At 55.5% G+C, this 56067-nt stretch carries 53 protein-coding genes, 4 tRNA genes, 1 other RNA gene and 1 riboswitch (2 of these 59 only partly in view); of the genes, 35 read left to right on the forward strand and 23 right to left on the reverse strand.

Going from position 1 to position 56067, the window contains the following annotated elements; genetic code table 11:
- The 12 genes from tolR to pnuC form a co-directional block, all read left to right on the forward strand.
- Nucleotides 1–58, forward strand: partial view of a colicin uptake protein TolR gene (gene tolR, locus GEAM_RS03970; RefSeq protein WP_034788505.1) — the end only. The gene continues 371 nt to the left of window position 1, outside the view; 58 of the gene's 429 nt are visible here — the last part of the coding sequence; its start codon lies beyond the left edge, outside the window; the stop codon is at nucleotides 56–58.
- 128 nt (nucleotides 59–186) lie between these two features.
- Nucleotides 187–1461, forward strand: a complete 1275-nt coding sequence (gene tolA, locus GEAM_RS03975) for a cell envelope integrity protein TolA (protein ID WP_034788507.1) — start codon at nucleotides 187–189, stop codon at nucleotides 1459–1461.
- A gap of 132 nt (nucleotides 1462–1593) precedes the next feature.
- On the forward strand, nucleotides 1594–2886 hold the full coding sequence (tolB, locus tag GEAM_RS03980; protein ID WP_034788509.1) for a Tol-Pal system beta propeller repeat protein TolB: 1293 nt from the start codon (nucleotides 1594–1596) through the stop codon (nucleotides 2884–2886).
- A gap of 46 nt (nucleotides 2887–2932) precedes the next feature.
- Complete coding sequence (gene pal, locus GEAM_RS03985; RefSeq protein WP_034788511.1) at nucleotides 2933–3442, forward strand: peptidoglycan-associated lipoprotein Pal; 510 nt, start codon at nucleotides 2933–2935, stop codon at nucleotides 3440–3442.
- Nucleotides 3443–3451: 9 nt separating this feature from the next.
- Nucleotides 3452–4234 carry a cell division protein CpoB gene (gene cpoB / locus GEAM_RS03990; RefSeq protein ID WP_034788512.1) on the forward strand — a complete coding sequence of 261 codons (783 nt, stop codon included), beginning with the start codon at nucleotides 3452–3454 and terminating at the stop codon, nucleotides 4232–4234.
- 184 nt (nucleotides 4235–4418) lie between these two features.
- Nucleotides 4419–4494: transfer RNA gene (locus GEAM_RS04000), tRNA-Lys, on the forward strand.
- A 44-nt stretch (nucleotides 4495–4538) separates the two neighbouring features.
- Nucleotides 4539–4614, forward strand: a tRNA-Lys gene (locus GEAM_RS04005).
- Between the two features lie 37 nt (nucleotides 4615–4651).
- Nucleotides 4652–4727: transfer RNA gene (locus GEAM_RS04010), tRNA-Lys, on the forward strand.
- Between the two features lie 79 nt (nucleotides 4728–4806).
- Nucleotides 4807–4882 (forward strand) — tRNA-Lys (locus GEAM_RS04015).
- A gap of 13 nt (nucleotides 4883–4895) precedes the next feature.
- A non-coding RNA gene (locus tag GEAM_RS22535) (RtT sRNA) lies at nucleotides 4896–5017 on the forward strand.
- 255 nt (nucleotides 5018–5272) lie between these two features.
- On the forward strand, nucleotides 5273–6334 hold the full coding sequence (nadA, locus tag GEAM_RS04020) for a quinolinate synthase NadA (protein ID WP_034788522.1): 1062 nt from the start codon (nucleotides 5273–5275) through the stop codon (nucleotides 6332–6334).
- Nucleotides 6335–6371: 37 nt separating this feature from the next.
- Complete coding sequence (pnuC, locus tag GEAM_RS04025) at nucleotides 6372–7094, forward strand: nicotinamide riboside transporter PnuC (protein ID WP_034788524.1); 723 nt, start codon at nucleotides 6372–6374, stop codon at nucleotides 7092–7094.
- 64 nt (nucleotides 7095–7158) lie between these two features.
- Here the strand turns inward: pnuC and zitB are convergent, their stop codons facing one another.
- The 4 genes from zitB to GEAM_RS04045 all read right to left on the reverse strand — a co-directional run bounded on the left by zitB (nucleotide 7159) and on the right by GEAM_RS04045 (nucleotide 12411).
- The gene (gene zitB, locus GEAM_RS04030) at nucleotides 7159–8103 is read right to left on the reverse strand and encodes a CDF family zinc transporter ZitB (protein ID WP_034788527.1); all 945 of its coding nucleotides are present in this window, start codon (nucleotides 8101–8103) and stop codon (nucleotides 7159–7161) included.
- 8 nt (nucleotides 8104–8111) lie between these two features.
- Entirely contained in the window at nucleotides 8112–11288 is a 3177-nt protein-coding gene (locus GEAM_RS04035) for an ATP-binding protein (RefSeq protein ID WP_034788529.1), read from the reverse strand.
- Between the two features lie 8 nt (nucleotides 11289–11296).
- Nucleotides 11297–11905: a response regulator gene (locus GEAM_RS04040; RefSeq protein ID WP_034788532.1), complete on the reverse strand. Its 609-nt coding sequence runs from the start codon at nucleotides 11903–11905 to the stop codon at nucleotides 11297–11299.
- A gap of 167 nt (nucleotides 11906–12072) precedes the next feature.
- A complete protein-coding gene (locus GEAM_RS04045; RefSeq protein ID WP_034788535.1) occupies nucleotides 12073–12411 on the reverse strand; it encodes a protein YbgS in 339 nt (112 codons plus the stop codon).
- Nucleotides 12412–12637: 226 nt separating this feature from the next.
- Here GEAM_RS04045 and aroG point away from each other — a divergent pair, with 226 nt between their 5' ends.
- Entirely contained in the window at nucleotides 12638–13690 is a 1053-nt protein-coding gene (aroG, locus tag GEAM_RS04050) for a 3-deoxy-7-phosphoheptulonate synthase AroG (RefSeq protein ID WP_034788538.1), read from the forward strand.
- 87 nt (nucleotides 13691–13777) lie between these two features.
- On the opposite strand, the gene gpmA is transcribed toward aroG, so the two are convergent.
- The 8 genes from gpmA to modE all read right to left on the reverse strand — a co-directional run bounded on the left by gpmA (nucleotide 13778) and on the right by modE (nucleotide 22098).
- Nucleotides 13778–14530, reverse strand: coding sequence for a 2,3-diphosphoglycerate-dependent phosphoglycerate mutase (gene gpmA, locus GEAM_RS04055; protein ID WP_034788541.1), 753 nt, complete (start codon nucleotides 14528–14530; stop codon nucleotides 13778–13780).
- 154 nt (nucleotides 14531–14684) lie between these two features.
- Nucleotides 14685–15017: a PsiF family protein gene (locus GEAM_RS04060; RefSeq protein ID WP_034788547.1), complete on the reverse strand. Its 333-nt coding sequence runs from the start codon at nucleotides 15015–15017 to the stop codon at nucleotides 14685–14687.
- Nucleotides 15018–15188: 171 nt separating this feature from the next.
- A complete protein-coding gene (gene galM, locus GEAM_RS04065; RefSeq protein WP_034788550.1) occupies nucleotides 15189–16235 on the reverse strand; it encodes a galactose-1-epimerase in 1047 nt (348 codons plus the stop codon).
- On the reverse strand, nucleotides 16229–17377 hold the full coding sequence (gene galK / locus GEAM_RS04070; protein ID WP_034788553.1) for a galactokinase: 1149 nt from the start codon (nucleotides 17375–17377) through the stop codon (nucleotides 16229–16231). Before galK ends, galM begins: the two co-directional genes overlap by 7 nt.
- Nucleotides 17377–18426, reverse strand: coding sequence for a galactose-1-phosphate uridylyltransferase (galT, locus tag GEAM_RS04075; RefSeq protein WP_034788557.1), 1050 nt, complete (start codon nucleotides 18424–18426; stop codon nucleotides 17377–17379). Before galT ends, galK begins: the two co-directional genes overlap by 1 nt.
- A 35-nt stretch (nucleotides 18427–18461) precedes the next feature.
- A complete protein-coding gene (gene galE / locus GEAM_RS04080) occupies nucleotides 18462–19478 on the reverse strand; it encodes a UDP-glucose 4-epimerase GalE (RefSeq protein WP_034788560.1) in 1017 nt (338 codons plus the stop codon).
- Between the two features lie 243 nt (nucleotides 19479–19721).
- The gene (gene modF / locus GEAM_RS04085; RefSeq protein ID WP_034788562.1) at nucleotides 19722–21191 is read right to left on the reverse strand and encodes a molybdate ABC transporter ATP-binding protein ModF; all 1470 of its coding nucleotides are present in this window, start codon (nucleotides 21189–21191) and stop codon (nucleotides 19722–19724) included.
- Between the two features lie 124 nt (nucleotides 21192–21315).
- Entirely contained in the window at nucleotides 21316–22098 is a 783-nt protein-coding gene (gene modE / locus GEAM_RS04090) for a molybdenum-dependent transcriptional regulator (RefSeq protein WP_034788565.1), read from the reverse strand.
- Between the two features lie 193 nt (nucleotides 22099–22291).
- Here modE and GEAM_RS04095 point away from each other — a divergent pair, with 193 nt between their 5' ends.
- The 5 genes from GEAM_RS04095 to GEAM_RS04115 all read left to right on the forward strand — a co-directional run bounded on the left by GEAM_RS04095 (nucleotide 22292) and on the right by GEAM_RS04115 (nucleotide 26642).
- Entirely contained in the window at nucleotides 22292–22468 is a 177-nt protein-coding gene (locus tag GEAM_RS04095; protein ID WP_034788674.1) for an AcrZ family multidrug efflux pump-associated protein, read from the forward strand.
- 215 nt (nucleotides 22469–22683) lie between these two features.
- Nucleotides 22684–23457 carry a molybdate ABC transporter substrate-binding protein gene (gene modA / locus GEAM_RS04100; RefSeq protein ID WP_034788567.1) on the forward strand — a complete coding sequence of 258 codons (774 nt, stop codon included), beginning with the start codon at nucleotides 22684–22686 and terminating at the stop codon, nucleotides 23455–23457.
- A complete protein-coding gene (gene modB, locus GEAM_RS04105; protein ID WP_034788571.1) occupies nucleotides 23454–24143 on the forward strand; it encodes a molybdate ABC transporter permease subunit in 690 nt (229 codons plus the stop codon). The genes modA and modB overlap by 4 nt, the downstream gene beginning before the upstream one ends.
- Nucleotides 24143–25204: a molybdenum ABC transporter ATP-binding protein ModC gene (gene modC, locus GEAM_RS04110; RefSeq protein ID WP_034788575.1), complete on the forward strand. Its 1062-nt coding sequence runs from the start codon at nucleotides 24143–24145 to the stop codon at nucleotides 25202–25204. The genes modB and modC overlap by 1 nt, the downstream gene beginning before the upstream one ends.
- Before the next feature lie 73 nt (nucleotides 25205–25277).
- The gene (locus GEAM_RS04115) at nucleotides 25278–26642 is read left to right on the forward strand and encodes a Fic family protein (RefSeq protein ID WP_051899403.1); all 1365 of its coding nucleotides are present in this window, start codon (nucleotides 25278–25280) and stop codon (nucleotides 26640–26642) included.
- A 20-nt stretch (nucleotides 26643–26662) separates the two neighbouring features.
- Here the strand turns inward: GEAM_RS04115 and GEAM_RS04120 are convergent, their stop codons facing one another.
- Entirely contained in the window at nucleotides 26663–27484 is an 822-nt protein-coding gene (locus tag GEAM_RS04120; protein ID WP_034788578.1) for a pyridoxal phosphatase, read from the reverse strand.
- 193 nt (nucleotides 27485–27677) lie between these two features.
- Here GEAM_RS04120 and pgl point away from each other — a divergent pair, with 193 nt between their 5' ends.
- Nucleotides 27678–28679, forward strand: coding sequence for a 6-phosphogluconolactonase (gene pgl / locus GEAM_RS04125; protein ID WP_034788579.1), 1002 nt, complete (start codon nucleotides 27678–27680; stop codon nucleotides 28677–28679).
- A 268-nt stretch (nucleotides 28680–28947) separates the two neighbouring features.
- Complete coding sequence (locus tag GEAM_RS04130; RefSeq protein WP_034788581.1) at nucleotides 28948–30468, forward strand: methyl-accepting chemotaxis protein; 1521 nt, start codon at nucleotides 28948–28950, stop codon at nucleotides 30466–30468.
- A gap of 72 nt (nucleotides 30469–30540) precedes the next feature.
- Here the strand turns inward: GEAM_RS04130 and GEAM_RS04135 are convergent, their stop codons facing one another.
- The 4 genes from GEAM_RS04135 to GEAM_RS04150 all read right to left on the reverse strand — a co-directional run bounded on the left by GEAM_RS04135 (nucleotide 30541) and on the right by GEAM_RS04150 (nucleotide 34294).
- Nucleotides 30541–31854, reverse strand: a complete 1314-nt coding sequence (locus GEAM_RS04135) for a putative acyl-CoA thioester hydrolase (protein WP_034788583.1) — start codon at nucleotides 31852–31854, stop codon at nucleotides 30541–30543.
- Nucleotides 31855–31960: 106 nt separating this feature from the next.
- Entirely contained in the window at nucleotides 31961–32443 is a 483-nt protein-coding gene (locus GEAM_RS04140) for a kinase inhibitor (RefSeq protein ID WP_034788585.1), read from the reverse strand.
- A 58-nt stretch (nucleotides 32444–32501) separates the two neighbouring features.
- Nucleotides 32502–33194, reverse strand: coding sequence for a type 1 glutamine amidotransferase domain-containing protein (locus tag GEAM_RS04145; RefSeq protein ID WP_034788588.1), 693 nt, complete (start codon nucleotides 33192–33194; stop codon nucleotides 32502–32504).
- Between the two features lie 56 nt (nucleotides 33195–33250).
- Nucleotides 33251–34294 carry an NADP-dependent oxidoreductase gene (locus GEAM_RS04150; RefSeq protein ID WP_034788590.1) on the reverse strand — a complete coding sequence of 348 codons (1044 nt, stop codon included), beginning with the start codon at nucleotides 34292–34294 and terminating at the stop codon, nucleotides 33251–33253.
- Nucleotides 34295–34528: 234 nt separating this feature from the next.
- Between GEAM_RS04150 and aphA the strand changes: the two genes are divergently transcribed.
- Entirely contained in the window at nucleotides 34529–35242 is a 714-nt protein-coding gene (aphA, locus tag GEAM_RS04155) for an acid phosphatase AphA (RefSeq protein ID WP_034788591.1), read from the forward strand.
- A gap of 141 nt (nucleotides 35243–35383) precedes the next feature.
- Here aphA and GEAM_RS04160 read toward each other — a convergent pair whose 3' ends face one another.
- Complete coding sequence (locus tag GEAM_RS04160) at nucleotides 35384–36163, reverse strand: ABC transporter substrate-binding protein (protein WP_034788592.1); 780 nt, start codon at nucleotides 36161–36163, stop codon at nucleotides 35384–35386.
- Between the two features lie 18 nt (nucleotides 36164–36181).
- Complete coding sequence (locus GEAM_RS04165) at nucleotides 36182–37336, reverse strand: methionine aminotransferase (RefSeq protein WP_034788593.1); 1155 nt, start codon at nucleotides 37334–37336, stop codon at nucleotides 36182–36184.
- A 135-nt stretch (nucleotides 37337–37471) separates the two neighbouring features.
- On the opposite strand from GEAM_RS04165, the gene GEAM_RS04170 reads away from it, so the two are divergent.
- Nucleotides 37472–38434 carry a LysR substrate-binding domain-containing protein gene (locus tag GEAM_RS04170; RefSeq protein WP_034788594.1) on the forward strand — a complete coding sequence of 321 codons (963 nt, stop codon included), beginning with the start codon at nucleotides 37472–37474 and terminating at the stop codon, nucleotides 38432–38434.
- Nucleotides 38435–38443: 9 nt separating this feature from the next.
- On the opposite strand, the gene bioA is transcribed toward GEAM_RS04170, so the two are convergent.
- Nucleotides 38444–39721, reverse strand: coding sequence for an adenosylmethionine--8-amino-7-oxononanoate transaminase (gene bioA / locus GEAM_RS04175; protein WP_034788596.1), 1278 nt, complete (start codon nucleotides 39719–39721; stop codon nucleotides 38444–38446).
- Nucleotides 39722–39850: 129 nt separating this feature from the next.
- Between bioA and bioB the strand changes: the two genes are divergently transcribed.
- The 4 genes from bioB to bioD all read left to right on the forward strand — a co-directional run bounded on the left by bioB (nucleotide 39851) and on the right by bioD (nucleotide 43657).
- Nucleotides 39851–40888, forward strand: a complete 1038-nt coding sequence (gene bioB / locus GEAM_RS04180) for a biotin synthase BioB (protein WP_034788598.1) — start codon at nucleotides 39851–39853, stop codon at nucleotides 40886–40888.
- A 3-nt stretch (nucleotides 40889–40891) separates the two neighbouring features.
- The gene (bioF, locus tag GEAM_RS04185; protein WP_034788599.1) at nucleotides 40892–42043 is read left to right on the forward strand and encodes an 8-amino-7-oxononanoate synthase; all 1152 of its coding nucleotides are present in this window, start codon (nucleotides 40892–40894) and stop codon (nucleotides 42041–42043) included.
- Nucleotides 42027–42818, forward strand: coding sequence for a malonyl-ACP O-methyltransferase BioC (bioC, locus tag GEAM_RS04190; protein WP_034788601.1), 792 nt, complete (start codon nucleotides 42027–42029; stop codon nucleotides 42816–42818). Before bioF ends, bioC begins: the two co-directional genes overlap by 17 nt.
- Before the next feature lie 158 nt (nucleotides 42819–42976).
- The gene (gene bioD / locus GEAM_RS04195) at nucleotides 42977–43657 is read left to right on the forward strand and encodes a dethiobiotin synthase (protein ID WP_034788604.1); all 681 of its coding nucleotides are present in this window, start codon (nucleotides 42977–42979) and stop codon (nucleotides 43655–43657) included.
- Here the strand turns inward: bioD and GEAM_RS04200 are convergent.
- On the reverse strand, nucleotides 43647–44357 hold the full coding sequence (locus GEAM_RS04200) for an ABC transporter ATP-binding protein (RefSeq protein ID WP_034788607.1): 711 nt from the start codon (nucleotides 44355–44357) through the stop codon (nucleotides 43647–43649). The two genes, bioD and GEAM_RS04200, sit on opposite strands and share 11 nt — an antisense overlap.
- A gap of 1150 nt (nucleotides 44358–45507) precedes the next feature.
- Here GEAM_RS04200 and uvrB point away from each other — a divergent pair.
- Together uvrB and GEAM_RS04210 are read left to right on the forward strand one after the other, a co-directional pair.
- Nucleotides 45508–47514 carry an excinuclease ABC subunit UvrB gene (uvrB, locus tag GEAM_RS04205; RefSeq protein WP_034788608.1) on the forward strand — a complete coding sequence of 669 codons (2007 nt, stop codon included), beginning with the start codon at nucleotides 45508–45510 and terminating at the stop codon, nucleotides 47512–47514.
- 82 nt (nucleotides 47515–47596) lie between these two features.
- Nucleotides 47597–47974: a VF530 family protein gene (locus GEAM_RS04210; protein WP_034788609.1), complete on the forward strand. Its 378-nt coding sequence runs from the start codon at nucleotides 47597–47599 to the stop codon at nucleotides 47972–47974.
- Here the strand turns inward: GEAM_RS04210 and yvcK are convergent.
- On the reverse strand, nucleotides 47971–48879 hold the full coding sequence (gene yvcK / locus GEAM_RS04215; protein ID WP_034788610.1) for a uridine diphosphate-N-acetylglucosamine-binding protein YvcK: 909 nt from the start codon (nucleotides 48877–48879) through the stop codon (nucleotides 47971–47973). The genes GEAM_RS04210 and yvcK overlap by 4 nt on opposite strands.
- A 302-nt stretch (nucleotides 48880–49181) precedes the next feature.
- Nucleotides 49182–49351, forward strand: a riboswitch (molybdenum cofactor riboswitch).
- Between yvcK and moaA the strand changes: the two genes are divergently transcribed.
- The 6 genes from moaA to GEAM_RS04250 all read left to right on the forward strand — a co-directional run bounded on the left by moaA (nucleotide 49341) and on the right by GEAM_RS04250 (nucleotide 52875).
- Complete coding sequence (gene moaA, locus GEAM_RS04225) at nucleotides 49341–50327, forward strand: GTP 3',8-cyclase MoaA (protein ID WP_034788612.1); 987 nt, start codon at nucleotides 49341–49343, stop codon at nucleotides 50325–50327. (Overlaps the previous riboswitch by 11 nt.)
- Before the next feature lie 21 nt (nucleotides 50328–50348).
- Complete coding sequence (gene moaB, locus GEAM_RS04230) at nucleotides 50349–50861, forward strand: molybdenum cofactor biosynthesis protein B (protein ID WP_034788613.1); 513 nt, start codon at nucleotides 50349–50351, stop codon at nucleotides 50859–50861.
- A gap of 8 nt (nucleotides 50862–50869) precedes the next feature.
- Nucleotides 50870–51349 carry a cyclic pyranopterin monophosphate synthase MoaC gene (moaC, locus tag GEAM_RS04235; protein ID WP_034788614.1) on the forward strand — a complete coding sequence of 160 codons (480 nt, stop codon included), beginning with the start codon at nucleotides 50870–50872 and terminating at the stop codon, nucleotides 51347–51349.
- Complete coding sequence (gene moaD / locus GEAM_RS04240; RefSeq protein WP_034788615.1) at nucleotides 51346–51591, forward strand: molybdopterin synthase sulfur carrier subunit; 246 nt, start codon at nucleotides 51346–51348, stop codon at nucleotides 51589–51591. The genes moaC and moaD overlap by 4 nt, the downstream gene beginning before the upstream one ends.
- A gap of 1 nt (nucleotide 51592) precedes the next feature.
- Nucleotides 51593–52045 carry a molybdopterin synthase catalytic subunit MoaE gene (gene moaE, locus GEAM_RS04245; protein WP_034788616.1) on the forward strand — a complete coding sequence of 151 codons (453 nt, stop codon included), beginning with the start codon at nucleotides 51593–51595 and terminating at the stop codon, nucleotides 52043–52045.
- 119 nt (nucleotides 52046–52164) lie between these two features.
- Nucleotides 52165–52875: a Bax inhibitor-1/YccA family protein gene (locus tag GEAM_RS04250; RefSeq protein WP_034788677.1), complete on the forward strand. Its 711-nt coding sequence runs from the start codon at nucleotides 52165–52167 to the stop codon at nucleotides 52873–52875.
- Between the two features lie 690 nt (nucleotides 52876–53565).
- Here GEAM_RS04250 and GEAM_RS04255 read toward each other — a convergent pair.
- Nucleotides 53566–54768 carry a multidrug efflux MFS transporter gene (locus tag GEAM_RS04255; protein WP_034788624.1) on the reverse strand — a complete coding sequence of 401 codons (1203 nt, stop codon included), beginning with the start codon at nucleotides 54766–54768 and terminating at the stop codon, nucleotides 53566–53568.
- A 393-nt stretch (nucleotides 54769–55161) separates the two neighbouring features.
- Here GEAM_RS04255 and rhlE point away from each other — a divergent pair, with 393 nt between their 5' ends.
- A protein-coding gene (rhlE, locus tag GEAM_RS04260; RefSeq protein ID WP_034788628.1) for an ATP-dependent RNA helicase RhlE crosses the window boundary here: on the forward strand, nucleotides 55162–56067 show its 5' portion. 522 nt of this gene lie beyond the right edge of the window; the window shows 906 of its 1428 coding nt (coding positions 1–906); its start codon is at nucleotides 55162–55164; its stop codon lies beyond the right edge, outside the window.

A 56067-nucleotide genomic window follows, 5' to 3' on the forward strand; every position in this document is an offset into this window, starting at 1 on the left:
GAACATGCTCCATCAGGCAGGTGTGAAATCTGTCGGGCTTATGACACAGCCTATTTAACGATAGGTAATTTGTAACACTTATTGGAAACCCGGCTTTTCTTGGCCTGATAAAACAGTTGTCTGCAAAGCGATAACTGGTGCAGAAGAAATCCGGGTTTTTGGCAATCCTGTGTTGGGAAATCTATTTTGGTAAAGGCAACTGCAACTGAACAAAACGATAAGCTCAAACGCGCCGTTATTGTTTCGGTCGTTCTGCATATCATCATAATTGCCCTGCTTATCTGGGGATCGCTGGACGAAGATACCAGCATGAGTGGCGGTGGCGGCGGGAGTGATATCTCAGCCGTTATGGTTGATCCAAGCGCGGTGGTTGATCAGTACAATCGCCAGCAGCAGCAACAAGCCGATGCTCAACGTGCTGCACAATCCCGTCAGAAAAAGTCCGAGCAGCAGGCTGAAGAACTTCAGCAGAAGCAGGCAGCAGAGCAGCAGCGACTGAAAGAATTAGAGAAAGAGCGTTTGCAAGCACAGGAAGATGCTAAAGAGCAGCAAAAACAGGCTGCGGAACAACAAAAGCAAGCTGCCGAACAGCAGAAACAGGCCGCTGCGGAGCAACAGAAAGAAGCTCAGGAGCAGGCGCAGAAAGCCGCCGCTGATGCCGCTGCTAAAGCGAAAGCTGAAGCCGCCAAGCAACAGGCTGATGCTGCTGCTAAGGCGAAAGCCGAAGCGGATAAAGTCGCTAAAGCTCAGGCCGACGCGCAGAAGAAAGCGGCTGCCGAAGCGAAGAAACAGGCTGAAGCAGAAGCCGCAGCCACTGCGGCAGCTGCCAAGAAGCAAGCCGAAGCCGAGGCCAAAAAACAGGCTGAAGCTGACGCGAAGAAACAAGCTGCTGCTGACGCGAAAGCCGCCGCAGCCGCAGAAGCGAAAGAAAAAGCAGAAGCTGCTGCTCAGGCTAAGGCCGATGCTGCTGCTAAAGCGAAGGCTGACGCCGCCGCTGAGAAGAAAGCTGAAGCTGCCGCTGCTGCTAAAAAAGCGGCTGCGGACAAGAAAGCCGCTGCCGCCGCTGCGGCGAAAGAGTCCGAGTCTGTTGATGACCTGTTTGGTGGTTTGGCTAATTCCAAAAACGCGCCGAAAGGTGGTGGTGGAGCTAGCGCGCCAGCAGGGCAGGGCAAGAACAAGGCAGCCGGTGCTTCTGGTGCAGATATCGCTAACTATGGCAGCCAAATTAAGGCAGCTATCGAAAGCCGGTTCTATGATGCTTCTTCGTATGCAGGCAAAACCTGTACGTTACGCATTAAGATGGAACCCGATGGTACACTGAGAAGTGTGACGCCAGAGGGGGGGGATCCGGCACTCTGTCAGGCGGCTGTTGCAGCAGCTCGACAGGCCAAATTCCCGAAACCACCGACAGAAGCTGTTTACGAGATATTTAAAAATGCGCCATTGGACTTCAAACCATAGTAATAGTCGAAAGTTATCGTTTTTCGGATTATTACGAAGGTAAATGTGGTCGACTTATAGTTTTGTGTGCGTTGGTTTGTTAAAATTCTGCTAATTTATCGCGGGCAGATCGGTCCAGATAAGGGAGATACAATGAAGCAGGCATTTCGAGTAGCGTTTGGCCTTTTGATACTGTGGGCGTCTGTGTTACACGCAGAAGTTCGCATTGAAATTACCCAAGGGGTCGACACCGCTCGCCCGATTGGTGTGGTGCCTTTTAAATGGGCTGGTCCTGGTAATCCGCCGGAAGATATCGGTGCTATCGTTGCTGCTGACTTGCGTAACAGCGGTAAATTCAACCCGATTGATGCATCACGCATGCCTCAACAACCGACAAGTGCATCAGAAGTGACTCCTGCTGCTTGGACGGCGCTGGGTATTGACGCGGTGGTTGTTGGTCAAGTTCAGCCAAGTGCTGACGGCAAGTATTTGGTGTCTTACCAGCTGGTTGATACCTCTGGTTCACCGGGTACTGTTCTGGCCCAGAACCAATACCAAATCACCAAGCAGTGGCTGCGTTATTCCGCACACACCGCCAGTGATGAAGTGTTTGAAAAATTAACCGGCATTAAGGGTGCGTTCCGTACTCGTATTGCTTACATCGTGCAGACCAACGGCGGTAAATTCCCGTACGAATTACGCGTTGCTGACTACGATGGCTATAACCAGTTCGTGGTTCACCGTTCACCAGAGCCTTTGATGTCTCCGGCTTGGTCTCCAGACGGTAGCAAACTGGCTTACGTAACATTCGAAAGTGGGCGTTCTGCTCTGGTTGTACAGACTCTGGCTAATGGCGCAATCAAACAGATCGCATCATTCCCGCGTCACAACGGTGCTCCCGCGTTCTCTCCAGACGGCAGCAAACTGGCCTTCGCCTTGTCTAAAGGCGGCAGTCTGAACGTTTATGTAATGAATCTTGGCTCGGGTCAAATCACCCAAGTTACTGATGGACGTAGCAACAACACCGAACCAACCTGGTTCCCAGACAGCCAGACGCTGGCTTTCACCTCGGATCAGGGCGGTCGTCCACAGCTTTATAAAGTCGGTATTAATGGCGGTGCGCCTCAGCGTCTGACCTGGGAAGGTTCTCAGAATCAGGACTCTGATGTCAGCTCGGATGGTAAGTTCCTGGTTATGGTGAGCAGCAACAATGGCTCGCAGCACATCGCTAAACAAGATCTAGTAACGGGAGCCGTTCAAACATTGACGGACACGTTCCTGGATGAAACGCCTAGTATCGCCCCAAATGGCACCATGGTGATTTACAGCGCCTCTCAAGGTCTGGGTTCCGTGTTGCAGTTGGTCTCGACTGATGGGCGTTTCAAAGCGCGTCTTCCGGCAACTGATGGACAGGTAAAATTCCCTGCCTGGTCGCCGTACCTGTGATGCATATAAAACTATGTATGGCAAAAATTATAAAAGGATCAACGAGATGCAACTGAACAAAGTGCTTAAAGGGCTGCTGCTGGCTGTGCCTGTACTGGCAATCGCCGCTTGTAGTTCTCACAAAAGCGCAGACAATGGCCAATCTGGTATGGGCGCTGGCGCTGGCACTGGTGCAGAGAGCGGCAACATGTCTTCTGAAGAGCAAGCGCGTCTGCAGATGCAAGAACTGCAAAAGAACAATATCGTTTACTTCGGTCTGGACAAGTACGATATCGCTTCTGACTTCGCTCAAATGCTGGATGCGCACGCTGCATTCCTGCGCAGCAACCCTTCATACAAAGTGACTGTTGAAGGTCATGCGGATGAACGTGGTACTCCGGAATACAACATCGCTCTGGGTGAGCGTCGTGCTAACGCAGTTAAAATGTACCTGCAAGGCAAAGGCGTTTCTGCTGACCAGATCTCTATCGTTTCTTACGGTAAAGAGAAGCCAGCTGTACTGGGCCACGACGAAGCGGCTTACGCTAAAAACCGTCGTGCCGTACTGGTATACTAAGAGAGTCGCATGAGCAGTAACTTCAGACATCACTTGTTGGGTCTGTCGTTACTGGTTGGCGTAGCGGTCCCATGGGCCGCTACTGCCCAAGCGCCAATCAGTAATGTCGGCTCAGGCTCGATAGACGATCGAGTCACCTCTCTGGAGCGTATTTCTAACGCTCACAGCCAACTATTAACTCAACTTCAGCAACAACTCTCTGACTCCCAACGTGATATTGACTCTCTCCGTGGTCAAATTCAGGAAAACCAATATCAGTTAAGTCAGCTCGTTGATCGCCAAAAGCAAATCTCTCAGCAGATGGACAGCCTAAGCAGCCAGGGTTCTGGTAATGCCAATGCTGCCGCCTCAGGAGCTGCTGCCGGCGCAGCCGGTGATTCATCAACTCCTGCACCTTCGCAGGCTCCTGCCAGCACGGGTGATGAAAACACTGACTACAATGCTGCCGTTGCACTAGCCCTGGAAAAGAAACAGTACGATCAGGCTATTTCAGCTTTCCAGGCGTTCATCAAGCAATACCCGAAATCGACTTACCTGCCTAATGCCAACTATTGGTTAGGCCAGTTGTATTACAACAAGGGTAAGAAAGATGATGCGGCTTATTTCTACGCCGTGGTGGTTAAAAGCTATCCTAAGTCTCCAAAAAGTTCGGACGCGATGTACAAGGTTGGGGTGATCATGCAGGAGAAAGGTCAGGCTGATAAAGCCAAGGCTGTCTTCTCGCAGGTCGTAAAACAGTACCCAAATACCGATGCGGCCAAACAAGCTCAAAAACGCTTGTCTTCACAGTAATTCGTTATTCAGGTCCAGAAAATATCCATTTCGATGGTTTTCTGGGCTTGAATGCGTGAAGAACAAGCAGTCAGACTTTTTTCTTCAATTAAACGTTGCACTGAAAAGTTATATAAGTAATATATGCCGCCGTTGCCTAGGCAACTGTAACGCGTTAAAGCAGCGAGAGATTTAGTGTTTGAGCGGGCCGTTAGCTCAGTTGGTAGAGCAGTTGACTTTTAATCAATTGGTCGCTGGTTCGAATCCAGCACGGCCCACCACTAAATCAAAATGTTTTGATGCGAAGTATTAAGAAGTAGACCGTGGGCCGTTAGCTCAGTTGGTAGAGCAGTTGACTTTTAATCAATTGGTCGCTGGTTCGAATCCAGCACGGCCCACCACTTCTTAACTACGACAGGCAGTACCGCAACACAGCGCGGGCCGTTAGCTCAGTTGGTAGAGCAGTTGACTTTTAATCAATTGGTCGCTGGTTCGAATCCAGCACGGCCCACCACTTTTAGATAAGTGGCAGCATAGGGAGTGATTCGTTTTCAACGAATTGCGCAGCAGTAAGAAGTATCGCGACATACCGCGGGCCGTTAGCTCAGTTGGTAGAGCAGTTGACTTTTAATCAATTGGTCGCTGGTTCGAATCCAGCACGGCCCACCACTTTTAAGTGGAAACAATAGTAAAACAGTGCAGGATGAGAACCACTGGTTCGAGCCGAGCGAAGCGAGACGACAACGCGAACGCGTTGCCCGCAGGGTGAGGTCGAAGACCGAATCAATCCAGCACGGCCCACCACTTCTCTGATAAGAACCTGTTAAGAGAAGAAGACTAAAACGCCTCAAGGCGTTTTTTTCGTTTCTAGCCCTCCTAAACCTCCAATCTCCTCACCTTTTTTAAGTCCCTTAAACACTTTTATCTTAAAGCACAAAATACAAGCGACTTTTCTCCACATCTGCGCTATTTTGTTTAGCATACAAAACAAATGGGTGTTTTATCCCATTATTGGTGCCTTTGTCAGACTGAGCCCCTGACGACAAGAGATGATGAGCGATGAGCGAGACTTTAGATCTGAACGCCGCGGTGTATCCATTTCCTCCTAAGCCTGTGCCTTTAAGCCAGGATGAAAAAGCCTTCTATAAAGCCAAGATTAAAACTCTGCTGAAGCAGCGCAATGCGGTGATGGTTGCGCACTACTACACTGATCCTGAGATTCAGCAGTTAGCCGAGGAGACGGGAGGTTGTGTGGCCGACTCGCTGGAGATGGCGCGCTTCGGCAGCCAGCATCCGGCTTCAACTCTGCTGGTCGCGGGCGTGCGCTTTATGGGTGAGACGGCGAAGATCCTCAGCCCGGAGAAAACTGTGCTGATGCCAACCCTCAATGCCGAGTGTTCTCTAGACCTAGGCTGCCCAGAGCAGGCGTTCTCTGATTTCTGCGACAGCCACCCGGATCGCACCGTGGTGGTTTACGCCAATACCTCGGCGGCAGTTAAGGCGCGGGCTGACTGGGTGGTGACTTCGAGCATCGCGGTGGAGCTGATTGAGCACCTCGACAGCTTGGGTGAGAAAATCATCTGGGCACCTGACCGCCATCTTGGCAACTACGTGCGTAAGCAGACGGGTGCCGACGTGCTGTGCTGGCAGGGCGCCTGTATCGTGCATGACGAGTTCAAGACACAGGCACTGACGCGCATGAAGGCGCTGTACCCAGACGCGGCGGTGCTGGTGCATCCTGAGTCACCGCAGGCGATTGTAGATATGGCCGATGCCGTGGGTTCTACCAGCCAGCTGATTCAGGCGGCCAAGAGCTTGCCTAACAAAAAACTTATTGTGGCCACCGATCGCGGTATTTTTTACAAAATGCAGCAGGCGGTGCCGGATAAAGAGTTGTTCGAAGCGCCAACCGCCGGTGAAGGGGCAAGTTGCAGAACCTGTGCGCACTGCCCGTGGATGGCAATGAATGGCCTGAAAGCCATTGCCGAAGGGTTAGAGCTGGGCGGTGCCGAGCACGCGATTGAGGTGGATGAAGCACTGCGCGTGAAGTCATTGATTCCACTGAACCGCATGCTGGACTTCGCCGCACAGCTTAAGCTGCGGGTGCAGGGCAACGCGTAAACATTTTCATTAACGAAGGCTACAGAAGGGAATCGCGATGGATTTTTTCAGCACCAGCAATATTCTGGTTCATATCCCGCTCGGTAAAGGCGGCTATGACCTGTCGTGGATTGAAGCAATCGGCACGCTGTTTGGCCTGTTGTGCATCTGGTTTGCCAGCAAAGAGAAAATCATTAACTACCCGTTTGGCCTGATTAACGTCACGCTGTTCGCGGTGATCTTCTTCCAGATCCAGCTCTACGCCAGCCTGCTGCTGCAGATATTTTTCTTCGCGGCCAACATCTACGGCTGGTACGCGTGGAGCCGTCAGACAGAGGATAAACAGGCCGAGCTGCAAATCCGCTGGCTGCCTCGTGGCAAAGCGCTGGTGTGGGGCGCGGTCTGCGTGATTGGCATTCTGTTTATGACGTTCAACATCGACCGGGTATTTGCGGCACTCAGTCTGGTTGCCGTCAACCTGATGCAAGGGCTGGGGCTGAATGTGCATATGCCTGAGCTGCAACCCGACGCTTTCCCGTTCTGGGACTCGTCAATGATGGTGTTGTCGATTATCGCCATGCTGCTGATGACCCGCAAATATGTGGAAAACTGGCTGGTGTGGGTGGTCATCGATGTGATTAGCGTGGCGATTTTCGCTTATCAGGGCGTGTATGCCATGGCGCTGGAATATGTGCTGTTAACGCTGATTGCGCTGAATGGTTCGTGGCTATGGATTAAGAGCGCCGCTCAGAATGGCTCTAAGCCGCTACAGCGCGTTTAAACAGAAGTTAGTACGATTTACTCAAGAGCCTCCCATCGGGAGGCTCTTGGCGTTTGAGGCGGGATTAATGATGGTGGTGCGCGTGGCTGTGACCGAGATGGCTATGGCCTTCTTCCGCCACGCTGTCGCTTATCACGCAATCCGGCGTGTTACAGGTGCCGTATTCCATCTGAATGGTGGCGTGGCCGATACGGTATTTATCCAGAAGGTAAGCCTGAATTCGGCCTAACAGCGCGTCGTGGTCGTGAGGCGGAACTACCTGCACGTGCAGCGTCATCAGGCGTTTCTCGCCGATTTGCCAGACGTGAACGTGATGAACGCTGCGCACTTCGGGAATGGTGACGGACAAGTCTTTGCGTAGTTTCTCAATATCAATTTCCTGCGGCGTGCCTTCCAGCAGCTCGTGGAAACTCTCTTTCATCAAACGCCACGCGTTGTTCAGCACCAAGCAGGAAACCAGAACCGACAGAATCGGGTCGATAGGCGTCCAGCCGGTTTTCATGATGATAATGGCTGCCGCCACGGCACCAATAGAACCCAGCAGATCTCCCAACACGTGCAGTGCCGCCGCGCGCACATTGATGTTGGCTTTCTCTTCGCCCTGATGCAGTAGCCAGAATGAGAACAGGTTGGCAATCAGGCCAGCAATACCAATCGCCAGCATGGTGCCGCCCATCACGGGCTGCGGGTTGGCGAAGCGCACGATGGCTTCCCAAACAATCAAAATGACGATAACCAGCAGGGCAGCGGCGTTGACGAAGGCCGCCATGGTGGTCAGGCGCAGGTAGCCAAAGGTGTGGCTGGCGCTCGGTTTGCGTTTCGCGAAATGCACCGCCAAGAGTGCGATGAGCAGGGCCGCGGCGTCGGTCAGCATATGGCCAGCATCGGCGATCAGCGCCAGCGAGCCTGAGATCAGGCCGCCAATGACTTCGACAACCATGAAGATGACGGTGACCAAGAAGGCTAACAGTAACCGACGGCTATTTTTATCCTGTGGTAGAAATGACATAGCTTTCCTTAAGTGATGATTTGCCGGTTTTCAGCAGCCGGAGTGACTTGTCTATCAAGCTGCTGAAGCAAATCCTGCAACAGTTGATGCATTGTAGTATAGGCCTCGGTGGCAGTCTTGCCTTGCTGACAGACGCTGATCACCGCCTGAAATGCCTCGGCAGGCTGCTGATAGCCTAGGATCAGCAGGCTGCCTTTCATTCGGTGCGCCGCATCTTTCAGAGTTTCCCTATCTTGCTCGGCGTAAGCCTGAGCCGCGCGCAGCTGGTCTTCTCGCAGAGTACGAAGCAGCGTCTCGCGGAGCTTCTCAATCAGCACAGGGTCGTGATTGCCGGTTAGGGCCAAACGCTCGCCAATATCCTGAAATACTGACCTATTGGCGGGAAGCAGTTGGCGAATATCTTCTAGTAAAATCGGCTTGGTCAGGCAGTGTGGCACATTGAGCTGTTGCAGCGGCAGGCGGGTGAACTCCTGCACGTCCGCCGAGCAGAGCACGATTTGGCTGGCCGCAAGCTGCGGATGGTGGCGCTCGTGGCGGCGAATCAGCTTGGTCAGCAGCACGCCGTCGGGGCGCGGCATGTTGTAGTCGATAAACAGCAGTTCAAACGGGCGCTCGGCGTGAGCCTGCAACAGCGCGCGGCCATCATCAAACAGCGTCGCGGTAATGCCCAAGGCGGCAAGCTGGCGCTGCATCAGCAGCAGGTTAGTCGGGTGGTCATCAATCACCGCCACGCGGAGCTCGCCTATGCTAGGAGCCGAAGGCGCAGGCGGCGGGGCGACAACTGGCTCGTGGGTTTCAGCCGCCGGAAGCACCACTCGAACCTCGGTGCCGACATCCAGCCGCGAATGCAGCTCAATCTTGCCGGACATCTTCTCAACAATCTCTTTGCACACTGACAGGCCCAGCCCGCTGCCCTGAACCGAGAAGCGCTGGGCGCTTTTGGCGCGGTAATAGGGCTGGAAAAGCATGTCCACTTCGTCGGGATCAATGCCGCATCCGCTATCCAGCACGCGGATATCCAGTTGATCCTGCTGCCAGCGTAACTCGACCCGGATTTCCCCTTGTGCGGTAAATTTGATCGCATTGCCAATCAGGTTATTCATCACCTGCATCAATCGATCGCTATCTATCAGCACTCTGTCGGGCAGAGAGGAGAGGGCGGTGACCTGAAAAGTCACCGGCTTCTTGCCAATCAGCGGCGGGTAGAGGCGGCTAAGCTGGGCTATCCATTCGGTGGGTGACATTGGCTTGGGTGCCAACGTCAGAATGCCGCTATCCAGACGGGCGTGGTCCTGAAGGTCATTCAGCAGGTTCATCAGCGAGGACGCCGAGCTGTAAATCACCGGCAAGTTTGAGCTGCTGGCGGGCTGGTGCTGAAGTTCCAGCTCGAGCAGGCCCAGAATGGCATGCATCGGCGTGCGCAGTTCGTGACTCAAGGTGGCGAGGAACTGGCTCTTGCTGCGGTTGGCCGCTTCGGCCTGCTGGCGTGCCAGCTCAATCATCTGCCTTTCCAGCCGCTCTTTGCGCTGTTCTCGGCGCTGTAGCCATTGGCGGCGAGCCAGAATCACCAGCAGCACCGCGACGATGCTGGCCAGCAGGCTCAACAGCCACGTGGTTTGCGGCGGCATGCGGTTGTCATTGACGGCATCAATGAGATTGCGGCGGTCGCTGGTCCAGTCGTCGCGCAGGGATTGCAGTGTCTGCGGCGGGATCTGCTGGAGGCTTTTGTCCAAAATCGACAGCAGCAGCGGAGAGGCCGCGTCGACGCCAAAGGAGATCGGATAAGAGATATTATTGGCGGCGAAGGCCAGCTTTATCTGACCGGAATAGCGCGAAAGCGAGATGAAGTTGGCCGAAACAATATTGTCGACCAGCGCGTCGATTTGGCCATTAGCCAGAGCGTTATACAGGGTTTGGGTGTCGTCGAATTCGGTTTGCTGAATATCTGCCGGGAGCAGCGAGGTGGCGAGATCGCCGCGTATCACGCCAATCCGTTTGCCAGCCAAGTTCTGCCACGTCGAGACACCTTCGCTGCTTTGGCGGACATACACGCCCCACAGTGAGCGATGAAAAGGCATGCTGCTGAGGTAGTTCTCGCGCGAATTGGCCGACAGAGGCAGTACTGCGCGGAACAGCGCCTCTCCCTGATGCACCTGCGCATCGGCGCGCTGCGGGTTGCTTCCCCACAGAGGTTCAAACTTCAGCCCAGCGTTCTGCGCGATAATATTGAGAATATCCACCACGTAGCCGTGCGGCAGGCCGTCAGAGCCGCGATAAACAAAGGGATAATCGTTCTCGGTGGCGGCATAGGTGACCTGCGGATGCTGGCGCACCCACTCCTCTTCCATGGGGGTCAGCGAGGCGTTTCCAGCGTCCAAATAGCTGGGAATGGGCTTATTCCAGCGGCCTTGCAGGGTGTTCATTACCTCCATCGGCGTGGTGGTGATGGTCTGGTTGAGCACCGCGAGCAGGGCCGGGTTTTTACTGACGAAAACAAAAGAGAGATTGCCGAAATCCAGAGCACTTTCAATGCGATAGATTTGCCCCAGCTGAAGCTGATCCAGTATAAAACTGGCGCTGGCTTCATCGGCAATCAGGTAATCACTTTTGCCATTCAGCAGCGAGTAAATAGCCTGAAGGTTGTTATCGAACAGGTGGACATCCGGGGTTAATTTGCTAATGCGATCAAAAGCCTGCATGCCGGTCATCTTGCTAATAGCAATCTGGGCGTCGTGGGAATTGACCATCACCTGACGGCCATTTTGCCGGTTTCGCAACACCCGCAGCGGGCTAACGTAATAAGGCTTTGAGGCCCACATCCCCGAAGGCAGAGCATTTAGCGGAATACCGTAAAACAGATCGATATCCCCCTGAGCCAGCGCGCTCTGCAAAGCGGGCAGGGAAGGGTAACCGCGCAGGTCAAGCGTGATACCTAAAGCCTGCTGAACATAGCTCAGGTAGTCGGCATTTAGCCCATAAAAGTCATTGTTGATCAGAATGTTATAAGGGCTGGTGTTATCGCTCAGAATGCCAATGCGCAGGGTTTTGCCGCGCCACGGGTTATTCACGCCGTTAAGCAAAACATCGGTGGGCAGACTGAGGTTGTTCATTAAATGCAGGGTGGTGGGGGCCGCCTGCAGGGGAGGAGCCAGCAGCAAAAACAGCAGCAGCCACAGGCCGCGCATGACCTTGCTCACTGCTGCAACTCTTTATACACGGCTGCCAGCTCGAACAGATTCTTAGCGCCGGTTTTACGCAAAATGGTGTTTTTATGGGTGCTGACGGTTTTATTGCTGATGTTGAGCATTTCGGCGATTTGCACATTCGACAGCCCTTGTGACAGCAGCCCGATGACCTGTAGCTCTTTCGGCGTCAGCGCCAGCGACTCTTCCACCTCTTCCTGCTGGCAAAGGTTGATGAAGTCCGGGAAGCTGCGCTCACCCTGACTTAGTCCATCAATGGCGGCGATAAGCTGCGGCATCGGCCGGCCCTTGCTGACAAAGCCGCTGGCCCCGGCGTTAAAGGCCAAACGAGCATACACCTCTTCCTCCTGCGCGGTGTAAATCAGCACGATAAGATTAGGGTAGTGGCGCAGCATGCGGCGCATCAGTTGTAGCCCGTCGACCTGTGGCAAGCCGATATCCAGCACCACGAGGGCAAACTGCTGTTCACTCAGGGAGGCCATAGCCTGAACGTCATCTTCGACGCTGGTCACCTGCCAAGAGAAAGCCGATTTTTGCAGGGCAGCTTCGAGAGCAACCTGAACGAGGGGGTGATCGTCAACGAGGAGCAAGGCTGGCATAAAATACGTTCACTACGAGTGGTCAAAAGGACTTTCAGCATAACCGAAGCCGGATCGCTTGCAAACGCTGATAAAAAAGGGAGCCGAGGCTCCCTTTAGACAGTTAACGAGGTGGATTAATCACGGAAGCTTTGTTTTCCGTCATAACACCTTTGGGTCATAACACCTTAATTACCGGTAGCTTTAGATTGGTTGGTGCCCGGAACTTGGTCTGGGCAGCGACCGTCTTTACACATGGCCTTTTTGTGATCTACCGTTTTCTTATGTGCTTCGCTGTGTTTCTTGGTGGTGTTCTTGTGCGCTTTGTCTTTATGCACTTCGTTCACTGGCTGGTCAGTGTTGTTGATTTTGCTGTTATCAACATTGTTCGGGGCAATTTTCTGGATTGAACCCGGATCGTTCGCCTGATTCGCTGCGCCATTGCCTGAACCTGAATCATCTGCAAAGGCTGCACCCGTACCCATCGCCATCGAAGCTGCAAATACCATCATAATGATCTTCTTCATACCTGACTCTCCATCTCATGGTTGTGAATTTTCATTTGTCGTAGGGCTGTACAAAAAACGCCATATCTAAAGATTAGCTTAAGTTAGACAGGTCGAAGGATTATTGAGACTAATCGCAATAGCCATACTGGCTTAAAGTGCATTTACACCAGCTGACAATGCAGCTAGATTGGATGCGTTCAGCATTCTGCTACGCCTTTATTGTGAAATACCCATTGGAACAGTTATGACCTATCAAAACGACGATTTACGCATCAAAGACATTAAGGAACTTTTGCCGCCTGTAGCCCTGTTAGAGAAATTCCCCGCTACCGACAAAGCCGCAAAAACGGTATCCCAGGCACGCAATGCCATTCATAAGATACTGAAAGGAAACGATGATCGTTTACTCGTCGTTATTGGCCCTTGTTCGATCAATGACCCAAAAGCAGCCAAAGAGTACGCTGCACGTTTACTGAGCCTGCGCGAAGAACTGCGCGGTGACTTGGAAATCGTGATGCGCGTTTACTTCGAAAAACCACGTACCACCGTGGGCTGGAAGGGCTTAATCAACGATCCACACATGAACAACAGCTTCCAGATTAATGATGGTTTACGCATCGCGCGTAAATTGTTGCTGGATATTAACGACACCGGCCTGCCGGCTGCTGGCGAATTCCTCGACATGATCACGCCACAGTATTTAGCAGATTTGATGAGTTGGGGCGCTATCGGCGCGCGTACCACTGAATCTCAGGTACACCGCGAGCTGGCGTCCGGCCTCTCTTGCCCAGTTGGCTTCAAAAACGGCACCGATGGCACCATCAAAGTGGCCATCGACGCTATCAACGCGGCGGGCGCGCCACACTGCTTCCTGTCGGTCACCAAATGGGGCCACTCGGCGATTGTCAGCACCAGCGGCAACAACGACTGCCATATCATTCTGCGCGGCGGCAAAGAGCCAAACTACAGCGCTGAAGATGTGAAAGCAGTGAAAGAAGGCCTGAAGAAAGGCGGCCTGCCAGCGCAAATCATGATCGACTTCAGCCACGCTAACAGCAGCAAACAGTATAAAAAGCAGATGGAAGTCTGTACTGACGTTTGTGGCCAACTGGCAAACGGCGAACAGTCGATTATTGGCGTGATGGTTGAAAGCCACTTGGTGGAAGGCAACCAGAGCCTCGACAGCGGCGAACCACTGGTTTACGGCAAAAGCGTCACCGACGGCTGCATTGGTTGGGAAGACACTGAAGTGCTGCTGCGCCAGTTAGCGGATGCTGTGAAAGCGCGTCGCGGCTAAGTTTTAGCACGCCGCTCGCTGAAAAGCAGACATAAAAAACGGGGCCGATTGGCCCCGTTTTGCTATCTGAAGTTTAGCCGAGGCTAATTACTTCGCTTTACCTTGGTTAGCAACGGCTGCGGCTTTCGCTGCGATCTCGTCGGCATCACCTAAGTAGTAGCGTTTGATAGGTTTGAAGTTCTCGTCGAATTCGTAAACCAATGGAACACCGGTAGGGATGTTCAGTTCCAGGATTTCGTCTTCGCTCAGATTATCAAGGTATTTAACCAGCGCACGCAGGGAGTTACCGTGAGCAGCAACGATCACGCGCTCGCCGCTTTCAATGCGTGGTTTGATAACGTCAGTCCAGTAAGGGATAACGCGATCGATGGTCAGAGCCAGACTTTCCGTCGTTGGCAGCTCTTCAGGGCGCAGTTTTGCGTAACGCGGGTCGTGCCCTGGGAAACGCTCATCGCTCTTGTCTAATTCTGGTGGGGTTACCGCGAAGCCGCGACGCCACTGTTTAACTTGCTCGTCGCCGTATTTAGCAGCGGTTTCAGCTTTATCCAGACCCTGCAACGCGCCGTAGTGACGTTCGTTCAGTTTCCAGGATTTCTCAACTGGCAGCCAAGGTTGGTCCAGTTGGTCTAATACGTTCCACAATGTGTGGATAGCGCGTTTCAGCACGGAGGTGTAGGCGAAATCGAACTGGAAGCCTTCGTCTTTCAGCAGTTTACCCGCAGCTTTAGCTTCTTTCTGCCCTTTCTCGGACAGGTCAACATCGTACCAACCGGTAAAGCGGTTTTCTTGGTTCCACTGACTTTCGCCGTGTCTTACCAGAACCAGCTTGGTTACAGCCATAGCTAAACTCCTCAATTAACTGAATATTCAATGATAACTGTTATCATTATATGGCTTGTGCGCCGCAGACGGCAATCTGATTGTTGCATCTCATGCTGCCTGCGGCGCGCATTGGTCACTCACCATAGCGAATTTAAGAGTTCAGTTCAGCCGCTTAGCCTGCTTTTTTCAGGCAAGTGCTCATGAACGTCTTACGGGCATCACCTTTCAGCTCTTTTTTGGCTGCGTCGGCATTACAGGTTTTCATCTTGTTTTGTTGGTCGGTCAACTTCTGATCCGGCTTAGTTTCAGCCTTCAAACAGTGGCTCATAAAGGTTTTACGCTCATCGCCTTTCAGCGACTGCGTGGTGGCCTGTTGATTACAATCAGTCATTTTCTGACGTTGTGCCGTCTGCGCGGCAGAAGGGGCTTTTACAGCATCAGCGGCAAGTGCCGAGCCGCCAATGAACAGCGTAGTAAGCAGAGGTAAAACCACAGATAAACGCATAACGGATTCCTTTTCAGACGTCCCACTAACGGGACACCCCCTAAGCGTAGATCGGCCTTTGCGCTTTAGCATTAAAAAAGCGTAGCAGCTGTCGCAGAAAGTGAAGGAAAGGGGAGAGTGCGCAAAGAAAACAGGGCCTTGCGGCCCCGTCGGTCTGAATCATGTGGCGGTTTATAATGCGAAAAATTGATAAACCGTCTGCGAACGATAGCTCTGACCGGGTTTTATCCAGCAGCTAGGCTGCGGCCATTCAGGGTGGTTTGGGCTGTCGGGCAGGAACTGCGTTTCCAGCGCTACTCCCTGAAAGTTTTCATACTCTGCGCCAGAGCGATTCGGCGTACCGCGCAGGAAATTGCCCGTGTAGACCTGTAGCGCGGGCGCTGAGGTAAATACGCTCATTTTAACCTTGCCGTCGGCTGACCACAGGTGCGCCGCCGGATGCTCCGCGCTGTTACAGGTGCGGTTGAGTAACCACGCGTGGTCATAGCCTTTCACACGCTGCTGCTCTCGGTCGCGCAGGAAATCCTCGGCCAGCGTTTTTGGCGCGCGGAAATCCAGCCCGGTGTGCTCGACTGGCGTCAGGTCGGTACAGGGAATGCCATCGCTGTTGACCGGCAAGAAACGCTCGGCGAACAGTTGCAGCGTCTGTTTGCGGGCATCGTGCCCCTCGCCATCCAGATTGAAATAGGCATGATTAGTCAGGTTAACCGGGCAGGGCTGATCGACCGTCGCCTGATAGCGAATTTCCAGCCGATGGTCATCGGTGAGGCGATAGTGGACCTCGGCGGTCATATTCCCCGGATAGCCCTGATCGCCATCGGCAGAGAGCAGTTGGAAGCTCACCGCCTGCGCGCTGCGTGACAACAGCGTCCAGCGCCGCGCGTTAAAGCCTTCAGGCCCGCCGTGCAGCTGGTTTTCACCCTGATTCGGCACCAGCGCATACGTCTGCCCGTCAATCGTCAGCTGAGATTTAGCAATACGATTGGCGTAGCGACCAACGGTTGCGCCAAGGTAGGCGCTTTGATTGACATAGCCCTGCGGCGTTTCGCAGCCCAGCAGCAGCTCGCGCTTGCTGCCATCGGCGAGAGGGAATTCCAGCGAAAGCCACGTCGCGCCCCAATCCATGAACGTGGCGGTAGTGCCCGCCGCATTCTGAATGGTTATTAGCTCGAACGGGTCACCGTCCGGGGCTAATTGGGTGTTTTCCGGTTTTAGCATACGCCCGCTCCCTGAGACGCGGTGCAGACGTAAAACGTCTCTTTCAGCCCGGTTTGCTCAGGGTATTCACGGGCCACCGCGCTGCGCACGTCGTCAACCAAAGATTCAGGAATCAGCGCCACGATACAGCCGCCGAAGCCGCCGCCGGTCATGCGCACCCCGCCGTTATCACCAATCACGTTTTTAACAATGTTCACCAGCTTGTCGATTGGTGGCACGGTGATTTCGAAGTCGTCGCGCATGGAGGCGTGAGATTCTGCCATCAGCAGGCCCATTTTCTTCAGGTCACCGGCAGCCAGAGCATCCGCCGCCGCCAAGGTGCGGGCATTTTCGGAAATAACATGGCGAGCGCGGCGGGAAACCACCGGATCCAGCTCGTCAGCCACCACGTCAAACTGCTCTTGCGTCACGTCGCGCAGTGCTTTCACGCCAAAGAAGCGGGCGGCGGTTTCGCACTGCTCGCGACGCTGGTTGTATTCGCTGTCCACCAAACCGCGTTTCACATTGGAGTTGATGATCACCACCGCGGCGTCTTTTGGCATCGACACCGCGCGGGTTTCCAGCGAACGGCAGTCAATTAGCAGTGAGTGATCTTGCTTGCCGAGGGCGGAAATCAGCTGATCCATGATCCCGCAGTTACAGCCGACGAACTGGTTTTCAGCTTCCTGACCATTAAGCGCCAGCGCCACGCCGTCCAGCGGCAGGTCATACAATGATTTCAGTGCCTGACCGACTGCCACTTCCAGCGATGCCGACGAGCTAAGGCCCGCGCCCTGCGGCACGTTGCCGCTAATTACCATGTCCGCACCGGAGAAATCTTTGTTGCGCTGGAGCAGGTGTTTCACCACGCCGCGCACATAGTTGGCCCAAGGCAGAGTTTTGCTGCTCAGGATCGGATCGTCGAGGGAGAACAGGTCTTCCTGATTGTCGTAATCTGCCGCCACCACGCGGATCTGGCGGTCATTGCGCTGGGCGCAGGCGATCACCGTTTCATAATCAATGGCGCAAGGCAGCACAAAGCCGTCGTTATAATCGGTGTGCTCGCCAATCAGGTTAACGCGACCCGGTGCCTTGACAGTGATAGTCGCCGGGTAACCGAATTTCTGTTCGAAGATTTCTAAGGTTTTGTTTTTCAGACTCATCATTTCACTCCGGCTTCACGATAGTGGACATCACTGACGGCGCGCAGGCGCTCGGCGGCTTGCTCAGCGGTCAGGTCGCGTTGGGTTTCGGCCAGCATTTCGTAGCCAACCATAAATTTACGCACCGACGCCGAACGAAGCAGCGGCGGATAGAAATGGGCGTGGAGCTGCCAGTGCGCGTGGTCGCCTTCGGTGAACGGCGCGCCGTGCCAACCCATCGAGTAGGGGAAGGAGCACTGGAACAGGTTGTCGTAGCGGCTGGTGAGCTTTTTCAGCGCCAGCGCCAGATCACTGCGCTGGGCGTCGCTCAGCTCGGTGATGCGCTGCACGTGGGCCTTGGGCAGCAGTAAGGTTTCGAACGGCCACGCCGCCCAATAAGGCACAACGGCCAGCCAGTGCTCGGTTTCCACCACGGTGCGGCTGCCGTCGGCTTGCTCACGCTTGGCGTAATCGAGCAACATCGGCGAACCCTGCTGTTGCAAGTATGCGCGCTGCAAACGGTCTTCGCGCTCGGCTTCGTTCGGCAGGAAGCTGTTGGCCCAAATTTGGCCGTGCGGGTGTGGGTTAGAGCAGCCCATGGCCGCGCCTTTGTTCTCAAAAACTTGCACCCACGGGTAGGTTTTCCCCAAGTCCGCACTCTGCTCTTGCCACGTTTTAACCACTTCTTCTAACGCGCTTAGCGACAGCTGCGGCAGCGTTTTACTGTGGTCTGGTGAGAAGCAGATAACCCGGCTGGTGCCGCGCGCGCTCTGAATACGCATCAGCGGATCGTCGCTTTCTGGCGCGAAAGGCGTGTCGGGCATCAGCGCGGCAAAGTCGTTAGTGAAGACGTGGGTGCCGTGGTAATCCGGGTTCACATCGCCGGTCACGCGGGTATTGCCCGGACAAAGGAAGCAGTCAGGATCATGCTGTGGCAGCGTCTCCTGCGACGGCGTTTCCTGCTGGCCTTGCCACGGACGTTTCGCCCGGTGCGGGCTGACCAAAATCCATTGGTCAGTCAGCGGGTTATAGCGTCGATGTGGATGATCAATCGGGTTGAATTCTGACATGTTAATTCCTTTATTCGGGCAGTAGCGCGCGACGATTAGTCTGGGTAACCCTGCGGGTTTTTGGACTGCCACAACCAGGTATCGTTGGCCATATCTTCCAGCGTGCGGGTGACGCGCCAGTTCAGCTCATTAGCGGCTTTGCTTGGGTCAGCCCAGTAGGCTGGCAGGTCGCCATCGCGGCGCGGGGCGAAGTGGTACTTCACCGGCTTGCCGCAGGCTTTGCTGAAGGCATTAACCACTTCGAGCACGCTGTGGCCGAAGCCCGCGCCGAGGTTGTAAATATGCACGCCAGCGCGGTTATGCAGGGTTTTCATCGCGGCGATGTGGCCGTCGGCCAAGTCCACCACGTGGATGTAGTCGCGCACGCCGGTGCCGTCTTTGGTTGGGTAATCATTGCCGAAGATCGACAGGGATTCGCGGCGGCCCACGGCGACCTGTGCGATAAACGGCATCAGGTTGTTCGGGATGCCCTGCGGGTCTTCGCCCATCAAACCTGACGGATGCGCACCCACCGGGTTGAAGTAACGCAGCAGGGTGATGCTCCAGTCCGGCTCGGCGCGCTGCACGTCTTGCAGAATTTGTTCCACCATCAGCTTGCTGCGGCCATACGGGCTGGAAGGGTTGCCGGTCGGGAAGTTTTCGACATAAGGGGTCTTTGGCTGGTCGCCATAAACCGTGGCGGAAGAGCTGAAAATCAGGTTCTTAACGCCCGCATCGCGCATGGCTTCTACCAGTACCAGCGTGCCGCTCACGTTATTGTCGTAATAGGCCAGCGGCTTGGCGACGGATTCCCCCACGGCTTTCCAGCCAGCAAAGTGAATCACCGAATGCACGGCGTGCTCGCTGAAAATCTTATCGAGGATGGCGCGATCGCGGATATCGCCCTGATAGAACAGTGGCGTTTTGCCACTCAGCGTGGTGATTCGCTCGAGGACGCTGGCTTTGCTGTTGTGCAGGTTATCTAAAATGATTGGCGTATAACCTGCTTCAATCAATTGCACGCAGGTATGACTGCCAATGTAACCGCTACCACCCGTAACTAAGACGTACATAATTGCTCCCTGAGAGTCATGTTGAGCTTAAGATACCATGCAGCGAGGCTGAAAAAGGTGATCTAGGCTCAAGTTCATGGAATCGCTTACATCACAGTCTAGCACCTGTATCCGCCTTAATACAGCGGGGCGCGCAGTGGCAGGATTATGGGCAGGGAAGCAGAGAAGGCGTGGTGTGTAATCGTTTACACTTGAATGAATTCCCCAAATAGCGCGATGACTATTTGGGGAAGAGAGGCGTTTTTACTTCAAAGCATCGAGCTGATAACGGTAGATATTGCCATCAGGCACGAAGGAGAGGCGATGGGTGATGCACTCCGGCGCGTCTTCAGCATGGTGCGAGACAAACAGCAGCTGGGTGTCGCCCTCGCTAATCAGCACGTCGACAAAGCGGCGCACCAGTTGGCGGTTAATCGGGTCAAGCCCTTGTAGCGGCTCATCGAGGATTAACAGCGCCGGGTGTTTCACTAATCCGCGGGCAATCAGCGCCAGTCGCTGCTGGCCCCATGACAGGCTGTGGAATGGCGTATCGCCTTTGCTGCCGCCCAAGCCGAGCAGGTCGAGCCACTGGTTAGTGAGGAACAGCTGGCGGTCAGACACGGCCTGATAAATGCCGATAGAGTCGAAGAAGCCCGAGGTGATGACGTTGCGCACGCTGGAGCTGACGCGATAGTCGAGATGCAGGCTGCTGCTGACATAACCGATGTGGCGTTTGATGTCCCAGATGGTTTCGCCCGATCCGCGACGGCGGCCAAACAGCGTCAGGTCATTGCTGTAGCCCTGCGGGTGGTCGCCGGTGATCAGGCTCAGCAGGGTAGATTTACCCGCGCCGTTCTCGCCGACGATTTGCCAATGCTGGCCCTGATCCACTTGCCAGCTCAGGCCGTGCAGGATAGGGCGGTCATTATATTCCACCACGCCGTTACGCAGAATAATCAGCGGGCCATCGGCGGGGCGCACGCGCTGTGCCGGGTCTTCCGGCTCAGGCAGCGCCATACCCTGCAGGTTTTCACTGTGTGCCAACTGGGCCACCAGCGCGTCCGCCATCACTTGTTCGCGCGGGCCAATGGTCGCCAGCGTGCAGTCGGCCAAAACGCCCACGTGCTGAACAAACGGTGGAATATCGTCGAAACGGTTTAGCACCAGCACCAGCGTCTGCCCCTGCTGGGCGAGTCCGGCCAGCAGCTCGGCTAACTGCGCGCGGGCATTGACGTCCAGCCCGTCGAAAGGCTCATCCAATACCAGCAAATCGGGTTGCTGCATCAATACCTGACAGAGCAGCGTCTTACGGGTTTCCCCGGTGGAGAGGTATTTGAAGCGGCGGTCGAGCAGCTTGGTAATGCCAAACTGCGCGGCGAGCGTGGCGCAGCGCTGCGGGTCTTTCACCTGCTCTTGGATTATCTCGGCGGCGGTGCGGCCGGTGTCGTCTTCATCCGGGCTAAGCAGGTCGGTGTTATTGCGCTGCCACTCTTCTTCTACCAGCTTTTGAAGCTGTTCGAATGACAGGCGCACAATGTTGTGAAAATCGCCGTGGCTTTCACCTTGCAGTTGGACCAGTTCGCTTGCCAGAGCACGTGCCAGCGCCGATTTCCCACTGCCGTTGGAACCAACAAAGGCCCAGCTTTCGCCTTGTTGAATGCGTAAATCAGAAAGAGTAAGGGTGCGGGTGTCGCTCAGGCGGAAAACGCCCTGCGAGATATGCAACGAAGCCATGTCTCATCCATAAATTGCAGTGATATTATTTTCTTAGAGATAATCCCGGAAGAAAATGAAGTCAATTGACGATTCTGCAAACTGTCAAATCTTATTGTGCAAGATTCTGATAGATAAGCTTTTTCTAGCACAGCGTGGCAATGATCGCCTTGTCGTCTTCAAATTCAGCGAACACATTTTGGCCTTCGGTTAATGACAGTTGTATGACATTGGCATTGGGTACCGTGGCGCAGAGGATGTCGCCACCGGCCAGCTGTACCAGCACTTCGCTGTTGTCTTTGCCCTGCTGAATGCTTTGAATCGCCCCCGGCAAAGAGTTATCGGCGTGGGTGGCTTCGGTGCGCAGGTTGACCCACGGGGCTTTAATCAGCACCAACACCTCTTTGCCCGGCGTCAGGGCCAGCCGGTCGGCGCTCTGCTCGGTCAACGCTACGCGAATGCGGGTGGTGCCATCATTGAGCAGCACTTCAATATGCTGCTGGACGGAGAGATGGTCGCGCTCAACCACTTTGCCAAAGAACTGGTTACGGGCGCTGGTTTGCAGAGAAAAGCGCGAAATGGCGGCCAGTAGGCTGTCGAGGGGCAGGGAGTCATCCTTCAGCACGTCAAAAGCTTTTTGCTGGATTTTTGCCAGCAGATCATAGAGTTGCAACAGTCGCTCGCCGTAGCGGGTGATCAGCGCGCCGCCGCCGCCTTTGCCGCCGGTACTGCGTTCAACCAGCACCTCGTCGGCCAGCTGGTTCATTTCATTAATCGCATCCCAAGCGCTTTTATAGCTAATGCCCGCCAGCTTGGCGCCCTGACTGATCGAACCCGTCACCTTGATCTGCTTTAAGAGTTCAATTCGACGCGGATCGGCGAACAGCTTTTGCTGTAATTTCAGGGTTAATAAGATTTCAGCTTGCATGTGGGGTTCCTTTGAATGCGTTTCAGCTATTGTCGCCTATCCTCTAACTGACATATAGCAGTGTGAAGGCTTTTTGCGGGGCTAAGTTGGTTAAAAGCTAAAGTATTCTGCTGTTATGGCTGCTATTATCGACAACAGTAATGCTTTTAACACCGCCACTTGGGCGCGTGTCAGCCAGTTAAGTGAGGCTATCATGTTAGAACTTTTAGGAAGTTTGATTTTTGCCGTGGTCATGGTGCCTATCTTCATCGCCGTGATCCTTGGGCTGATTTGGGGATTGGGCGAAGTGTTCAACGTGCTTTCCAATATCGGTCACTCTAAAGAGAGCCGTAATCAGCAGCAACAAGCGCAGCAACAGCAGCATCGTTAACGCTGGTGGCAAAATTCTCTAAAGGACCCGATTTTCACATCGGGTTTTTTTATATCTTTATTACGCCGATCACTGTTATTCGACCTTTCTTTATATCCCAGATCAAAAACCTTTAAGTTCCTCAAAGCCCTGCCGATAAATCGAATGACAAGACTGTTTTCCACGCTATATTAACGCCTATATAACGATGCGTTCTATCAACGAGGAAACATAATATGAATACTTCTTGGGGTAAATTAATCGCCGGTTCCGTGCTGGTGGCGGGTCTGGTGACTCAGGCGCAGGCTGCGGATAAAGTCACGGTGTTTGCCGCCGCTTCGCTGACCAACGCGATGCAGGACATTGCCGCCCAGTATCAGAAAGAGAAGGGCGTGCAGGTCGTCTCTTCCTTTGCTTCTTCCTCAACGCTGGCTCGCCAGATTGAGCAGGGCGCGCCAGCAGACCTGTTTATTTCTGCTGATCAGCAGTGGATGGATTACAGCATCAGCAAGCAGCAAATTGTTGAAAATACTCGCTATACTCTGCTGGGTAACGAGCTGGTGCTGGTAGCGGCGAAAGCCAGTAAAATCGACAACGTCGAGATTGATGATAAAACCCAGTGGACCAAGCTGTTAGGGGATAGCCGCCTTGCGGTGGGCGACCCTGACCACGTTCCGGCGGGCATTTATGCCAAAGAAGCCCTGCAAAAACTGGGTGCCTGGAGCACGCTTGAGCCGAAACTGGCGCGCGCCAGCGATGTTCGCGGCGCATTGGCTTTAGTCGAGCGTGAAGAAGCCCCGCTGGGGATTGTTTATGGCTCAGACGCCATTGCCAGTAAAAAAGTAAAAGTGGTTGGCACCTTCCCGGCACCCAGCCACAAGCCGGTCGAATACCCAATGGCCATTGTTAAAGACCACGAAAAGCCTGAAGTTCGCGCGTTTTATGACTATCTGAAAACGCCTGCGGCCTCAGCCATTTTCAAACAATATGGATTTGCGCCCAAAGAATGATGTTGAGTGAATATGAGTGGCAGGCGGTACTTTTAAGTCTGAAGGTGTCCAGTCTGGCCGTAGTGTGCAGCTTGCCGCTTGGTATTCTGATGGCGTGGGTGTTGGTCCGCTGCCGTTTTCCCGGCAAATCCCTGCTCGACAGTATTATCCACTTGCCACTGGTGCTGCCGCCGGTGGTGATTGGCTATTTGCTGCTGGTGGTGATGGGGCGACGCGGGGTGGTGGGCGAATGGCTCTACCACTGGTTTGGCTTCAGCTTTAGCTTCAGTTGGCACGGCGCGGTACTGGCCTCGGCGGTGGTGGCATTTCCGCTGATGGTGCGCGCTATCCGGCTGGCGCTGGAGGCGGTAGACACCAAACTGGAGCTGGCCGCCCGCACGCTCGGCGCGTCACCATGGCGCGTCTTCTTCACCATCACGCTGCCTCTCTCGGTGCCGGGGATCATCGTCGGCATCGTGCTGGCCTTCGCCCGCTCCCTTGGTGAATTTGGCGCCACCATCACGTTTGTCTCCAACATTCCCGGCGAAACCCGCACCATTCCGTTGGCGATGTACACCCTGATTGAAACACCCGGCGCAGAAGGCGCGGCGGCGCGGCTCTGCGTGCTGGCGATCATTCTGTCACTGGCTTCCTTAATGATTTCCGACTGGCTGGCGAAACGCAGCCGCATTCGGCTGGGGGGTTGATGTTAGAACTCGACTTCAGCCAGCAGCTTGGCGATCTGACCCTACAGGTGACGCAAAACCTGCCTGCGCAAGGCATCACGGCGATTTTCGGCCTGTCCGGCGCGGGGAAAACCTCACTGATTAACGCCATAGGCGGGCTGACAAAGCCTGATGCCGGGCGCATAGCGCTCAACAATCGGCCACTGTTCGACGCCGAAAAAGGCATCTGTCTGCCGCCGGAAAAACGCCGCATTGGCTATGTATTTCAGGACGCGCGCCTATTCCCGCACTATCGGGTGCAGGGCAATTTGCAGTACGGCATGGCGGCCTCGATGCGCGGGCAGTTCGACAGCATTGTGGCGCTGCTTGGCATTGGGCCACTGCTCAACCGTTTCCCGCTGACGCTCTCCGGTGGCGAAAAGCAGCGGGTGGCGATTGGCCGCGCCTTGCTCACCGCCCCTGAAATTCTGCTGATGGACGAGCCGCTGGCGGCGCTGGATTTACCGCGCAAACGCGAGCTGATGCCTTATCTGGAGAAGCTGGCGAAAGAGGTCAATATCCCGATTCTCTACGTCACCCACAGTCTGGATGAGATCCTGCGTCTGGCCGAGAAAGTGCTGGTGCTGGATAACGGCAGCGTGCTGGCGATGGGTGATTTGGAAGAGGTGTGGGCCAGCAATATCATGCGCCCGTGGCTGCCGCGCGAGGAGCAAAGCAGCGTGCTGAACGTCAGCGTGCTAGAGCATCATCCGCGCTACGATATGACCGCCTTGGCTATCGGCGATCAGCGCCTGTGGATTGGCAAAGTGGATGCCGCCGAAGGCACCTCGATGCGCGTGCGCGTCAACGCCGCCGACGTCTCGCTGGTGCTGCAACCCACCGCCAACAACAGCAGCATTCGCAACATTCTGCCCGCCAAGGTGCTGGAGTGTCTGGAGATAGGCTCTCAGGTGGAAGTGAAGCTGGCCATGGCCGATCACATCATCTGGGCGCGCATCACTCCGTGGGCCCGAGATGAGCTAATGATCCGCCCCGGCCAGTGGCTCTATGCGCAGATCAAGAGTGTGTCGCTGAGTCGATAACACCCGATTGCTTGCAAATTGAGCCAAAGCAGAACATCATTCATCTCAATAATTCAATTTTTTGAGGTGAAAGATGAAGGTCAAACGTCCTCCTAAGCTGCTCGCCGTGGGTGAAATCCCCGGCGACGCGCTGACCGCCACCTTTCCCCTCGTCTCTATGCTCAATGAAAAGGGCCAATATCTGCATTGGGATGCGCTACGGCATCGCGTTCCTGCGGGCATTAATCCGCAAATCTTCTGGTCACTCACCACCATGGTGCGTCGCGCCAACGGACGATTGCTGACCCTTAATGGTTACGATTTCAACCAGTTGGCTTTCCTCAATATCACCCCGCAGATGCAGCAAACTATTTCGATGGTCGATAGGCTGGCGACCTCGGGCGGCGAGAGCGAGCTGCTTGAGCCACTTTTCGCCTCGCGCCACCTGCTCGAGGAGTTGCGCGCTGAAGAGTCAATTTCATCCAGCCAGCTAGAAGGGGCGGCTACCACCAGTCGCGTCGCGCTGGAGATGATTAAAGTCAATCGCGCGCCGCGAGATGAGAGCGAAAAAATGATCATGGGGAATTTCCACATGATGGAGTACGTCAATGCTCATTGTTCAGAAGATCTCAGTTTGGCCAATTTTAAGGAGCTACACGCCATTGCCGTGGGGGAGATTAATGACCAAAAATATCGTCCCGGAGAATTTCGCCATTCAGACGACGTGGTGGTGGCGGATGTTCAGAATGAGATCATTCATCACCCGCCGACCTATACCGAGGTCGAACTCAGGCTGTCGCTGTTATTCCAATGGGCCAACAAACCCCATGAGCGGCTGGAGGGGAAAGAGTATCTTCATCCGTTAATCAAAGCCTGCATCCTGCATTTCATGATTGGGTTTATTCACCCGTTCAATGACGGCAATGGCCGCGCGGCGAGGGCGCTGTTCTACTGGTATATGCTGCGCTGCGGCTATTCAGCCTTCCGCCATATCTCCATCAGCAAGCTGCTGAAAAACGCCTCGACGGCCTACGCCAAGTCCTATTGTTACTCCGAGACGGATGACATGGATTTGACTTATTTCGTTGATTATCAATGCGGCATTGTCGGGCGGGCTTTGAATGAGTACGTGGATTACATTCACCATATGGTGAAGGTGCGGGCCGAGCTCAATGCGTTTTTGTATGAGTCGGAGATTGGCGCGACATTAAACGAGCGGCAGAAAAACCTGCTCAACGTGGCTTTTGCGCGGCCAGAAAATATCTTTACCGTGGCGGAAGTCAGAGAGCGGCTGGGCGTGTCGGACAACACGGCCAGAAAGGATTTGACTGTCTTGGCGGAGCTGGGTTTATTGCGCACCCACAAAGATGGCAAAGAGACGGTGTACGTCTCGCCAAAAAGCCTGCCGCAGGTCAGTCAGTGGAAAAATCAGGCACGGCCCAAAGGCAGTGCCTGGTAAGTCAGGCCTAAGCTTGCCGATTAACCCAACACCTTCGCGCGGATCACTTCGGCGATGCCCGGCTGTTCGTTGTCGGCGATGACCAGACCGGCGCGCTGTTTGATGGCGTCGTCCGCATTGCCCATGGCGACGCCGAGGCCGACATTTTCCAGCATGCTCAGGTCATTGTAGTTGTCACCGAAGGCGATGACGTCGGCCATGCTCATGCCTTGCGATTCAACCCACTCCTGCAGGCGGCGGCCTTTGCTGTTGCCCTGTTTAGCGACATCCACCTGATCGTGCCACGACCATTCGCAGGCCAAACCTAAATCATCTTCTACCTGCTTGGCGAAGGCGCGCAGGGCGTCGAGATCTTCATGGGAGGTGGCGAATTTCCACACTGAATTTGCCTGATCGGCAGCGTCGCGCAGGCTGTCGACTTTAACGATATTCGGCCGCTGGCCTTCTGGCAGGGCTTCACCCCAAACGATAGAGCGGCTGACGTGGCCGTTTAAATGCTGATACAGCATGGCATCGTCTACGTAGAGCAGGCCGTGAATGCCGTGTTGCTCGAGCAGATCCACCACTTTTTTGGCTTTGATTTTATCAAGCGGGTCAGAGGTGATGACTTTGCGCGCCTGATAATCGTACAGATAAGTACCGTTGCAGCAGATGGCCGGGGTATCGAGCTGTAAGGCCTGATAGAACGGGTGGATCGCCACGTGGTGGCGGCCAGTGACCACAATCACTTTTACGCCCTGAGCGCGGGCTTCGGTCAGCACGGCCAGAGATTCAGGAAGAATACGTTTTTGACGGTCCAGCAGGGTGCCGTCTAAATCAAGCGCAATTACGCGATAGGTCATAGTTAGCTCGTAAGGTTTTCAGAGAATTGAAGAAATTTCACCCATGTTACACCTTAAAAACCGTCGATAAAACCTTACAGAAGAGCATAAAGGTCACCTCCACAGGCTGGGTTATCGTGGTAACCTGAGCTACGCTTGAATGACTTAACGTATGCCCGAATAAAAATTAATCCGGTGTTAATAAGGAGATGTAATGAAGCAAGTTGTCTACGTTGCCAGCCCTGAGAGCCAGCAAATTCACGTATTTCGTCTGGGCGAAAACGGCGAGCTGAGCCCGCTGCAAATCGTTGACGTGCCTGGTCAGGTTCAGCCAATGGTTATTCATCCTGATGGTCATCGTTTATATGTCGGCGTGCGCCCTGAGTTTGGCATTCTGACTTACCGCATTGACCACGAAGGCAAGCTGGAACAGGCGGGCATGGCTCCGCTGCCGGGCAGCCCGACCCACGTCGGCACGGACCTACAGGGCCGCTTCCTGTTCTCGGCTTCTTACAGCTTCAACAATGTCAGCATTCATCCCATCAATGAAGAAGGCATCGTCACCGCGCCAATTCACGTGCTGGAAGATATTCAGGCGCCGCACTCGGCCAATATCGACCCAACCAACCAGTTGCTGATGATCCCGGCGCTGAAAGAAGACCGCATTCGCCTGTTTGACTTCAGCCTGCAAGGTGCCGCGACGCCGCACCATGTGGAAGCGCTGAAAACCAAAACCGGCGCGGGCCCGCGTCATATGGCTTTCCACCCGAATCAGCACTTTGCTTACTGCATTAACGAGCTGGACAGCAGCGTCGATGTCTACCAGAAAGACGTGACCAGCGGCGAGTACCACAGCGTGCAGTCGCTGAACATCATGCCAGCTGATTTCAAAGACACCCGCTGGGCGGCGGACATTCATATCACGCCAAACGGCAAATTCCTCTACGCCTGCGACCGTACTGCTAGCCTGATCTCGGTGCTCAGCGTCTCCGAAGATGGCAGCGTGCTGGAGCTGTTGGGGCATCACGCCACGCAGACTCAGCCACGCGGCTTCAACATTGACCATCAGGGCCAGTTTGTTATCACCGCGGGCCAAAAATCTGACGGTATCGAAGTGGCGAAGATTGACCAAAGCAGCGGCGCGCTGACCACTCTGAAAGAGTACCCGGTGGGCAAAGGCCCAATGTGGGTGAGTATTCTTGAAGTGAGAAATTAAGCCTGCTAATGAGTCGCCTTTTTTCAGGCGAATTCTGCTGGTGAAAAAATCTGCCCCGACCCTGACAAGTCGGGGTTTTTTATTACTTTTTTGTTAAAAAGACACTTCGTGCGATTGATAAGAATTATTTTCATCTCCCTCTAAACATTGTGGCCTCCTTGTCGATAACTCTCCCCGTTACCAACACCTCATGTCCCATCCTATTGCGTGTCACAGGATAGGCCGGGGCAGACAGTTTTTATTAACAATAATAAACAGGGAGAGCAGGATGAGTTTATTTTCAGGGATCACCCGCATTTTCAATAATGCCAACATCGCTACCAAGCTGGCCGCAGGATTCACGCTGGTTCTGCTGCTCGGTTCCTCCATCGCCGCCTCAGGCATTTACCATCTCACCAGTATTAGCGAGCGAGCCGAAAAGGCCGTGCTGCTGAAGAAAGTGAATGATTTACTGGCCGAAGCCAAATACACCCGGCTTTCGTACATGGCAAATCACGAGCAGAAATTTGTCGATCAAAACCGTCAGGCGCTCGACAAGTTAGAAGTGCGACTGGCCGAAGTGGCAACCTACCACTGGGAGCCGGTCGATCAGGCGCAGGTTGACGCCATGCCGGAGAATATCCGCCGTTACCGCGAAAACTGGCAGCACACGCTGAACCCGCCAGCAGGCAGTGATCCGCAGCAAATCCGTGACAGTCTGGCCGCCGCCGGATTGGCGCTGACCTCGGCGTCGGACCAGCTTCTCAATCATGAAATGACCTACACCCAAGAAGAGGTCAGCCGCACCATCAAAGAGATGCTGATCATCATCACCATCGCCATTCTGACCGGCGCGCTGCTGTCGTGGCGCATGACGCGTCAAATCACCGTGCCACTGCGCCACACGCTGGATGTCGCCCAGCGCATCGCGGCGGGTGATTTAACCGCGCACATTCGCAGCCAGAGCAATGATGAAGTGGGGCAGTTGACCCGCGCCGTCGAAGGGATGAACCAGAACCTGCGCGGCATCATTGGTGATATTCGCAACGGCGTCACCCAAGTGACTCGCGCCTCGAGTGAAATCGCGGCGGGCAACATTGACCTCTCGGCTCGCACCGAGCAGCAGGCGTCGGCGTTGGGCCAGACGGCGGCCAGCATGGAAGAGCTGACCGCGACGGTGAAGCAGAACGCCGACAACGCCAGTCAGGCCAGCAAACTGGCTTCTTCCGCCGCCGACACGGCAGGGCGCGGCGGCAAGCTGGTCAGCGACGTGGTGGGGGTGATGAAGGATATCGCCGTCAGCTCGAAGCAGATTTCTGAAATCACCTCGGTCATCAACAGCATCGCCTTCCAGACCAATATTCTGGCGCTGAATGCCGCGGTTGAAGCCGCGCGCGCCGGAGAGCAGGGGCGCGGCTTTGCCGTGGTTGCCAGCGAAGTGCGCAATTTGGCGCAGCGCAGCGGGCAGGCGGCGAAAGAGATTGAAACCCTGATTGGTCACTCAGTGAGCAAGGTTAACAGCGGCTCGGTGCTGGTGGGCAAGGCCGGGGACACTATGGAGGAGATTGTGCAGTCGGTGGGCCATGTGACCAGTATTATTCATGAGATTGCGTCGGCATCGGAAGAGCAGAGCCGCGGTATCGGCCAGATTGCGCTGGCAGTGGCGGAGATGGACACCGTGACCCAGCAGAACTCGGCGCTGGTGCAGCAGTCGGCCAACGCCGCCGCGTCGCTGGACGAGCAGGCGGTGAATCTCGAAGAGACGGTGGCTATCTTCCGCCTCGGCAATGAGCCAGTCGCCCAAGGCTAATTTGTTCTGAGTTCTTGCCAATAAAAAAGCCGCTGAGCATCCACTCAGCGGCTTTTTTCGATCCTCGCGGGCTTATTTAGCCGGCGCGGTGATCACGTTGTTGAACTGCCACAGACGGTTGAAGTTCACGTCATTCAGGTCACGCGCCTGCTTCTCATCTTTCGGCGCGTTACCGGCGAAGGCGCGCCCAGACACGGCTGCATCGCCCCACGGGTTCGCTTGGTTGTAGCCGCTGTCGATTTGGCTATCGCGGATAACAACTTGGCTGTTTGGCGTGGTGCCCGGCACATAACCGCCGTTTTCAGCGCCTTGATCCCATGCACGGCCCAGCTGTGCTTTCGCCGCCTGACCTTCAAAACCGCGGTCAGAAGTCAGGGTGCTGTTGGTCACCAGGAAGCCGTAAGGCACGTTAGCAGGAGTGTTTGGAGAGAAGATTGAAGCTTGCTTCACGCCACGGCTGCTCACGGTGTGGAACTCAACGCGGTCGAATACCGCGCTTGAGCGGCCAATCACGTAATCCAGGTCACCTTCAATCAGGCTGTTATGCACGTAAGCACGGCTATAACGGCTGTTGTTAGGCTGGTTTTTGATGTTCGCGGTGGTCAGCATCAGGGTGTTCTGGCGGCCAATAATATGCACGTTATCCAGCACGATATTGTCGCCGTCGGTGCGCAGAGCGACCGCCGGGTGATCACCCGCGTCCACGGTGTCCAACAGGCTGTTGGTCACGGTCAGGTTCTGCAATTGCAGGCTGCTGCTCTGTGCCCAGACGGTGGCCGTACAGCCCGCGCCGATGGTGTCAGACTGCTGATCGCTACAATCTTTGAACATGTATTCGCTGCGGTTGCCCGGAATGAACTGGCCATTCGGGTTGACCGTTGCGCGGTACACGGCAGGGGTTGCAGAGGCTTCCAGACCTTGCTGGATAACCACGTCGCTCGCGCTGTTGCCAGCACCGAACAGGGTGATTGGCGGTGCGCCAGCCGGAATGTAAACCGCGCCGGTGTAGGTGCCCGGCAGGATTTTGATGAACACGCGCTCACCGTGGTTACGCACGCGCAGGGCGGCTTCAACGGCTTGCTGGATACTGGTGTACGCTGCGCCGTCGGTACCCATCTGGGTGCCAACCACGAAGTTAGTTTTCGCGGCAGAAATATCGCTTACGGACGGGAACCAGCCTTGCTGCTGAACCTGAAGAGAGCGCCCGCCGAAGGCCAGATAGTTCTTGGCGGTGAAGTTTGCCGCTTCGTCTGGGCTAAGAATTGGGTTGGCGGCTGTGCCCGGAGCAACTTGGGTTGAAACGCCTTCGTGACTGCTGCTACAAGCAGCCAGAACCAAGCTGGCTGACAAAATAGCGCAGGCGCGCGACAGGGTAGTTAATTTCACTGGGTCTGACTCCTTGATAAAAGTTACTCATATTTTCTACCCGTCAACCTTCAAACTGCCTGATGCAAGTCGAGTGATTCTGGGCAACAGCGCAATGTACCACAATTCAGCTATATAACACCGTCAGCGAAGATTTGCCTATTGTATGGAAGTGTATATTGAAGCCGAGATAGGCGCCGCTGGCGTTTTCGTCGACTTCCAGCGTGTCGACGTCTAAGGCATAAATCGTGAATTGGTAACGATGGCTCTCACCCTGCGGAGGTGCCGCGCCGCCGTAGCCCGCCTTGCCAAAGTCAGTTCGGGTTTGCACCGCGCCGTGCGGCAATTCTGCTTTGCCTGAGCCCGCGCCTTGCGCCAGTTCGCTGACGTCGGCGGGGATATTCGCCACGCCCCAGTGCCACCAGCCGGAGCCGGTCGGGGCGTCTGGGTCGTAGCAGGTGATGGCGAAACTTTTGGTGCCTTCGGGGGCGCCGCTCCACGCCAAGTGTGGCGACAAGTTCTGTCCCTGATAACCCATGCCGTTGAACACCTGAGCTTCAGGCATTTTCTCGCCATCTTTCAGGTCATGGCTGGTCAGTGTAAAGGTCATAAGTTCCTCCCGTTTTTGATGATAAAAAGCATAAAAAGGGCAATCAGCCGACCTTGGCTCATTTCGCGCTTTCGCCGCCCAGCAGTTTCAATAGCGCCTGCGCGACGCTGGCGGAAGAGGCCGGATTCTGCCCGGTGATCAGATTGCCGTCGGTCACCACGTAAGGCCGCCAGTCGGCCGCCTTACTGTAGTCGCCGCCGTTTTTCTTCAATTCATCTTCGACTAAAAACGGTACGATGTCAGTGAGGCCGACCGCGTCTTCTTCACTGTTACTGAAGCCGGTGACGCGTTTATCTTTCACCAGCGGCAGCCCGTGCTGGTCTTTCACGTCACGCAGCACGCCGGGCGCGTGGCACACGCTGGCGACAGGCTTGCCCGCCGCCCAAAAAGACTCAATCAGCTTCACCGAGTGAGCATCTTCAGCCAGATCCCACAGCGGGCCGTGGCCGCCGGGATAAAATACCGCGTCAAAATCATCGGCTTTCACCGTGGATAATTTCACCGTATTGCCCAGTGCCTGCTGGGCGGCTTTATCCTGACGAAAACGGTCGGTAGTTTCTGTCTGTGCATCCGGCTCATCGCTTTTCGGGTCCAACGGCGGCTGCCCGCCCTTGGGCGACGCCAGCGTCAGTTCGGCCCCTGCATCCAAAAACTGGTAGTAGGGGGCGGTGAACTCTTCGAGCCAAAAGCCGGTTTTCTTGCCGGTATCGCCGAGCCTGTCGTGTGACGTTAATACAATCAGTAATTTCATGTTACCTCCTGTGGGTCCGGTCACGCCGTGGCCCAGCCATTGTCATTGAGTAGCTATCAGTCGTTGTCTTTCGAGACGCGAACTACCAGCTTGCCGAAGTTTTTACCTTCCAGCAGGCCGATAAACGCCTGTGGCGCATTCTCTAAACCTTCAACTACATCTTCGCGGAACTTCACTTTCCCAGCTTCGAACCATTCACCCATCTGCTTGGCGAACTCGGCATAACGGTGGGCGTAATCCTGCGTGATGATGAAGCCCTGCATGCGAATACGCTTTCTGAGGATAGTACTTGCCAGCAGGGAAAGGCGATCTTTGCCATCAGGCAGCTCCGACGCATTGTATTGCGACACCAAGCCGCACACCGGAATACGCGCCTTGGTGTTGAGCAGCGGCAGTACCGCGTCGAACACCGCGCCACCGACGTTTTCGAAATAGACGTCAATGCCGTCCGGGCAGGCGGCTTTTAGGCGTTGAGCAAAGTCCGGCGCGCGGTGGTCGATACACTCATCAAAGCCAAAATGCTCTACCGCGTAGCGGCATTTCTCTTCGCCACCGGCGACACCCACCACGCGGCTGCCTTTAATCTTAGCAATTTGGCCGACCAGTGAACCCACCGGGCCGGTTGCGGCGGCCACCACCACGGTTTCGCCCGGCTGTGGCTGGCCGATGTCCAGCAGCCCCATAAAGGCGGTGTTGCCCGGCATACCTAAAACGCCGAGGGCCAGAGAAGGGTGCTTAAGGGCCGGGCCTTCGACTTTGCGCACCTCTTTGGCGCTGACCACCGGGCGCTCTTGCCAGCCGGTGTAGGCCAGAACCAGATCACCCACTTTGAAGTTAGGATCTTTGGATTCCACCACGCGGGATACCGCTTCGCCAGTCATCACCTCGTCGATTTGCACCGGCGGCACATAAGACGGTGCGTCGCTCATACGGCCGCGCATATAGGGGTCGAGAGAGAGATAGAGGGTGTGCAGCACCAGTTCCCCGTCTTTGGCCGCCGGGACGGATTTTTCTTCCAGACGGAAGTTCTCTGGCGTTGGGGCACCTTTCGGACGCGAGGCCAGCACAAAGCGGCGGTTTACTGCTGAATTCTGAGACATACAAACTCCTATTCTGATGATTGTTTGGTGGAAACCACTACCAAAGGGCAACAGGTCATGAGGAATAAGTATAGGCAGCTAACTCAGCCTTAGGCTGAGCGGTTTATGCTTTGTCAAAATGTGCTGTCACAAAACCGTAACAAAACCCCTTCCGCTCGGAGCATTTCACGAGTATGTTTTGAGGCGATGATGTCGCGATAACTCACCGATAAATAAGCATAAAAGGAAAATAAGATGCATAAGATTAAATTGGCACTAGGGGCGGTTTGCGTACTGCTGAGTTTGAACCAGAGCGCATTGGCGAAAGAAGCCAACCCCGCGCCGCTCTATCCGGGCGTCAACGTCGCGCAATTGGCGCAGCAGTCGCCGGTACACTGGGTATCAGTGGCGCAGATTGAAAACAGTTTGGTGGGTCGCCCGCCGATTGCCGTGGGTTTTGATATTGATGACACCGTGCTGTTCTCCAGCCCTGGCTTCTACCGCGGGCAGAAAGAGTTCTCTCCGGGCAAAGAGGATTACCTGAAAAACCCGCAATTCTGGGAAAAGATGAACAACGGCTGGGATGATTTCAGCATTCCCAAAGAAGTGGCGAAGCAGCTGATTGATATGCACCTCAAGCGCGGCGACAGCATTTATTTCGTCACTGGGCGCAACCAGACTAAAACCGAGACGGTGACTAAGACGCTGCAAGACGATTTCCAAATCCCGCGAGACAAGGTCAATCCAGTGATTTTCGCCGGAGATAAGCCGGGCCAAAATACCAAAACCCAGTGGCTGAAAGACAAGCAGATTAAGATTTTCTACGGCGATTCCGACGGTGATATCACCGCCGCACAGGCCGTCAGCGCCCGTGGTATCCGCGTTCTGCGCGCTTCTAACTCCAGCTATAAGCCACTGCCGCAGGCCGGGGTGTTTGGCGAGGAAGTGGTGGTTAATTCGGAGTATTGATTGGTTTTTTTACTCCTTCTCCTCTCAGAGGAGAAGGCTGGGATGAGGAGTGGTTTAGCTCAAGGCTCAATGCGGCAAATCCCACACCCCGCCTGCCTCCCCTCCTGAGAGGGGAGGGAGCAAAAATAAACCAAACAAAACTTACTTCACCGTCACATCGATATCGCCGAAATACTTCTTCGAAAGCTGCTGGATCACGCCTTCCTGCTTAATCTTGGCGATGGCGGCGTCTAGCTTCTGCTTATTGGCGGTGTCGCCTTTGCGCAGGCCGAAAGCGATGCCGCTGCCGAGGATTTTGTCATCGCGCACGGCGTCACCGACGAAGGCGAAATCTTTACCGTCCGGGCGGTCAAGGAAGCCGGTCTGCCCAGCCGGAGCCAGTACCAGCGTGCCGTCGAGGCGGCCGGAGGACAAGTCCAGATAGACCTGATTCTGATCCTGATAAGAGACCACATCGACCCCTTTCGGTGCCCAGTGCGCCTGCGCGTAGCTCTCCTGAATCGAGCCTTGCAGCACGCCAACGTGCTTGCCTTTCAGCGACTCAACCGTCGGCAGCAGGCCGGAGGACTTCTTGGCAATCAGCTGGCTTGGCACGCGGTAGATAACATCAGTGAAATCAATTGCCTGACGGCGTTTCTCGGTGACGTTCATCGCCGAGTTAATGGCATCGAATTTACGGGCTTGCAGCGCGGGGATCAGGCCGTCGAAGGCGGTATCGAACCACTCACACTTCAGCTTGGCGGCGGCGCAGACCGCGTTACCCACGTCAATATCAAAGCCCTGCAACTCGCCGCTGGCGCTTTTTGATTCGAACGGCGGATATTGCGCTTCCAGACCAAATTTAAACGCGGTGCCCTCTGCCAGTGTTGAGAAAGAGGCCAGTGCGCAACCCAGCAGTAATGCAATCTTCATTTTTTTCATGTCATTTCCTCGGAGAGATTAAACCCGGCTCAGGCGGCGGGCACCTTCGTACAGTGTGTCATCGTCTTTGGCAAAGCTCAGGCGGATAAGCCCGGTCGGCTGGTTACTGCTGTAAAACGCCGACAGCGGGATGGTGGCGACCTGATAATCACGGATCAAACTCAGTACAAACTCATCATCGGTCAGCGGGCTAAAGTGGCTAAAGCGCGCCAGCATAAAGAAGCTGCCACGGCTCGGCAGCAGCTCGAAACGCGAGCCGCTGAGGGCATCGGCCAACAGGTCGCGTTTGTGCTGATAGAAGTCCGCCAGCCCCAGATAGCTCTGCGGATCGGCCATCGCTTCGGCGAAAGCCACCTGCATCGGGGTGTCGGCGGAGAACATCATGAACTGATGCACCTTGCGGATCTCATTCATTAATTCTGCCGGCGCCAGACAGTAGCCGACGCGCCAGCCGGTGACGTGATAGGTCTTGCCGAAGGAGGAGACAATCACGCTGCGCTCGGCCAGCTGCGGGTGGCAGGCCATGCTGTGGTGGCGCTGGCCGTCGAACACCACGTGCTCATAGACTTCATCGGACAGGATCACGATATCGGTGTCGCGGGTGAGGGCGGTGAGACGCTCAATGTCCACGTCGCTGAAAATCGCCCCGGTCGGGTTGTGCGGGCTGTTAATGATGATCATCCGCGTTTTGCTGTTAATCGCACTGGCGACCTGATCCCAGTCGATGCTGAAATCTTCCAGCGACAGGCTGATGGCCACCGGCGTCGCGCCCTGCAAACGGACAATCGGCGCGTAGCTGTCAAACGACGGCTCGAAGTAGATCACCTCATCGCCCGGATGCACCAGCGCGCTGATTGCCGAGTACAGGCCTTCGCTGGCGCTGGCGGTGACCGTCACTTCTTCATTGGCGTCATAATGGCAGCCATACAGCGCCTCGACCTTGGCCGACAGCGCGTGGCGCAGCGCGGCGACGCCGCTCATTGGTGCATACTGGTTATGACCATCACGCATGGCTTTGGTCACGGCATCAATCAGCGAAGGCTGGCAGGAGAAGTTTGGCGCGCCTTGGGATAAATTCAGCGCATTATGCTCAGCGCTCAACTGACCGATAACGGTGAAAATCGTGGTGCCGACATCAGGCAATTTGGATTGAGTCGATAAAGGGCTTTTCATATATCACCTCGGGAAGGCATAAATATTTATATATTATGAATGATTAAGCAGTAGTTTATTTGTGCAGACAATGGATAATTTGTCATACTCGCCATGATCTACATGCATGGCTGACAGCGATATCAAGAGGCGAACATGGCAACTCCCCCAGACCTTTCTTACCTAACGGCGCTCAATCTTCCCTCGCTTAACCTGTTGAAAACCTTCAGCGTGGTGGCGAAAACCCTTAACTTGACCCACGCGGCTGAGTTGCTGCACATCACCCAAGGGGCGGTGAGTCGGCAGATAACCGGGCTGGAGAATACGCTGGGCTACCCGCTATTTTTGCGTCAGGCGCGCGGGCTAACCCTAACGCCGCGCGGCGCGCAACTGCTGCCGCCAATCCAGCAGGCGCTGGAGCAGATGGGCGAGGCGATGAAGCGCGTCGGCTCGCACCCCGATACCTTGCGCATCAAATGCCCGACTTGCTCCATGCGCTGGCTGCTGCCACGGGTGATTCAATTACAGAACGACCGCCCTGAGCTGCGTATTGAGCTGACGGCCTCCATTGCCCACGGCGTGGACTTCAGCACCGAGCACTTCGACGCCGCCGTGGTGTTTGGCCGCGCGCCGGACTCGCCTCGCCGGGCGCATCATCTGTTTGATGAGATCTTAACGCCTATCTGCACGCCGGACTTCTTCGGCAAGAGTGCGGAGAGCACTACGATTGAGGATTTAGCGGAGAAAACCTTGCTGCACCCGACCCGCGACCGCCGCGACTGGCTGCTGTGGCTGCGGGAATCCGGCGTAAAAGGGCTGCCGTCGGCTAAGTCTCAGCACTTCGACACGCTGGATCTGGCCATCAATTCGGCATTGCAGGGGTATGGCATTGCGATTGGGGATTTGACGCTAATAGAGGATGACCTGCAGGCCAAGCGCGTGATGGCGCCATTCCCACTCTGTGTGGCGAGCGGCGCGTCTTACACCTTGCTCTATCCGGATAACCCGACCCCGGCGCTACAGGTTGCTATTGATTATTTGAACGAGCAGGCCAGAATCAGCCGGCAGAAGTTGAGCACGCTGCTTTCAACCTCACACCGGCTGGTGACCAGCAATTAATCGCAGAGATTAATAGAGGGACTCAAGCGCGCTGGCAATCGCGCCGGTCAGCTGGCTGAGCTGAGCAGGGGAGATAACGTAAGGCGGCATCAGGTAAATCAGCTTGCCGAAAGGCCGAATCCACACGCCCTGACTGACGAAGTGCTTCTGCAACGCCGCCATGTTCACCGGCTCGCGCATCTCCACCACGCCAATCGCGCCCAGCACCCGCACGTCGGCCACCGCTGAGTGCGCGGCCAGCGGCGTCAGCTCGCTTTGCAACTGGCGCTCAATGCCCGCCACCTGTTCCTGCCAGTTATTTTCTGCCAGTAAACTCAGGCTGGCGTTAGCCACGGCGCAGGCCAGCGGGTTGCCCATAAAGGTCGGGCCGTGCATAAAGCAGCCCGCCTCGCCGTCGCTTATCACCTCGGCGACGTGGCGAGTGGTGAGGGTCGCCGAAAGCGTCATGTAGCCGCCGGTCAGGGCTTTGCCGAGGCACATAATATCTGGCGAAATCCCCGCGTGGTCGCAGGCGAACGGCTTGCCGGTGCGGCCAAAGCCGGTGGCGATCTCATCGGCAATCAGCAGCACGCCGTAATGGTCACACAGCTCGCGTACGCGCTTGAGGTAGGTTGGGTGATAGATACGCATGCCGCCCGCGCCTTGCACCACTGGCTCAAGGATCACGGCGGCAATCGAATCCTGATGCTGTTCCAGCAGGGCGGCAAACGGCGCGATATCCTGTTCATTCCACGCCTCGCCGAAGCGCGACTGCGGCGCATCGGCAAACAGATGCTGCGGCAAATAGCCCTGATACAAACTGTGCATTGAGTTTTGCGGGTCACACACCGACATCGCGCCGAAGGTGTCACCGTGATAGCCATTGCGCAGCGTCAGCAGGGTCTGGCGCTTCTCGCCGCGCGCCTGCCAGTACTGCATCGCCATCTTCAGCGCCACTTCTACCGCCACCGAACCCGAGTCGGCCAAAAACACGCATTCCAGCCCGGCGGGGGTCATCTCGACTAAACGCCGCGACAGCGCCACCGCCGACGGATGGGTTATGCCGCCGAACATCACGTGAGACATCTTGCCAATCTGCTCAATCGCCGCCTGATTCAGCACCGGGTGGTTGTAGCCGTGGATCGCCGCCCACCATGACGACATGCCGTCGATAAGCTGCCGCCCGTCAGCCAGTTGTAGCTCCACGCCCTGTGCTGATTCCACCGGATAGCACGGCAGCGGGTGAGTCATAGAGGTGTAAGGGTGCCAGATGTGGCGCTGGTCGAACTCGAGATCGGCAGGGGTCATTGCGATATCCTGAAAGCTAACTTGTAAACCAAAAAATAATTTTAACGTTGACGGTAAACCAAAACAAATGAAAAATGGTTTACAGAATAGGTAGAAACCAAAACTCAAAATATTTTTGGAGATGGCACCATGTCGACCCGCACCCATTGGACGCTGGAAAAAACCCAAGCTTTGTTCGATAAACCCTTCCTCGAGCTGATGTTCGAAGCCCAGCAGGTCCACCGCCAACACTTCTACCCGCGTCAGGTTCAGGTCAGCACCTTGCTGTCGATCAAAACCGGTGCTTGCCCGGAAGACTGTAAATACTGCCCGCAAAGCTCGCGCTACAAAACCGGGCTGGAAACGGAACGCCTGATGGAAGTGAAGCAGGTGCTGGAGTCTGCCCGTCAGGCCAAGGCCGCCGGTTCCACTCGTTTTTGCATGGGCGCGGCGTGGAAAAACCCGCACGAGCGCGACATGCCTTACCTTGAGCAGATGGTGCAGGGCGTGAAAGAGCTGGGGATGGAAACCTGCATGACGCTCGGCACACTGGACACCTCGCAGGCGCAGCGTCTGGCGACAGCGGGTCTGGATTTCTACAACCATAACCTCGACACCTCGCCAGAATTCTACGGCAGCATCATCACCACCCGTAGCTATCAAGAGCGTCTGGATACCCTGTCAGAAGTGCGCAACGCGGGCATTAAAGTCTGCTCCGGTGGCATCGTGGGTCTGGGCGAAACGGTCAAAGACCGCGCCGGATTGCTGATGCAGCTTGCCAACCTGCCGGTTGCCCCTGAGAGCGTGCCGATCAACATGCTGGTCAAAGTGAAAGGCACGCCGCTGGCTAACAATGACGACGTCGATCCTTTCGATTTTATCCGCACCATCGCCGTGGCGCGCATCATGATGCCAAGCTCCTATGTGCGCCTGTCTGCCGGTCGTGAGCAGATGAGTGAGCAGACGCAGGCGATGTGCTTTATGGCCGGTGCTAACTCGATTTTCTACGGCTGCAAGCTGCTGACCACGCCAAACCCGGCGGAAGACAAAGACCTGATCCTGTTCGGCAAGCTGGGCCTCAACCCACAAGTTTTCGAAACCGAAATGGGCGACAACCAGCAGCAAGAGGCGCTGGCCGAGCAGTTGGTTCACGCCGACACCGACCAGTTCTACAACGCAGCCGTCTAAACCATGAGCTGGGAAAGCCGAATTCAGGACGCCCTGCAGGCGCGGCGCGAGGCGGCGGCGTTTCGCTTGCGCCTGCCTAACGCCGGAGGCAGCGCCCGCTGGCTGACACAGGGCGAGCGCCGCTGGCTGAATTTCTCCGGCAATGACTATCTCGGGCTGAGCCAGCACGAGGAGATTGTTGCCGCGTGGCAGCAGGGGGCGGCGCGGTTTGGCGTCGGCAGCGGCGGCTCGGGGCATGTTACCGGCTATAGCGATGTCCACGCCGAGTTCGAGCAGCAGCTGGCGCAGTGGCAGGGTTATCCGCGCGCGCTGCTGTTTATCTCCGGCTTTGCAGCCAATCAGGCAATTTTGGCCGCGCTGCTGCAAAAAGGTGACCGCGCGCTGGCAGACAAGCTGAGCCACGCTTCGCTGCTGGAGGCGGCGACCCAGTCTCCGGCCCAGCTGCGGCGCTTCACCCATAATCAGCCGGATTCCCTGCAACGGCTGCTGCAATCCTCATGCGACGGCGAAACTCTGGTGGTTACCGAAGGGGTGTTCAGCATGGACGGCGATGCCGCGCCGCTGGCAGAAATCCATCAACAGGCTCGCGATAACCGCGCGTGGCTGCTGGTGGACGATGCCCATGGCGTCGGGGTGATGGGCGAGCAGGGGCGGGGCAGTTGCTGGCAGCAAGGGGTTCGCCCCGAGCTGCTGGTGGTCACTTTCGGCAAGGCGTTTGGCTGTAGCGGGGCTGCCGTACTGTGCGACGACGATACGGCGGACTACCTGCTGCAGTTCGCTCGTCATCTGATTTACAGCACCGCCATGCCCGCCGCGCAGGTCTGCGCCCTTCAGGCCAGCCTGCGCTGTATTCAGCAAGGCGATGCGCTGCGTGATAAACTGGCGGCCAATATTGCCCGTTTTCGCGCTGGCGCGGCAGATTTGCCTTATCAGCTTACTTCGTCCGCGACCGCCATTCAGCCGGTGATTGTCGGTGAAAACCAGCCGACGCTCGACTTAGCCCAGCGTCTGCGCGACAGCGGCCTGTGGGTGAGCGCCATTCGCCCACCGACCGTACCGCCGGGCAGCGCAAGACTGCGCATTACCCTCACGGCTGCTCATCAGCCGGAAGATATCGATTTTTTGCTGGAGTCCCTTCATGGGTGCAGTCACTGAATTAGTGAACAAACAAGCGGTAGCAGACGCCTTTAGCCGCGCTGCCGGTCATTACGAAAACGCCGCGCAGTTACAGCGTGACGTGGGCGAACATTTGCTCAGCATGGTGGCAGAGCAGCATCAAAGCGCCGGTAACCGCGTACTTGACGCGGGCTGTGGCACGGGCTATTTCAGCCGCCGCTGGCGTGATATGGGCAAACAGGTGACGGCGCTGGATCTGTCGCAAGGCATGCTGGACATGGCCAGCGCGCTGAATTCTGCCGACAGCTATATTCCCGGCGACATTGAACGCCTGCCGCTGGCGGATCAGTCGGTGGACATCTGCTACAGCAATCTGGCGGTGCAGTGGTGTAACGCGCTGCCGCGCGCGCTGGAAGAGATGCACCGCGTGACGCGTATCGGCGGGCTGGTGGTGTTCTCCACGCTGGCCGAAGGTTCGCTCGGCGAGCTGGCTGCGGCATGGATGAAGGTCGACGGGCGTCGCCACGTCAATCAGTTCCTCACGCCGGATAAAATCGCCGAAGCCTGCGCGCCTTATCGCCACGACGTGCAGTTTAGCCAGCAAACCCTGCTGTTCCCCGACGTGATGAGCCTGATGCGTTCGCTTAAAGGCATCGGTGCGACCCACATCAAAAACGGTCGCCTTGGCGGCTTAGGCGGTCGCGAACGCCTCGCCCTGCTGGAAAAGCACTACGCCCGCCAAGACGGCATGCTGCCGCTGACCTATAAGTTGGTGTATGGGGTGCTGCAGGTCGAAGAATTAATTCCACGCTAAAATCCTTCCTCCTTGACGCTGTCTCTGCGTTGGCTGCGCGTGCTCACCCGAATCACTGACCTATGTCAGCTCATCGGGCTGAACCCGCTTGCCGCCTTGATACAGCGCCAATGACTTTGGATTTCGATTTTGTTCGATAAAGACATTGGCTATTTAAAATGAAAAAAACATTCTTCATTACCGGCACGGACACTGAAGTCGGTAAAACCGTGGCGACCACGGCTTTCTTGCAGGCTGCGGCGCAGGCTGGGTTTTCCACTGCGGGCTATAAGCCGGTGGCGTCTGGCAGTGAAATGACCGCCGAGGGTGCGCGAAATAGCGACGCGCTGGCCCTTCAGGCCAATAGCTCGGTGGCGTTGAGTTATAACGAAGTGAACCCCTGTACCTTCCTTGAGCCAACTTCGCCGCACATTGTTAGCCAGCTAGAACAGCGGCCTATCGCGCTGGAGACGCTGTCGGCGGGCTTGCGCCATCTTCAGCCGAAAGCTGACTGGACGGTGGTCGAGGGGGCGGGAGGCTGGTTTACGCCGCTCAACGAGCAGCACACCTTTGCCGACTGGGTGGTCAGCGAACAGCTGCCGGTGGTTCTGGTGGTGGGAATGCGTTTGGGCTGCATCAACCACGCGCTGCTAACCGCGCAGGCGGTGGCGCAAAGCGGCCTAAAATTGGTGGGATGGATTGCCAATGATGTACAGGAAACGGGGAAGCATCATCAGGCCTATCTCGCGACGCTCGCGCTTATGCTGCCTGCGCCCATGCTGGGCGAGATCCCGTTCCTTGATAACACCAGCGATACCGATCTGGGGCAGTATCTCGACCTTTCGCCTCTCACACGCTGAGATAGTCTTTCACTAAATCGTCGTTGAGCTGCGCCAAGGTGCCCTGTGCCACGTTGCGGCCGCTATCGAGCAGGCAGAAGCGGTCCGCGACGCTGCGAATAAAGGGCAGTCGGTGACCGACCAGCAGCAGTGTCAGGCCCAAATCGCGGTTGAGACGGTGAATGATATTGCCCATGTTGGCCGCCATCGCCGGGCTGGTGTGCTCGGTTGGCTCATCAAGGATCAGCAGCTCCGGCTCCAGCACCAGCGCGCGGCTGATAGCCAGCTGCTGCTGCTCGCTTTCGTCCAGCTCTCCGGCCTTGTGCGCCCCCATCTCCTTCAAGGCAGGGAAAAGCTCGTAGACCTGCTCGGGGATGCGGCGGTTCTTGTTGCGCCCGGCCATCATGGCGATTTGCAGGTTTTCATCGACGCTCATTTGCGAAAAAATCTGCCGACCTTCAGGCACATAGCCAATCCCCACTAAGGCCCGGCTCTCCACCGGCAAATCCAGCAGGTTCTGCGGCTCGGCGTCTGCCGACTGCCAGCAGATGCTGCCACTCTTCACCGGCAAATGCCCCATGATGCAGTTAATCAGCGTGGTTTTGCCGACGCCGTTGCGGCCAATCAGGAAAGTGCATTGGCCGCGATACAGCTCCAGATTGATATCCCACAGAATATGCTTCTGGCCGTAATACTGGTTTACCGACTTTATACTCAACATCAGACCTCCCTAAACTCCGCCTGCTGGCTGGCCTCAGTGCCTTAGCAAGCCGGAGTCGCTGTTTAACTGACCGTCACTGTCATATTTCTGACATTTATGTTTTGCCATTTCGGCGATTTCACAGAATTTTATGTGGTGCGTTAGCCCACTGACTTACAGCATCAATTGGCAATAAATAGCCGTTAGCCAGTGATAAAAGGCTGAAACGACGCTTTCTCACGGCTTAAGCTAGCGAGAGCGACCTAAAAGTAGCTTTTTCGTAAAGCCTGCGCTTTCAGGGCGATCCGCTGTAAATGGCCGACATGATTAATATTGCAACTCTCAGGCCAAGTTTGGAGAGATAACTCCTAAAGAGGTTGTAACCAGAGTGTTAAAGGCGCGCGTGTGAATGAATAACAATAAAACATTAATACGGGTTATGAATGGGGCGGGGATACGGCGAAAATATGCACTTTCCCAGTGCTGAAGCAGCAGTTTTTGGTGCAGAGCCTGAGTGTGGATAAGACAAATCCGACAGGCAATATACAATTTTTTTCATTTTGCAATATCTATGGCGCAGCATATCTAGGCAAAATCGGCATATATAAAGAAGTAAAAAAGGCAAAAAATAACTAAAAACCTTAGCCCGAAACCCTTCGAGGGTGAAACTGGCTTTTTTGACAGGTCGCGCTGCGTGGGGCGTGCTGTGAGTTATCCACCATTCCTGTGGATAACCATGTGCATGAGAGTAAGAAAAGTTGCTACAAGCGAGTCTGGACGCGGCTTGCGCTCGGTTTGTCGTTAATCCCACCTTTTTAATCAAAATTATATTTTTCAATGAGTTATGATAAATCAAGCGTTGTCAAATTGTGATCTGGCGCTTGTGTCAATTTTCGTCAGTCTGTGGTCAAAAAGTTAATTCGCGAAAATAATTGGGGATAAATGTTCTGCCGTGGGGAAAAACGGCTTAATGGAATAACCTAAAAAAGTGCAGTTTTCTTCGTGTCTTAGAAACAAGGGGCAGGGTGGGTGAACAAATCAACATCACATGCCCATTGGAAGCTGGTTTTATATCCAGTACTATATAGCTGGCAAAAATTGCGGAGTCTTCCATACTCAGTCTCCGCAGTCCGTGTTGTGCGTTTCTTCTCTTCTGTCAGGTAGCCCGTTCATGAGCAAAGTATTCAAACTGCATTCCGACTTTAAACCGTCAGGCGATCAGCCTGAGGCCATACGCGCTTTGGAAGAAGGGCTGGAGAATGGTCTGGCGCACCAGACGCTGCTGGGGGTAACCGGCTCGGGGAAAACCTTTACCGTCGCCAACGTGATTGCCGACCTGAATCGCCCAACCATGGTGCTGGCGCCTAACAAAACGCTGGCTGCCCAGCTGTATGGCGAGATGAAAGAGTTCTTCCCGGAAAACGCCGTGGAATATTTTGTCTCCTACTACGACTACTATCAGCCAGAAGCCTACGTTCCTAGCTCCGATACCTTTATTGAAAAAGACGCCTCGGTGAACGAACACATCGAGCAAATGCGTCTTTCCGCCACCAAAGCCCTGCTTGAGCGCCGCGACGTGGTGGTGGTGGCTTCGGTTTCGGCCATTTATGGTCTGGGTGACCCGGATCTCTACCTGAAGATGATGCTGCACCTGACCAAGGGGATGATCATCGATCAGCGCGCTATTTTGCGCCGCTTGGCCGAGCTGCAATATGCCCGCAACGATCAGGCATTCCAGCGCAGTACCTTCCGCGTGCGCGGCGAGGTGATCGACGTGTTCCCGGCAGAGTCCGATGACATGGCGCTGCGCATCGAGCTGTTCGACCAAGAAGTGGAGCGCCTGTCGCTGTTTGACCCGCTGACCGGGCAGATCCAGCAAGAAGTGCCGCGCTTCACCATCTACCCGAAAACCCACTATGTGACGCCGCGCGAGCGCATTATTCAGGCGATGGAAGAGATCAAAGTCGAGCTGGCGGATCGTCGCAAAAAACTGCTCGACAACAACAAGCTGCTGGAAGAGCAGCGCATCAGTCAGCGCACCCAGTTTGATCTGGAGATGATGAATGAGCTGGGTTACTGCTCGGGTATCGAAAACTACTCGCGCTACCTGTCAGGGCGCGGGCCGGGCGAGCCGCCACCGACGCTGTTCGACTATTTGCCTGCCGACGGCCTGCTTATTGTTGACGAATCCCACGTCACCATTCCGCAAATCGGCGGCATGTACAAAGGCGACCGCTCGCGTAAAGAGACGCTGGTGGAGTACGGATTCCGCCTACCTTCGGCGCTGGACAACCGCCCAATGCGTTTTGAAGAGTTTGAAGCCGCCGCGCCGCAAAGCATCTACGTGTCGGCAACGCCGGGCACCTATGAAACGGAGAAATCCGGCGGCGACGTGGTAGAGCAAGTGGTGCGCCCAACCGGCCTGCTGGACCCGCTGATTGAAGTGCGCCCGGTCGCGACGCAGGTTGATGATTTGCTGTCGGAGATCCGCAAACGCGTGGAAATTAACGAGCGCGTGCTAGTGACCACGCTGACCAAGCGCATGGCCGAAGACTTGACCGAGTATCTGGAAGAGCACGGCGAGCGCGTGCGCTACCTGCACTCCGACATCGACACCGTCGAGCGTGTCGAAATCATTCGTGATTTGCGCTTAGGCGAGTTCGACGTGCTGGTGGGTATCAACTTACTGCGAGAAGGTTTGGACATGCCTGAGGTGTCGCTGGTGGCGATTCTGGACGCCGACAAAGAGGGCTTCCTGCGTTCCGAGCGTTCACTGATCCAGACCATCGGCCGTGCGGCGCGTAACCTCAACGGCAAAGCCATTCTTTACGGCGACAAAATCACTAACTCGATGCGCAGAGCTATCGACGAAACTGAGCGCCGTCGCGCCAAGCAAGAGGCTTACAACACCGAGCACGGCATCACACCGATGGGGCTGAATAAGAAAATCTCTGACATTCTTCAACTGGGTCAACCTAAGACCAAGAAGAACAAAGACAAGCGCGATGCCGAAGCCTTCGAAACCGCCAAGCTGCTTACGCCAAAAGCGCTGGAGCAGCGTATTCGCGAGCTAGAAAGCAAGATGTACTCCCACGCGCAGAATCTGGAGTTTGAAGACGCGGCGAGAACGCGTGACGAGTTGCAGTCTCTGCGAGATCAATTTATCGCCTTGTCCTAATCCTTCCCGCCTTCCAACATGGTCGCGCGCAGTCAAAAGATGCTAGACTGCGCGCCCTGTAAAATCGACTTGCGAGCCAACCATGACTGACACACCTTCACCGAAACCCGCTGCGGCGAAAGATCCCCTGCACGGCGTGACGCTGGAAGCACTGCTGACGAAGCTGGTGGACAGTTTTGGCTGGCCAGCGTTGGCGTCTCAGGTGAACATCAACTGCTTCAAAAGCGACCCGAGCATCAAGTCCAGTCTGAAGTTTTTGCGTCGAACGCCGTGGGCGAGAAAGGAAGTGGAAACGCTGTATCTGGATTTCGTGGAAGGGCATTTGCGTCCCGACATGACGCGCAGCAAACGCCGCACGCCACTGTCTGCTGAGAAGCCGCAAAAGCCGAAAGTCAGCACCGCCAAACCGGCAGCGGACAGCCCGTGGAACAACCATCCGCTGGTGAATAAAAAGCCTTAAATCATCTTCTGCAAAGCTTCTTCTAGCGCTTTGCGCAGTAACTCGCGGTCGTGGCGATAAGGAATGTCGCTGGCTTCGAGCTGGGTTTGAATGATCAACCGCTCGCTGGCATCGGCGATATTCACCTTCGGCCCGACGATGGCGGCATCCACCGCGCGGCGTCCAATCTGGTTTTCAATCAGCGAAAGCTTGTCATGCAGGGTCAGCGACGCTGCCGCCACGCTAAGTTCTTTACCCAAATTCCCGATGTAAACGATGTGCGCCCGGCTGCGGCGCAGGGCCTGCGTTAAATCTTTCATCAGCAGCAGCGGCATCAGGCTGGTGTAAAAGCTGCCCGGACCAATTAGCACCAAATCTGCTTCTTTGATTGCCAGAATGGCTTCGCGGGTGGCGGTTACTTCCGGTTGTAGCATCAGTTCGCGCGGGAGTTGCGTCAGCTTGTCGACATTCACTTCGCCATGCACCCACTCGCCGTCGGCACCCAGCGCGGCTAAATCCACCGGATGTTCCGACATCGGGATCAGCTCGGCATCAACCTTCAACAGGCTGCGCACCAAATTGATCGCTTCCAGAGGACGCACGCTGAGATGATCCAAGGCGCGCAGCATCAGGTTGCCGAGGTTATGCCCAGCCAGTTCACCCTGACCCCCGAAGCGGAACTCAAACATCGCGGACGCCACGGTAGGCTCGGTGATCAACTGATTGAGGCAGTTACGCATGTCGCCCCAAGCGATGCCGCCTTCGGAGCTGCGAATGCGCCCGGTGGAGCCGCCGTTATCGGTGGTGGTGACAATGCCGGTCAAACGCGAGCCAAGGAAGGAGAGGGATGACATAACGCGGCCAAGGCCGTGTCCGCCCCCCAGTGCTACTACGCGGTCGAGATCGGCTAACGTGCGATTGCGCATAAAGATCCTTGAAGCTGTCCAGAGAAAGATAAACCTGCCACTCGCGCGGCAGCAAAATAGGGTTTTGATGTCATTTCGTCGATTGATTTTACCCAATTTTGCAACAAGGTGTTATCCAACTTATATCTGAAAAGCGAGGTAAACCCGCAGCTTTGATGATGTTTCTTGTCGCTAACGTGCTGAGAATTGCCTTTAAAATCCGCTATGTAGAGAAATACATAGCGAAAACCACCTTGGAGTTCCTTCCCGCGCGGCGCTACAATAGACCCTGTAACCGCGTTTTTTCGCCTGCGTTTGCAGCTGAAAAAATCAAACTCCTAGCCTTGCCGCCTAAGTTACTGGGCTGAATTGGTGATACTTCTCACTGGTTTAGTCGATTAATACGGCGTCCTGGCCGTGGCTCAGCCACCAGGGTGCAAGGTAGAAATGCCTGCATCTCCCGTATTTGGAAAGGTGTTAAGGTGCTTCAACTTACCGATGCTTTTGCGCGCAAGTTTTATTACTTGCGGCTATCTATTACTGACGTGTGCAATTTCCGTTGCACCTATTGCCTGCCCGACGGCTACAAACCGCAGGGTCACAGCAATAAAAGCTTCCTGTCGCTGGACGAAATCCGTCGTGTCAGCCGCGCTTTTGCCCATTTAGGGACTGAAAAAGTGCGCCTGACCGGGGGCGAGCCGTCTCTGCGCCGCGACTTCTGCGACATCATTGCCGCCGTGCGCGAAAACCCCACTATTAAAACGCTGGCTGTCACCACCAATGGCTATCGCATGGCGCGTGACGCTAAACACTGGCGCGACGCGGGCCTGACCGCGATTAACGTCAGCGTCGACAGCCTCGATGCCCGCCAATTCCACGCCATTACCGGGCAGGATAAATTCAACGACGTGATGCGCGGCATCGACGCCGCGTTTGAGGCCGGTTTCAGCAAGGTGAAAGTCAATGCCGTGCTGATGCGCGACGTCAACCACGCCAGCCTGAATACCTTCCTCAACTGGATCAAAAACCGCCCAATCCAGCTACGCTTTATCGAGCTGATGGAGACCGGCGACGGCAGCGAGCTATTTCGCAAACACCACGTCTCAGGTGAAGTCCTGCGCGAGCAGTTGGTGCAGCAGGGCTGGCAGTTGCAGGTCCGCGCGCGCAGCGACGGCCCGGCGCAGGTGTTCAGCCACCCGGATTATGTCGGCGAAATCGGCCTGATCATGCCTTATGAGAAAGACTTCTGCGCCAGCTGCAACCGCCTGCGGGTATCTGCCATCGGCAACTTGCACTTGTGCCTGTTCGGCGAGCAGGGCATTGGGCTGCGCGATTTACTGGCAGACGATATGCAGCAAGATGAATTAATGGATAGAATTCAAGGCGGCCTGCGGCAGAAAAAGCAGACCCATTTCCTGCATCAGGGCAACACGGGTATTACCCAGAACCTGTCGTTTATTGGTGGTTGAAGTCATTCAAGGAGCAACAAGATGAGCAAGGCCAGCAAAGATTTCCTTCCCCTTTCTTTGGCGATTTTGACCGTTTCAGACCATCGCACCGAGGCAGAAAACACCTCCGGGCACTACCTGAAAGAGGTGGCTGAAGAAGCCGGGCACCGCGTCGCGGCGCAAACCATCGTCAAAGATAATTTGTATAAAATTCGCGCGGTGGTGTCGCAATGGATTGCCGATGAGCAGATCCAAGCCATTTTGATTAACGGCGGTACCGGCTTCACGCAGGGTGACAATACGCCGGAAGCACTGAAGCCGCTGTTTGACCGCGAAATCGAAGGCTTTGGCGAGCTGTTCCGCATGGTGTCATTTGAAGAGATTGGCACCTCGACCATTCAGTCCCGCGCCTTAGCCGGTATGGCCAACCAGACGGTGATTTTTGCCATGCCGGGCTCGACCAGCGCCTGCCGCACCGCGTGGGAACACGTTATCGAGGCCCAGTTAGACGCGCGCAACGGCCCGTGTAACTTCACGCCTCACGTCAAGAAATAAGCCCAACTATGACCACTTTTACTCACATTAACGCCTCCGGCGACGCGCATATGGTGGATGTCTCCGCCAAGGCCGAAACCGTGCGTGAAGCCCGCGCTGAATCCTTTGTGACCATGGCCGCCGAGACGCTGGCGATGATTGTTAACGGCAATCACCACAAGGGCGACGTGTTCGCCACGGCGCGTATTGCCGGGATTCAGGCGGCGAAGAAAACTTGGGATTTGATCCCGCTTTGCCATCCACTGCTGCTCACTAAGGTGGAAGTTAACCTTGAAGCTCAGCCGGAGCACAACCGCGTGCGCATTGAGTCGCGCTGTCGCCTAAGTGGCAAGACCGGGGTGGAAATGGAAGCCCTGACCGCCGCCTCCGTCGCTGCGCTGACCATTTACGACATGTGCAAAGCGGTGCAGAAAGACATGGTGATCGGCCCGATTCGCCTGCTGGAGAAAACCGGCGGCAAGTCCGGTGATTTCAAGGTGGAGCCATGATCGACATTCTGTTTTTTGCTCAGGTGCGTGAAATCATCGGCGTCGGTTCGCTGCAACTGCCTGCCGAATTCGCTAATGTCGAAGCGCTGCGCCAGTCATTGTGCCAGCGCGGCGATCGCTGGGCGCTGGCGCTAGAGTCCGGCAAGCTGTTGGTGGCGGTGAATCAAACTCTGGTCGACACTGACCATCCGGTGAAAGCCGGGGACGAAGTGGCCTTCTTCCCACCGGTAACAGGGGGCTGAGATGGAAAACACGCGGATCGTAGTCGACAGCGCGGCGTTTAGCGTTGGTGACGAATACCAGTGGCTGGCCCAGTCAGACGCCGACGGCGCGGTGGTGACTTTCACCGGCAAGGTGCGCAATCACAATTTGGGCGATAACGTCAGTGCTTTAACCCTCGAACACTATCCAGGCATGACCGAAAAAGCCTTGGCTGAAATCGTCGCCGAAGCCCGCCAGCGCTGGCCGCTGCAACGGGTGTCGGTGTATCACCGCGTCGGGGCAATGTATCCCGGCGATGAAATTGTGTTTGTTGGCGTGACCAGCGCCCATCGCGGTATGGCCTTCGAAGCCACCGAATTTATTATGGATTATCTCAAAACCCGCGCCCCGTTCTGGAAGCGCGAAGCCACCGAGCAGGGCGACCGCTGGGTGGATGCCCGCGACAGCGACAAACAAGCCGCCAAGCGCTGGTAAACTGCAACTAAACCTTACGCTTAGCAACCGCGCAAAGCGGCGGTTTTGTGATACTGTTATCCAACAGGCGGGCTGTGTTTACGGCCTAAATTTTGTCCTCCATGCAAGAGGTAATCATCATGGATCGATATCCACGCAGTAACGGCTCGATTGTTGAACGCGCAAACTCCGGCATTCAAGCCTACATGGCGCAGGTCTATGGTTGGATGACCTGTGGTCTGCTATTAACCGCATTTGTTGCCTGGTACGCATCTCGCTCACCGGCCATTCTCGGTTTTATTTTCTCCAGCCAGATAACCTTCTTTGGTCTGATCATCGCCCAGCTGGCGCTGGTCTTCGTGATTTCCGGCATGGTTAACCGCCTGAGCGGCACCGTCGCTACCGGCTTGTTCATGCTGTATTCGGCCTTAACCGGGCTGACGCTCTCCAGCATTTTTATCGTCTACACCGGCTCTTCCATCGCCAGCACCTTCGTCGTGGCAGGCGGGATGTTCGGCGCGATGAGCGTGTTCGGCTACACCACCAAACGCGACCTGAGCCGCATGGGCAGCCTGCTGTTCATGGGGTTGATTGGTATCGTGCTGGCGTCGCTGGTCAATATCTGGCTGAAAAGCCCGGCATTGATGTGGGCGGTGACCTACATTGGCGTGGTTATCTTCGTTGGTCTGACAGCCTATGACACCCAGAAGTTGAAAAACATGGGTGAGCAGCTGAACGTGAATGACAAAGACAATTTCCGCAAATACTCGATTGTTGGCGCATTGACGCTGTATTTGGATTTCATCAACCTGTTCCTGATGTTGTTGCGGATTTTTGGTAATCGTCGGTAGGGTTTTTAATTGCAAATTGAGAGGGGGCCGAAAGGCCCCTTTTTGTTTTTTGGGCGGCGGCCCAAATGCGGTTTAAATCTTTGAATTCAAATTCAAATTCAAATTCAAATTCAAATTCAAATTCAAATTCAAGGTCGTGGGCGTCGGCCCACACCGACCAAGGGAGGCGTAAACGCGCCTCCCTTGGAACCCTGCGTTTTTTCTTGTTGTGAGATCGAGGCTGCGCAGTGTTGGAATGGACGTGTTTCAGCAGCCACAATGATCGTCGCGAAGTGCCGCCGCTTAGGCGGTTCCCTCAGTTCGGGCTTCGAGCCATAGGTCTCGAACCACTCCCTCGGCGTCACTTCTGAACGCGACCTACTGGCATTTACGCCGAACCGTTCCATTCCACCTCGCAAAACATATAAGAAACCCACTGAAACGGCACGATTGAGAAGCCTCAAAACCGCAGTCAAAAATGGCGCTGAGCGAGAGGTTCGAGACCTATGGCTCGAATCCCGTGGCGAAGGAACCGCCTAAGCGGCGACATTTTGCGGTGGATAACTGAAGTACCTGAAACACGTCCGGCCAACGAGCGAAGCGCGCAGTATAGAGCCGGGGAGTCTTGAGGGGCGCGGCGATAGGCGCCCCTCAAGGCCGGTGTGGCGGCAGCGCACGACCTTGACCTTGACCTTGAATTTGAATTTGAATTTAAAATCTCGTCTGGCGTGTCGGTACACGCCGAAAACTCCACGCTACCTGTATCAGGTTAAACAACACTAGGATCGCGGTGACGAGAAATACCCACCGGAAGCCCATTAGCGCTGAGACGCCGGAGCCGAGCAGGGGGCCGATGACGTTGCCGAGATACATAAATGATTGGTTATAACCAAAGATGCGGCCGGTGGTTTGGTCGCTGCTGTATTTCACCAATAGCGCCTGAATCGCGGGCATTAGCGCGCCGTCGCAGAAACCGAGCATAAAGCGCAGGATGCCTAGCTGGGTCGGTGAGCTGATGGTGGACATCAAGCAGAACAGCACGAAGCACAGCACCAGCGCGGCGATGAGGATGCGGTGCGCGCCGATTCGGTCGCCCAATTTGCCGAGCTTCGGCGCGGACATCAGCGCGGAGACGCCCGGCACGGCGGCGATCACCCCGCTGATAAAGGCGATATTACTGGTGTCGGAAGAGAGGTCACGGATGAACAGCGTCAGGATTGGGCTGATGGAACCGTTGGCCAACTGCACCATCAGCGTGGTGACGAACAGGCTGACAATCAGCCACGGGTAGGGCAGCGCGGTGAAGACGGCTTTGCCGCTCAGGCGATCGGCCTTGGCGACTGGCACCACGCGCTCTTTGATTAAGAACAGAGTTATCAAGAAACTGGTGAATAACATGCCGCCGGTGACGAAAAACACCGTGCGCAGGCCGAGGTGGTCGGCCATAAAACCGCCGAGCAACGGGCCGATGATGACGCCAGCTACTTGCCCGGTAGACAGCGTGCCAAGCGCCCAGCCGCTCTTATCGCGCGGAACCTGCGAGGCCACTAAAGCCATGGCATTGGGGATATAACCTGATGTCAAACCCATCAGCGTGCGCAGGATAAACAGCTGCCAGACGTTGGTGGCGAAACCTTGCAACACCATCACAATCGCCATGCCCAGCGCGGCGCGCAGCAGCATTAGCTTACGGCCTTTACGGTCGGCGAGACTACCCCAGAGCGGGGCGACAATGGCGGAAACTAAAAAGGTGCCGCTGAAGACTAAACCAGACCATAAACTCAGGGATGCGTGGGAAGTGACGCCCAGCTGTTCAATATAAAGTGGCAGGAAAGGCAGGATTTGGCTCATCGCCATGCCGGTGAAAAAACACCCGAGCCAGACGGAGATTAAATTGAGTTTCCAAGTTTCCATTATGCTGCGGAGTTACCTTAACGATGAGTGTGTTGGCTGCATAAAGCATAGCAACTCAGGGCGTTAAGGTGACGGCAAAAAGTGGGAAGATATTCATCAAATCAATAATTGACGCTCTGTGGCAGCCTTTTCACCTAAGTCCACACAATCTGTTGTCAGCGTTGAAAACACGACAGTTAATGTGCTTTTCATGCTCTTATTACACCTGCTTACACCCATTGACGGCAGATAATTTAACGCCCTGACGCGTCTTGTGTTAAAATCTCGTCAACTGGCGCACTGCAGTTTGTGCCGAATCCTCGTGGTAATGCCTCATTTGCCTCGTCTGATCATCCACTCTTGAAACTGCACCGAACCCCGTTCGGGTTAGAGTGGACTGGAGCTTTTCCCTATATGTCATTTGATACTCTCGGCTTAAGTGCCGAAATTTTGCGTGCTGTTGAAGAACAGGGCTATCGTGAACCTACGCCTATTCAGCGTCAGGCTATTCCTGTTGTGATGCAAGGCCGTGACTTAATGGCAAGTGCGCAGACCGGTACTGGTAAAACCGCTGGTTTTACTCTGCCACTGCTGAACATGCTGAGCCACTCCAACCCGCAATTCAAAGGACGTCGCCCGGTCCGCGCGCTGATCCTGACTCCGACCCGTGAGCTGGCAGCACAGATCGGTGAGAACGTGCAGTCTTACAGCAAATATTTGACCCTGCGCTCGCTGGTGGTTTTCGGCGGCGTGAGCATTAACCCGCAGATGATGAAACTGCGCGCCGGTGTTGACGTGCTGGTCGCTACCCCTGGTCGTCTGCTGGACTTAGAACATCAGAACGCGGTGGATTTATCCAAAGTCGAAATTCTGGTGCTGGACGAAGCTGACCGCATGCTGGACATGGGCTTCATCCACGACATCCGTCGCGTACTGGCGAAACTGCCCGCTAAACGCCAGAACCTGCTGTTCTCCGCGACCTTCTCTGACGAAATCAAAGCGCTGGCTGGCAAATTGCTGACCAACCCTGCGTCGGTTGAAGTGGCGCGTCGTAACACGGCGTCCGAGCAAATCGAACAGAGCGTTCATTTCGTTGATAAGAAACGTAAAAGAGAACTGCTGTCACAAATGATTGGCGAAGGCGACTGGAAACAGGTGCTGGTGTTCACCCGTACTAAACACGGTGCGAACCATTTGGCCGAGCAGTTGAATAAAGACGGCATCACCGCCGCCGCTATTCACGGTAATAAAAGTCAGGGTGCCCGTACTCGCGCACTGGCAGATTTCAAAGACGGCGGCATTCGCGTGCTGGTAGCTACT

The sequence above is a fragment of the Ewingella americana ATCC 33852 genome (assembly GCF_000735345.1).
GTDB lineage: Bacteria > Pseudomonadota > Gammaproteobacteria > Enterobacterales > Enterobacteriaceae > Ewingella > Ewingella americana.

What these genes read in the sequence shown, in the direction of transcription:
- aroG (WP_034788538.1), top strand. Translation starts at nt 12,638, where the DNA reads ATGACCTATCAAAACGACGATTTACGCATCAAAGACATTAAGGAACTT.
- GEAM_RS04140 (WP_034788585.1), bottom strand. Translation starts at nt 32,443, where the DNA reads ATGACCTTTACACTGACCAGCCATGACCTGAAAGATGGCGAGAAAATG.
- GEAM_RS04130 (WP_034788581.1), top strand. Translation starts at nt 28,948, where the DNA reads ATGAGTTTATTTTCAGGGATCACCCGCATTTTCAATAATGCCAACATC.
- tolB (WP_034788509.1), top strand. Translation starts at nt 1,594, where the DNA reads ATGAAGCAGGCATTTCGAGTAGCGTTTGGCCTTTTGATACTGTGGGCG.
- bioD (WP_034788604.1), top strand. Translation starts at nt 42,977, where the DNA reads ATGAAAAAAACATTCTTCATTACCGGCACGGACACTGAAGTCGGTAAA.
- GEAM_RS04095 (WP_034788674.1), top strand. Translation starts at nt 22,292, where the DNA reads ATGTTAGAACTTTTAGGAAGTTTGATTTTTGCCGTGGTCATGGTGCCT.
- galM (WP_034788550.1), bottom strand. Translation starts at nt 16,235, where the DNA reads ATGCTAAAACCGGAAAACACCCAATTAGCCCCGGACGGTGACCCGTTC.
- GEAM_RS04115 (WP_051899403.1), top strand. Translation starts at nt 25,278, where the DNA reads ATGAAGGTCAAACGTCCTCCTAAGCTGCTCGCCGTGGGTGAAATCCCC.
- zitB (WP_034788527.1), bottom strand. Translation starts at nt 8,103, where the DNA reads ATGTCATTTCTACCACAGGATAAAAATAGCCGTCGGTTACTGTTAGCC.
- bioB (WP_034788598.1), top strand. Translation starts at nt 39,851, where the DNA reads ATGTCGACCCGCACCCATTGGACGCTGGAAAAAACCCAAGCTTTGTTC.
- GEAM_RS04170 (WP_034788594.1), top strand. Translation starts at nt 37,472, where the DNA reads ATGGCAACTCCCCCAGACCTTTCTTACCTAACGGCGCTCAATCTTCCC.
- GEAM_RS04200 (WP_034788607.1), bottom strand. Translation starts at nt 44,357, where the DNA reads ATGTTGAGTATAAAGTCGGTAAACCAGTATTACGGCCAGAAGCATATT.
- galT (WP_034788557.1), bottom strand. Translation starts at nt 18,426, where the DNA reads ATGTCAGAATTCAACCCGATTGATCATCCACATCGACGCTATAACCCG.
- cpoB (WP_034788512.1), top strand. Translation starts at nt 3,452, where the DNA reads ATGAGCAGTAACTTCAGACATCACTTGTTGGGTCTGTCGTTACTGGTT.
- GEAM_RS04120 (WP_034788578.1), bottom strand. Translation starts at nt 27,484, where the DNA reads ATGACCTATCGCGTAATTGCGCTTGATTTAGACGGCACCCTGCTGGAC.
- galK (WP_034788553.1), bottom strand. Translation starts at nt 17,377, where the DNA reads ATGAGTCTGAAAAACAAAACCTTAGAAATCTTCGAACAGAAATTCGGT.
- GEAM_RS04165 (WP_034788593.1), bottom strand. Translation starts at nt 37,336, where the DNA reads ATGAAAAGCCCTTTATCGACTCAATCCAAATTGCCTGATGTCGGCACC.
- GEAM_RS04040 (WP_034788532.1), bottom strand. Translation starts at nt 11,905, where the DNA reads ATGCCAGCCTTGCTCCTCGTTGACGATCACCCCCTCGTTCAGGTTGCT.
- GEAM_RS04145 (WP_034788588.1), bottom strand. Translation starts at nt 33,194, where the DNA reads ATGAAATTACTGATTGTATTAACGTCACACGACAGGCTCGGCGATACC.
- uvrB (WP_034788608.1), top strand. Translation starts at nt 45,508, where the DNA reads ATGAGCAAAGTATTCAAACTGCATTCCGACTTTAAACCGTCAGGCGAT.
- modC (WP_034788575.1), top strand. Translation starts at nt 24,143, where the DNA reads ATGTTAGAACTCGACTTCAGCCAGCAGCTTGGCGATCTGACCCTACAG.
- modA (WP_034788567.1), top strand. Translation starts at nt 22,684, where the DNA reads ATGAATACTTCTTGGGGTAAATTAATCGCCGGTTCCGTGCTGGTGGCG.
- moaE (WP_034788616.1), top strand. Translation starts at nt 51,593, where the DNA reads ATGGAAAACACGCGGATCGTAGTCGACAGCGCGGCGTTTAGCGTTGGT.
- bioC (WP_034788601.1), top strand. Translation starts at nt 42,027, where the DNA reads ATGGGTGCAGTCACTGAATTAGTGAACAAACAAGCGGTAGCAGACGCC.
- modE (WP_034788565.1), bottom strand. Translation starts at nt 22,098, where the DNA reads ATGCAAGCTGAAATCTTATTAACCCTGAAATTACAGCAAAAGCTGTTC.
- gpmA (WP_034788541.1), bottom strand. Translation starts at nt 14,530, where the DNA reads ATGGCTGTAACCAAGCTGGTTCTGGTAAGACACGGCGAAAGTCAGTGG.
- moaB (WP_034788613.1), top strand. Translation starts at nt 50,349, where the DNA reads ATGAGCAAGGCCAGCAAAGATTTCCTTCCCCTTTCTTTGGCGATTTTG.
- moaD (WP_034788615.1), top strand. Translation starts at nt 51,346, where the DNA reads ATGATCGACATTCTGTTTTTTGCTCAGGTGCGTGAAATCATCGGCGTC.
- GEAM_RS04210 (WP_034788609.1), top strand. Translation starts at nt 47,597, where the DNA reads ATGACTGACACACCTTCACCGAAACCCGCTGCGGCGAAAGATCCCCTG.
- GEAM_RS04255 (WP_034788624.1), bottom strand. Translation starts at nt 54,768, where the DNA reads ATGGAAACTTGGAAACTCAATTTAATCTCCGTCTGGCTCGGGTGTTTT.
- GEAM_RS04060 (WP_034788547.1), bottom strand. Translation starts at nt 15,017, where the DNA reads ATGCGTTTATCTGTGGTTTTACCTCTGCTTACTACGCTGTTCATTGGC.
- modF (WP_034788562.1), bottom strand. Translation starts at nt 21,191, where the DNA reads ATGGCTTCGTTGCATATCTCGCAGGGCGTTTTCCGCCTGAGCGACACC.
- moaC (WP_034788614.1), top strand. Translation starts at nt 50,870, where the DNA reads ATGACCACTTTTACTCACATTAACGCCTCCGGCGACGCGCATATGGTG.
- GEAM_RS04160 (WP_034788592.1), bottom strand. Translation starts at nt 36,163, where the DNA reads ATGAAAAAAATGAAGATTGCATTACTGCTGGGTTGCGCACTGGCCTCT.
- GEAM_RS04150 (WP_034788590.1), bottom strand. Translation starts at nt 34,294, where the DNA reads ATGTCTCAGAATTCAGCAGTAAACCGCCGCTTTGTGCTGGCCTCGCGT.
- nadA (WP_034788522.1), top strand. Translation starts at nt 5,273, where the DNA reads ATGAGCGAGACTTTAGATCTGAACGCCGCGGTGTATCCATTTCCTCCT.
- modB (WP_034788571.1), top strand. Translation starts at nt 23,454, where the DNA reads ATGATGTTGAGTGAATATGAGTGGCAGGCGGTACTTTTAAGTCTGAAG.
- GEAM_RS04035 (WP_034788529.1), bottom strand. Translation starts at nt 11,288, where the DNA reads ATGCGCGGCCTGTGGCTGCTGCTGTTTTTGCTGCTGGCTCCTCCCCTG.
- yvcK (WP_034788610.1), bottom strand. Translation starts at nt 48,879, where the DNA reads ATGCGCAATCGCACGTTAGCCGATCTCGACCGCGTAGTAGCACTGGGG.
- GEAM_RS04250 (WP_034788677.1), top strand. Translation starts at nt 52,165, where the DNA reads ATGGATCGATATCCACGCAGTAACGGCTCGATTGTTGAACGCGCAAAC.
- bioF (WP_034788599.1), top strand. Translation starts at nt 40,892, where the DNA reads ATGAGCTGGGAAAGCCGAATTCAGGACGCCCTGCAGGCGCGGCGCGAG.
- pal (WP_034788511.1), top strand. Translation starts at nt 2,933, where the DNA reads ATGCAACTGAACAAAGTGCTTAAAGGGCTGCTGCTGGCTGTGCCTGTA.
- pnuC (WP_034788524.1), top strand. Translation starts at nt 6,372, where the DNA reads ATGGATTTTTTCAGCACCAGCAATATTCTGGTTCATATCCCGCTCGGT.
- pgl (WP_034788579.1), top strand. Translation starts at nt 27,678, where the DNA reads ATGAAGCAAGTTGTCTACGTTGCCAGCCCTGAGAGCCAGCAAATTCAC.
- GEAM_RS04045 (WP_034788535.1), bottom strand. Translation starts at nt 12,411, where the DNA reads ATGAAGAAGATCATTATGATGGTATTTGCAGCTTCGATGGCGATGGGT.
- aphA (WP_034788591.1), top strand. Translation starts at nt 34,529, where the DNA reads ATGCATAAGATTAAATTGGCACTAGGGGCGGTTTGCGTACTGCTGAGT.
- galE (WP_034788560.1), bottom strand. Translation starts at nt 19,478, where the DNA reads ATGTACGTCTTAGTTACGGGTGGTAGCGGTTACATTGGCAGTCATACC.
- bioA (WP_034788596.1), bottom strand. Translation starts at nt 39,721, where the DNA reads ATGACCCCTGCCGATCTCGAGTTCGACCAGCGCCACATCTGGCACCCT.